Source organism: Pseudomonas sp. L-22-4S-12 (genome assembly GCF_009799935.1).
In the GTDB taxonomy this organism is placed as follows: Bacteria; Pseudomonadota; Gammaproteobacteria; order Pseudomonadales; family Pseudomonadaceae; genus Aquipseudomonas.
This window is the reverse complement of the sequence record NZ_WELL01000001.1, coordinates 973,048-1,030,417: the sequence shown is the minus strand read 5'-3', so window position 1 is coordinate 1,030,417 and position 57,370 is coordinate 973,048. Positions and strand designations below refer to the sequence as shown.

Here is a 57,370-nt window from a genome sequence, read left to right as displayed (position 1 = left end):
AGCATGAGCTGGCCGTGCGCTACATGGGCGGCAAGCCGGCCTCGATCCTCTCCTTCGGCATAGTCGGCGGCTTTGATGCCGGCGCGCGCTTCATCGACGCGCTCAAGCTGGTGGTGCGCCTGGTCAATATCGGCGACGCCAAGTCGCTGGCCTGCCACCCGGCCTCGACCACCCACCGCCAGCTGAATGACGAGGAACTGCAGCGCGCCGGCGTGCCGCGTGACATGGTGCGCCTGTCGATCGGCATCGAGCACAGCGACGATATCCTCGCCGACCTGGCCCAGGCGCTGGAGGCGGCCCGCCAGTAACCCGACGTGCCCTGTAGGAGCGGCTTCAGCCGCGATGCGTTCGAGGCATCGCGGCTGAAGCCGCTGCCACGGCAGCCGTGTACCCCAGGCTTGTATTCCCTCCCAGGCGCCTCAATCTAACAGGCAATAAGGAGAGCCCCATGAGCCACCCCCTGCTGATCCCCTGCCCGCACTGCAACGGCCTCAACCGCATTCCCGGCGAACGCCTGGGCGATGCGCCGCGCTGCGGCCGGTGCAAGGCCGAAGTGCTGCCGAACAAGCCCTTCGCGCTGACCCAGGCCAACTTCGCCGCGCAGAACAAGGGCGACCTGCCGCTGCTGATCGATATCTGGGCCAGCTGGTGCGGTCCATGCCGCAGCTTCGCGCCGATCTTCGAGCAGGCCGCCGGCCAGCTGCAGGGGCGCTGCCGCCTGGCCAAGCTGGACAGCGAAGCCAACCCGCAGCTGTCCGCCGAAATGGGCATCCGCTCGATCCCGACCCTGATCCTGCTCAAGGGCGGCGTCGAAGTGGCCCGCCAGAGCGGTGCCCTGCCCCTGCCGCAACTGCTCGGCTGGTTACACCAGCACGGCATCTGAGCGAGCCGGTTCCCAGGGTGCGCCGTGCGCAGCGGATGCCGCGCGCCTGAGCGGATCGGTCAGCCCCGACGAGCGCGCCTGTCATTGCCGCTCGCCCGGCAACCGCTAGGCTGGACGGCATCGCCCACGAGGAATGCCGCCCATGCCACTGCCCGTCGAAATGGCCCGCCTGTTCACCGAAGAAAAGATCGCCTTCGTCAAACGTTGCGGCCTCAAGGCCGAAGTCCTCGAACCGGGCCGCGTGCGCCTGCGCATGCCGCTGGAGGGCAACCAGAACCATATCGGCAGCATGTACGCCGGCGCCCTGTTCACCCTGGCGGAAATCCCCGGCGGCGCGCTGTTCCTCACCAGCTTCGATGCCCAGCGCTTCTACCCCATCGTCAAGGAGCTGAACCTGAGCTTCCGCCGCCCGGCCGCCAGCGACATCCTGGTCGAGGCCTGCCTGGACGCCGCCGAGATCGCCCGCATCGAGGACGAGGCCGAGCGCGTGGGAAAGGCCGAGTATCGCCTCGATCTGCAACTGCGCGATGCCGGCGGCGAAGTGGTGGCGCAGAGCTGCGCGCTGTATCAATTACGCAAGCACTGACGCACGGAACTTGCCGCGGATCAAAAGCCGGTCTATCAATGGGGGTCACACTAAAAACCCACCAGAGGTTGCAGCGCGTCGCGGCAGTTCGCGGCGCAGAGGGGATTCCACATGATCAAGCACATCCTTATCGCCCATGACTTGCGCAGCACTGCCGACCTCGCCCTGCGCCGCGCCGCGCAGCTGGCGCGCCAGCACAATGCCCGCCTGACCTTGCTCCACGTGCTCGACAGCCGCCTCGGCCAGGCCGAGCAGGACCGCGTCCACCAGGCCCTGGACAACAGCCTGACCCAGTTCGCCCCGCCCGGCAGCGAGCTCAAGCTGTGCCAGGGCAAGCCCGCCGAGGCCGTGCTGGAGCAGGTGCAGCAGCTCGGCGCCGACCTGCTGGTGCTCGGCGCCCACCACCAGCGCCACGAATTCTTCTCCGGCACCACCCTCGACCGTATCGCCCGGCGCTGCCCGGTGCCGCTGCTGCTGGTGGCCCGCGACGAGGCCCAGCCCTACCGCGAGGCGGTCGCCGCCCTGGACTTCTCCCTGTGCGCCTGCACCGCCCTCAACCGCGCCTGCCGCCTGCTGCCGGCCGAAGCCAACATCCACGCCCTGCATGTGTTCGAGCCGCAGAAGAACCAGGCCGACAGCGCCACTCAACTGGCGACCCAGCACGCCCTGATCGACCAGCTGATCGCCGACGAATCCCAGCAGCTGCCGCCCGGCAGCCCGACCCTGTCCCACGAGATCAAGCAGGGCGGCATCCTGCGCGGCCTGCAGGAATGCATCGGCAGCCGCCAGCCGCAACTGCTGGTACTCGGCTGCCACGGCCGCGGCGCGCTGTCCCAGGCCCTGCTCGGCAGCCTGGCCCAGCACTTTTTGCACAAGGCGCCCTGCGACGTGTTTGTGGTGCGTTGAGCGCCGTGAGGTTTGCTGCGGGCAGATTGGCTCCTACCATTCGCGGCTGAAGCCGCTCCTACGGGAGCGGCTTGCACAAATAACCGCCACCAAGCGCCCCCGCCTGACGCGTTTTGCGTAGGAGCGGCTTCAGCCGCGAAGCTCCGCCGCCGTAACCCACAAAGAAAAAGGCGCCCTCGGGCGCCTTTCTTGTATCTGCAGGAGATCAGCTTTCCAGCAGCTTGTGCAGCTCGACGAACTGCTGGGTCAGCTTGTGGCTGCGGTCCAGGTGGATCAGCGGGATGCAGGCCTGGTGCGACTCGCGCATGCGCACTGAGCTCATCAGGTTGACCGGCAGCACCGGCAGGCCCTCGGCAATCAGCTCGTCGAGCAGCTGCTGCGGCAGGGTGGCGCGCGGCTGGAACTGGTTGACCACGATGCCTTCGACTTCCAGGCCTTCGTTATGGTCCTCGCGCAGTTCCTCGATCTCGCGCAGCAAGCCGTACAGGGCCTGGCGCGAGAAGCTGTCGCAGTCGAAGGGGATCAACACGCGGTCGGCGGCGATCAGCGCGGAGACGGTGTAGAAGTTCAGCGCCGGCGGGGTATCCAGGTAGATCCGCTCGTAGTCCTCGCCCAGCTCCTCCAGCAGTTTGCGCAGCTTGTTGATCTTGTGCTTCTGCTCCAGCTTGGGCTGCAGGTCGGCCAGCTCGGCGGTGGCGGTGACCACATGCAGGTTGTCGAACGGCGTTTCGTAGATATCCACCGAGCCCTTCTTGGCGAACGGCCCGGACGACAGGCTGCCCTTGAAGAACTCGGCGATGCCCATGGGAATGTCGTCGCCGGTCAGCCCGGTCAGGTAGTGGGTCGAGTTGGCCTGGGCGTCCAGGTCGATCAGCAGGGTGCGATAGCCCTCCGCCGCGCTCACCGCTGCCAGGTTGCAGGCGATGCTCGACTTGCCCACACCGCCCTTCTGGTTGAACACCACTCGCCGCATGACACACCTCCCTGAGCCCGAATGGGGTCGATTCTATGCAAAGCGCCGAACAAGGGCGAGGAATTCGGCAAAAAGCGCAAGAGGTGTGCCCCGGGCAACTGTGTCAAAATTTGCGCAGTCAGCGCGCTGACGGGATAATAGCGGCACCTCGCCATGACTTTTGCCGCAGTTCGCCTGCCGGCAGGGGTGTCGCTGTAGACAAGGAAGCCCAGAAGGGGCCGGGAAGAGAGCTCCGCGTGACACATTTCAATATCGCCAGCTGGCGCGCCTGGGCTCCCGGGCTGGACGCCGACGAAGACTGCCAGGCCTGGCTGCAAGCCCCCTGGCGCCTGGCCGACAACGGCGAGCAACCCGACGTCAGCTTTCTCCCGGCCATGCAGCGCCGCCGCCTGAGCCGCCTGGCGCGCATACTGTTCCACGTCGCCTGGCCCATCGCCGAAGCCCGTGGCCCGCTGCCACTGGTGTTCGTCAGCCGGCATGGGGAAACCCCGCGCACCCTGAACATCCTCGCCGATCTGGCGCGCAACGAGCCGCTATCGCCGACCCAGTTCAGCCTTTCGGTGCACAACGCGATCATCGGCCTGTGGTCGATCCTGCGCGCCGACAGCAGCGAAATGAGCGCCCTAGCCGGCGAAGCCGACGGCCTCGAACAGGGCCTGCTGGAAGCCGCCAGCCTGCTCGGCGACGGCGCGCCCGCCGTGCTGCTGGTGGTCGCCGAGGAAACCCCGCCGGCGCTGTACGCCCCCTTTATCGACGACGTGCCGCTTTCCTACGCCGTCGCCCTGCTGCTCACCCCCGGCAACGACTGGCAGCTGAGCCTGCTGCCCGGCAGCGGGCCGCGCGCCGAGTGGCCGCATGCCCTAGAGCTGGCGCGCGCCCTGCACAGCGGCCAGCGCACGCTGCAGCATCATTGCAAGAACCGTCACTGGAGCTGGTCATGCAACAAGGCCTGAGCCAGCGCAGCGCCCCCTACGCCTGGCGCCTGATCGCCACCGCCCTCAGCTTCAGCCTGTTCGGCATCGGTGGCGTGCTGCTGCGCGTACTGGTGTTCCCGGCGCTCGGCCTGCTGCCCGGCGACGCCCTGACCCGGCGCACCCGCGCCCGTGCCGTTGTCAGCTGGACCTTCTACAAGTTCGTCCGTTTCATGTACCACAGCGGCGTGCTGACCTACGAAGTCGAGGGCAGCGAACGCCTCGGCCGCCCCGGGCAGATGGTGATCGCCAACCATCCCTCGCTGATCGACGTGGTGGTGCTGATCGCCTTCATCCGCGACGCCAACTGCGTGGTCAAGCAGAGCCTGTGGGACAACCCGAGCATGCGCGGGCCGATCCGCGCCGCCGGCTTCATCAGCAACAGCGGCAGCCTGGACATGCTCGACGAGGCCGCCGGCGCGCTGCAGCAGGGCCAGACCCTGATCGTCTTCCCCGAAGGCACGCGTACCACGCCGGGGCACAATCCCGAATTCCACCGCGGCGCCGCCGCCATTGCCGTGCGCGGCGCGCGCCTGGTGACCCCAGTGGTGATCAGCGTCAGCCCGACCACCCTGACCAAGGCCGAGCCCTGGTACAGCATTCCGTCGCGCCGTTTTCACTTTCGCCTGCGCGTGGGCGAGGATATCGACCCGCGGCAGTTCACCGCGCAGGCCCCGCTGCCCATCGCCTCGCGCAAACTCAACGACCATCTGCACCAACACTTTATGAAGGAGCTCGCAACAGATGAGCGATCTGCAAACTGAGATCAAGAACCTGATCATCGAAGCCCTCGGCCTCGAAGACATGGTGGCCGAAGACATCGCCGCCGACCTGGCCCTGTTCGGCGACGGCCTGGGTCTGGATTCGGTGGACGCCCTCGAACTGGGCCTGGCGATCCAGAAACGTTTCGGCATCAAGATCGACGCCGAAGCCAAGGACACCCGCCAACATTTCGCCAACGTGGCCAGCCTGGCTGCCTTCGTTGCCGCGAAACAGGCCGCCTGAGGACGCCGCGATGCAAAGCCGTGAAGAGATTTTCGTCACCCTGCAGGAGGCCCTGGTCGAGCTGTTCGAACTGGACGCCGAGCGCGTGACCCTGGACGCCAACCTGTACCAGGACCTGGAAATCGACAGCATCGACGCCGTCGACCTGATCGACCATATCAAGCGCCAGACCGGCAAGAAGATCGCCGCCGAAGAGTTCAAGGCCGTGCGCACCGTCGGCGACGTGGTCGAGGCCGTGTACCAGGTGGTCAACGCCGCGCCGGCGCAAGACTGAACATGAGCAAGTTGCTTGGCCTGCTGCTGGTGGTGGCGGGGCTGCTCTATCCGTTTGCCGTGTATTTCGGCATGGAGCACCTGTCGCCGCGCGTGTTTGCCCTGTTGCTCGGCGGCCTGTGGCTGGCGCGCGCCCTGGTGCAACGCGGCAAGCCGGGCAACCGCTGGATGGCCGGCGTGGCCCTGGGCTTCTGCCTGCTGCTCGGCCTGGCCGGCGAAGCGGAGCTGCTGCGCTGGTACCCGGTACTGCTCAACGGCCTGCTGCTGGCGCTGTTCGGCCTCAGCCTGAAGTTCGGCCCGCCGCTGATCGAGCGCCTGGCGCGCCTCAGCGAACCCGACCTGCCCGACGTGGCGGTGCGCTACACGCGCAGCGTGACCCAGGTCTGGGCGCTGTTCTTTCTGGCCAACGGCCTGGTGGTGGTCGCCCTCAACCTGTGGGCACCGCTGAGCTGGTGGACCCTGTATACCGGGCTGATCGCCTACGGCCTGATGGGCCTGCTGTTTGCCGGTGAGTGGCTGGTGCGCCAGCGTGTAAGGAGACAGGCATGAGCTGGTTGCCCCTTGGCAATCTATTGCTGGAGGCTCAGCCGAGCCGTCCGGTAACGCCGGATATGACGCATGCCGCCCTGCGCCAGCGCGCCCTGGCCCTGGCCGGCGCCCTGCAGGCACGTGGCGTACGCCGCCTGGCCCTGCATATCGAGGATGCCGGCGAGCTGGCCATCGCCCTGCTCGGCGCCTGGCGCGCCGGCGTGCAGGTGCTGCTTCCCGCCGATGCGCAGGCGCAGACCCGCGAGCGCCTGGGCGCCCAGGTCGAGCTGTGGCTGGACAGCCTGGACGACGCAGCGCTGAACGGCGAACCACTGCCCGCTGCCGCCCTCGATCTCGACCAGTGCCGCCTGACCCTGTGCACCTCCGGCTCCAGCGGCGAGCCCAAGCTGATCGACAAATCCCTGCGCCAGCTGGCCAACGAGGTGGACGCCCTGGAACAGCTGTGGGGCGCCGAGCTTGTCGGTGCCAGCATTCTCGGCAGCGTGGCCGCCCAGCACATCTATGGCCTGCTGTTCCGCGTGCTCTGGCCGCTGTGCGCCGGCCGCCCGTTCCTGCGCCGCGCCCAGCCGTTCCCCGAGGATCTGCAACGGGAAAGCCTGCAGCACCCGGCTTTTGTCTGGATCGCCAGCCCGGCTTTGCTCAAACGCATGGGTGACAACCTCGACTGGCCGGCCCTGGGCCGGGTGCGCCGGGTATTTTCCTCCGGCGGCGCCCTGCCGGCCGACACCGCCGCCGAGCTGCACGGCCTGCTCGGCCAGTGGCCGACGGAAATCTACGGCAGCTCGGAAACCGGCGGCATCGCCTGGCGCCAGGACGGCGAATACTGGACGCCGTTCGCCGGCGTCGAGCTGGGACAAAATGCCGACGGCGCGCTCAACCTGAGCTCGCCCTACCTGCCGGCCGGGCAGCGCGAACAGACCGCCGACGCGGTGGAGATCGGCGCCGATGGACGCTTCGTCCTGCGCGGGCGGCTGGACCGCATCGTCAAGCTGGAAGAAAAACGCATCTCCCTGCCCATGCTGGAACAGGCCCTGCTCAGCCACGAGTGGGTCGCCGACGCGCGCCTGGGCGTGATCCAGCAGGGCCGCGCCTACCTCGGCGCACTGGTCGCCCTCAGCCCGAGCGGCCTGCACGCCCTGCGCAACCAGGGGCGCAAGACCCTGATCGAAACCCTGCGCCAGCACCTGGCCGGGCATTGCGAAGCGCTGGCCCTGCCACGCCGCTGGCGCCTGCTCGCCGAGCTGCCCTACAGCAGCCAGGGCAAACTGGCCCAGGCCGATGTCGAACAGCTGCTGGCCAGCGAACGGCCGACCCGCGTGGCGCCGCGCTCGGCCGTCGAGCAGGACGGCGAGTGGCAGCTGGAACTGGACATACCGCCGGATCTGGCGCACTTCACCGGCCACTTTCCGCAGACCCCGGTGCTGCCCGGCGTGGTGCAGGTCGACTGGGCCCAGCAGCTGGCCCGCGAGCTGATTGCCGACCTGCCGCCGCGCTTCTGCGGCATGGAAGTGCTGAAGTTCCAGCAGCTGGTCCGCCCCGGCGACCGCCTGCAACTGAGCCTGCGCTTCGACGCCGAGCGCGGCAAACTGTACTTCGCCTATCGCAACGGCGAGGCGGCCTGCTCCTCGGGGCGCATCCTGCTGGCGGCCGCGCAATGAGCAGGGTGCATGCCGGCTTGCGTAGGTTGGTGCTGAGCCTGCGAAGCCCAACGACCAACGCAGCACATGTTGGGCTTCGTTCCTCAGCACCAACCTACACGCCATCTACGCCAGGCCTTGGCGCGGAGCCTGGCCATGCATAAGCCCTGCGCCCTCATCCCGGTGTACAACCACGAACACGCACTGCCCGTGGTGGTCGCCGCCCTGCGCGACGCCGGCCTGCCCTGCGTGCTGGTCGACGATGCCTCCAGCCCCGCCTGCGCTGCCGTAATCGACCGGCTGGCCGAACAGGCCGACACCTTCCTGGTGCGCCTGGTGGTCAACCAGGGCAAGGGCGGCGCGGTGATGGCCGGTCTGCGTGAAGCGCAGCGTCTGGGCTTCAGCCACGCGCTGCAGGTCGACGCCGATGGCCAGCACGACCTCAGCGATGTCTCCGATTTTCTCGCCGAATCCCGTGTCCACCCGCAGGCGCTGATCTGCGGCTACCCGGTGTACGACGACAGCGTGCCGAAGAGCCGCCTGTACGCACGCTACCTGACCCACGTCTGGGTGTGGATCAACAGCCTGTCGCTGGCGATCCGCGACTCCATGTGCGGCTTCCGCGTCTACCCGTTGCCCGCCACCCTGGCGCTGATCGACAGCTGCCGGCTGGGCAAGCGCATGGATTTCGACACCGAGATCCTGGTGCGCCTGGCCTGGCGCAATCAGCCGATGCGCTGGCTGCCGACCCAGGTGCACTACCCGCTGGACGGCCTCTCGCACTTCCGTCTGTGGCTGGACAACGCGCTGATCTCGAAGATGCACGCCAAGCTGTTCTTCGGCATGTTGCTGCGCGCCCCAATGATCCTCTGGCGACGGTGGCAGGCATGAGCCAGCAACCGGCAGCCCACTGGGCCGGCCAGCGCGAACGCGGCAGCTACGCGCTGATGAAGCTCACCGCGGTGCTGGCGCGCCTGCTCGGCCGGCGCCTGATCAGCCCGCTGATCTACGCCATCGTCCTGTATTTCTTCGTCTTCGGCGCCCAGGCGCGGCGCAGCATCTGGCAGTACCAGGCCAACCTCGCCGCCTGGAGCGGCCGCGACGAGCTACGCCCGAGCCGGCGCCGGGTGTTCCGCCAGTTCATGAGCTTCGCCGACACCCTGCTGGACAAGCTCGACGTGTGGAACGGCAAGCTCGGCCTGGAGCAGATCACCCTGGTCGACCCGCACGACCTGCGCGGCCAGCTGCATCGCCAGGAACGCGGGCAGATGCTGGTCGGCGCGCACCTGGGCAACCTCGAGGTCTGCCGCGCCCTGGCCGAACTCGGCGAGCACGTGCAGATGAACGTGCTGGTGCACACCAAGCACGCCGAACAGTTCAACCGCCTGCTCGGCGAGGCCGGCGCCAGTCACCTGCGGCTGATCCAGGTCAGCGAACTGGACCCGGCGATCATGCTGCAATTGTCCGAGCGCCTGGAGCGCGGCGAGTGGCTGGCGATCGCCGGCGACCGCGTGCCGCTGCACGGCGGGCGCAACGTCAGCGTGGACTTCCTCGGCCAGCCCGCCGCCTTCCCGCAAGGTCCGTGGCTGCTGGCCGGGCTGCTGCATTGTTCGGTCAACCTGCTCAACTGCCTGAAGATCGACGGCCGCTACCAGGTGATCATCGAGCCGTTCGCCGAGCGCATCGAGTGGAAGCGCAGCGAGCGCGAGGCGGTGATCCGCCAGTGGGTACAACGCTATGCCGAGCGCCTGGGCGAACGCTGCCTGAACGCTCCCCTGCAATGGTTCAACTTTTATCCGTTCTGGAATGCACATGACGACACATCAGCCTGACCCGGTGATCTTCGGCGAAGCCCACCTGTCCATCGAGCAGGTCGTGGCCCTGTCCCAGCGCCAGGCCCGCGCGCAGCTGCAGGACGACGCCGCCTACCGCGAGAAGATCGCCAAGGGCGCGCGCTTTCTCGACACCCTGCTGGACAAGGAAGGCGTGATCTACGGCGTCACCACCGGCTACGGCGACTCCTGCGTGGTGGCCGTGCCGCTGCACCAGGTCGAGGCCCTGCCCAAGCACCTGTTTACCTTCCACGGTTGCGGCCTGGGCAAGCTGCTCGATCCGGCCAGCACCCGCGCCGTGCTGGCCGCGCGCCTGCAGTCGCTGTGCTATGGCATCTCCGGCGTGCGCGTGGAGCTGCTGGAGCGCTTGCAGGCATTCCTCGATCACGATGTGCTGCCGCTGATCCCGGAAGAAGGCTCGGTCGGCGCCAGCGGCGACCTGACGCCACTGTCCTACGTCGCCGCCACCCTCAGCGGCGAACGGGAAGTGCTGTACCAGGGCGAACGCCGCAGCGCCGCCGAGGTGCACAACGAACTGGGCTGGACGCCGCTGACCCTGCGCCCCAAGGAAGCCCTGGCGCTGATGAACGGCACTGCGGTGATGACCGCCCTGGCCTGCCTGGCCTATTCGCGCGCCGACTACCTGCTCAAGCTGGCCACGCGCATCACCGCACTCAACGTGGTGGCGCTGGAAGGCAACCCGGAGCACTTCGACGAGCGCCTGTTCGCCGCCAAGCCGCACCCGGGGCAGATGCAGGTCGCCGCCTGGCTGCGCCAGGACCTCGCCATCGACGCGCCGACCGCGCCGCTGCACCGCCTGCAGGACCGCTACTCGCTGCGCTGCGCGCCCCATGTGCTCGGCGTGCTGGCCGACAGCCTGGGCCTGCTCCGGCAGTTCATCGAGACCGAACTGAACAGCGCCAACGACAACCCGCTGATCGATGCCGAAGCCGAGCGCGTGCTGCATGGCGGGCACTTCTACGGCGGGCATATCGCCTTCGCCATGGACAGCCTGAAGAACCTGGTGGGCAACGTCGCCGACCTGCTCGACCGCCAGCTCGCCCTGCTGGTCGACGTGCGCTACAACCACGGCCTGCCGAGCAACCTGTCCGGTGCACCGAGCGTCACCGCGATGATCAACCACGGCTTCAAGGCCGTGCAGATCGGCACCAGCGCCTGGACCGCCGAAGCGCTGAAAAACACCATGCCGGCCAGCGTATTCTCGCGTTCCACCGAGTGCCACAACCAGGACAAGGTGAGCATGGGCACCATCGCCGCCCGCGATGCCCTGCGCAGCCTGGAACTGAGCGAACAGGTCGCCGCCGCCACCCTGTTGGCCGCCAATCAGGGCGTCTGGCTGCGCCAGCGCGATGGCAAGATCGATATCCCCGCACCCGTTGCCGCCATGCGCGAGCAGCTGGCCGCCGACTTCCACCCGGTGATCGAGGATCGCGCTCTGGAAGGCGAACTGCGCCTGTGCCTGGAGCGCATCCGCGCCCAGCACTGGAGGCTGTATGCATAAGCCGCGAACCACCCCTGTAGGAGCCAGCTTGCTGGCGATGCCCTTGTGCCAGCCCGGATCGCCAGCAAGCTGGCTCCTACAACAGCGCAATGCGCCTGGAGTCACTGCCCATGCGTAAGGAAGGTGTGCTGCAGGCCCAGATCGAACTGGCCGTTCCCTTCTTCGACGTCGACATGCTGGAAGTGGTCTGGCATGGCCACTACGTCAAATACTTCGAAGAAGCGCGCTGCGCCTTGCTCGACAAGCTCGACCACAACTACCGGCAGATGCGCGACGCCGGCTACGCCTGGCCGGTGATCGACCTGCAGCTGCGCTATATCCGCGGCGCCCAGTTCGGCCAAAAGATCGTGGTGCGCGCCGATCTGGTCGAGTGGGAGAACCGCCTGAAGATCCACTACCTGATCACTGACGCCGCCACGGGTGAACGCATGACTCGCGGCAGCAGCGTGCAGGTGGCGGTGGAGATCGCCACACGGGAGATGCTGCTGGCTTCACCCCGCGTGTTTGTCGAGGCGGTGGAGAGGGCTATTGCGTGAGTGTTTCTAGCCCGGCTGGCTTTCTAAATTTGCTGAACGCTCTGTTTCCGCCCACTGAGCAGCGCTTAGCCGATTTCCTGCGCTCGCTGACGGTTTTGTTTCGCCCCGCCGGGCGAGTTACTTTCTCTTTGCGCGCGCAAAGAGAAAGTAACCAAAGAGAAAGCGCGCCCCACATCCGGGTCTCGCTACGCTCGACTTCCCTCGCTCCATCCGTGCTCCAAGGGCCCGCCGCGAAGGGCCATCCCTGGCCCATCGCGGCTCTCGCGGCATCCATGCCGCTCAACCCCTTACGCACGGATTCCACTCGGCCTCCTGAGGGGACCCCGTTTCCCGGCCCGACCCACGGGAATCACATCACAGGCAGTAGCTGGCTTGAGGTTTTCCCCCATCGTGTAGCCCGGATGAAATCCGGGAACGACACCCAGCCGGACTCCCTTCCCCGGATTTCATCCGGGCTACGACGTCTCAACCTGCACGGCCTACCCCCTCTCCCATTTATGGGAGAGGGTTGGGGAGAGGGGCAGAGCTCGCTCTTACAGACCGCGAAAGAGCCTCTCACACCCGATGAAACATCAAGCGCGCCAACTCCCCGTCAGGAGGCCGAGTGCAGGCGCTGCGCAGGGGGGCGCTCGGCAGGACGCCGAGCGAGTCACGATGGGACAGGGATGTCCCTTCGTGACGGCCCCCGGAGCAGTGCCGGAGCGAGGGCAGTCGAGCGCAGCGAGACCCGGATGTCGGGGGGCCCTTCTTTTTGGTTACTTTTTCTTGGGCAAGCAAGAAAAAGTGACGCGCCCGGGGGGGCGCAACCAAAAGCCAAGGCCAGCACAGCAATCAGCCAAACACTAAAAGCCCTGTGCCTGCTCCTTGCAGCGCAGACCGCCCACGCCTTCGACCTAACCGAACTGGGCGCCCAACTGGCCAAACCCGCCGTAGTCCGCGGCCCGTTCATCCAAGAAAAGCACCTGCGCGCCCTGCCCCAGCCGCTGACCAGCCATGGCGAGTTCGTCCTCAGCCGCGACGCCGGCCTGCTCTGGCAGCTGCGCAGCCCGCTGACCCAGGACTACCGCATCGACGCCAACGGCATCGCCCGCCGCACACCACAAGGCTGGCAACTGCAGCCCGGCCAGGACGTCGCCGCCCAGCAGAGCCGGCTGTTCCTCGCCGTGCTCAAGGGCGACCACTCGGGCCTGGAGCGCGACTTCGAGCTGCAACTGAGCGGCAGCAGCGCGGCCTGGCAACTGACCCTGATCCCCCACTCGCTGCTGCTCAAGCAGATATTCAGCAGCATCCGCATCGACGGCGGCGCCCTGGTCGAGCGCATCGAACTGCACGAGACCCAGGGTGACCGCACGCTCATGCACATGCCGCAGAGCAAGGCGGGCGATGCCCTCAGCGCGCAGGAGCGAGATGCCTTTGCCCGCTAAGTCCTTCACCGCCCAGCGCAGCCTGCCGCGCCTGTTCAGCGTCGCCCTGCTGGCACTGCTGGTCCTGGCCGCCTGGCAGTGGCGCAACGGCCCGCCGGTGGCGGCGAGCATGCTCGCCCTGCTGCCCAAGGGCGCCGGTGACGAGCTGGTGCAACAGGCCGAGCGGCGCATGCAGGAGCCGCTGAATCGCGACCTGCTGTTGCTGGTCGGCCATCCGCAGCGCCAGCAGGCGATTGCCCTGGTGCAGCGGCTCGGCCAGCAGTGGCAGGCCAGCCAGCGCTTCGAGCGGGTGCAATGGAGCCTGGACAGCGACCTGGCCGTGCTGCGCCAGCAACTGCGCGCCAGCCGCCTGGCCCTGTTGCCGGCGGCGGATCGCCAGTTGCTGATCGAGCAGCCGGAGGTCTTTATCCAGCAACGCAGCGCTCAATTATTCGACACCTTCGCCGGCTTCAACCTGTTGCCGCCCGAGCAGGACTGGCTGGGTATCGGCAGCCGCGCCCAGCAGGCGCTGAACCCGAACAGCCGCATTCAGGCCGACCTCGGCAGCGGCGCCCTGCTGCTGGAAGAACCGGGCATGACCTGGGCCCTGCTGCGCGTGCGCACCCTCGGCAGCGCCTTCGACATGCAAGCACCACCGGCGATTGCCGCCAGCGTGGCGGCGGCGCGGGCCGAGGTGACGGCCGCCGGCGGTCAACTGCTGGCCGCCGGCGGCGTGCTGTATGCCGCCGCCGGCCAGGCCACGGCCACCCGCGAAGTCAGCTGGATCGGCGGTGGCGCCACCCTCGGCACCCTGCTGCTGTTGCTGCTGGCGTTCCGCCGCCCGCGCGTGCTGGTCAGCCTGCTGCCGATCGGCGTCGCCCTGCTGGCCGGCTGCACCGCCTGCGTATTGGTGTTCGGCCAGATCAACGTGCTGACCCTGGTACTCGGCGCCAGCCTGATCGGCGTGGCCGCCGACTACCCGCAGCACTACCTGAGCAAGAGCTGGGGCAGCGCTGACTGGACCAGCTGGGGCGCCCTGCGCGCCACCCTGCCGGGGCTGACCCTGAGCCTGGGCACCAACCTAGTCGGTTACCTGGCGCTGGCCTTCACCCCGTTCCCGGCGCTGACCCAGATCGCCCTGTTCTCCGCCGCCGGGCTGATCGGCGCCTACCTGTGCTCGGTGTGCCTGCTGCCGGCCTGGCTCAATGGCCTGCGCCTGCGTCCGCCGCCCAGTCTGCTCGGTTTCAGCAGCGCCCTGCTGGCCCTGCGCGCGCGCCTGCTGGGCCGCGTCGGCAGCCTGCCGCTGCTGGCCCTGTTGCTGCTGTTCTGCGCCGGCGGCCTGTGGCAATTGCACACGCAGAACGATATCCGCCAGTGGCTGGGCCAGGAGCCGCAACTGCTCGCCGAGGCCAAACGCATCGCCGAGCTGACCGGGCAGCAACCCACCAGCCAGTTCTTCCTGGTGCGCGCGCCCGACGAAGCGCAGCTGCTCGAACGCCAGGCCGCTCTCGCCCAGCGCCTCGACCAGGCCGTGGCCGCCGGCCAGTTGCGCGGTTACCGCGCGCTCAGCCAACTGGTTGCCGCCGACAGCCAGCGCCAACCGCTGCGCGACGCCCTGCAACGTCTGCCGCAGCACTGGCAGCCGCTGCTGGCCATGGGCATTCCAGCCGCCGCGCTGCAGGCCGAGCTGAACGAACTGACCGACGGCGCGCAGCCCACCCTCGACCAGGCCCTGGCCGGCCCGCTGGGCGAAGCCTGGCGGGCGCTATGGCTGGGCAGCAACGGCGAGGGCGTGGCCGGCCTGGTCAGCCTGCAGGGCCAGGCCGACAGCGCCCTGCTGCACAGCCTCGGCGCGGACCTGCCCGGTGTGCAGCTGGTCGACCGCCTCGGCGAGCTGAACGGCCTGTTCAGTGCCACCCAACTCAGCGCCGCGCAGCTCAAGCTGGTCGCCAGCGCGGCGATCCTCTTGCTGCTGTGCATTCCCTTCGGCCTGGCCGGCGCCCTGCGCGTGGTCTGCCTGCCGCTGCTGGCGGCCCTCGCCGCCCTGGCCGGGCTCGGCTGGCTGGGCCAGCCGCTGACCCTGTTCAGCCTGTTCGGCCTGCTGCTGATCACCGCCATCGGCGTGGACTACGCCATCCTCATGCGCGAGAACATCGGCGGCGCCGCGGTCAGCCTGCTCGGCACCCTGCTCTCGGCGCTGACCAGCTGGCTGTCGTTCGGCCTGCTGCTGGTCAGCGACACCCCGGCCATCGCCAACTTCGGCCTGGCGATCAGCCTCGGCCTGCTGTTCTGCTTCATCCTCGCGCCGTGGGCCGGCACCCGTGAGCCCCAGGCCAAGGCGGTGCCGGCATGAGCATCGCGCTGTTCTGGCTCGGCCTGCTCGGCCTGTTCGCCGCCGCCACCTGGCTGGGCAGCCGCCTGCGCCTGATTCCGATTGTCAGCCAGTTGCTGCTGGCCACCCTCGGCCTGCCGCTGCTGATGCAGTGGAGCGCGCCCCTGGGTTTCGGCGCCAGCGAGCTGCTCGCCGCCGACTGGCTCAAGCCGCTGTACGGCGTGGCCTTCACCCTGCTGCTGGGGCATATCCTCAGCGATGTGATCGACCTCGACCTACAGGCCGACAGTGTGAAGATCGCCTTGCCGAGCTTCTTCCTGCCGTTCTTCTGCGGCCTGGCCTGTGCGCTGTGGCTGCTGCCGGCGCAGAGCCTGCTGGGCAGCATCGCCGTCGGCCTGCTGTTCGCCCTGACCGCCATCCCGGTGCTGTTCCTCTACCTGCAGCACCTGCGCTACCCCGCCCCACGCATCCGCCAGTTGCTGCAGGCGGCGATTCTCATGGACCTGCTGTGCTGGTTGATCTTCGGCCTGGCCCAGGGCAGCAGCGCGCCGGCCACCCTGCTCTGGCCGCTGCTGGCTGCCAGCCTGCCGCTGCTGTTCAAGCTGCTGCCGTGCCGTTCGGCGCGCTTCAACGGTCTGTGTTTCCTGGTGCTGCTGCTGGTCATGCAACAGCTCAAACTGAATGCCCTAGTGTTCGGCATCGCCTACCTGCTGTGCAGCGCCGCGCTGCGTGTACCGCTGCGCCTGCCGCTGCCGAGCAGCGTGTTCGCCGCCCTGCAGACCTGGCTGGCGGTGCCGCTGATCCTGGCTTACGGTCTGCTGCAGATCGACTGGCAGAATGCCTGGCTGGGCTATTCCTGGCTGCAGTTCGGCGCGCTGTTGCTGCTGCCGATCACCAGCAAGCTGCTGGGCAACTGGCTGGGCCTGAGCTGGGCGGCCGGGCGCCTGGCACCGAGCCCCGGGCAGTGGCGCGAGAGCGTGCTGCTGAACACCCGCGGCCTGACCGAAATCGTTTTCCTCAACCTGCTGCTGCATCAGCAGGTGATCAGCACCCAGCTGTACTTTGCCCTGATGCTGATGGGCCTGATCTCCACCTTGCTGCCGGCCTTCACCGGCGCCTACCCTCGTCCTGCCACCACGACCCATGAGGCAAGAAGCCACTATGAACACTCCTGAACTCGAACAACGCCAGGTCGTGGTAATCGGCGCCGGCCCCTCCGGTGCCATCGCCGCCGCCCTGCTCAAGCGCAACGGCCACGACGTACTGGTGCTGGAGCGCCAGCGTTTCCCGCGCTTCTCCATCGGCGAAAGCCTGCTGTCGCACTGCCTGGACTTCGTCGAGGAAGCCGGGATGCTCGAGGCGGTGCAGGCCGCCGGCTTCCAGACCAAGCACGGCGCGGCCTTCGCCTGGGGCGAGCGCTACACCGAGTTCGACTTCCGCGACAAATTCACTCCGGGCAAAGGCTCCACCTACCAGGTGCTGCGCGCCAGCTTCGACAAGGTGCTGGCCGATGACGCCGAGCGTCAGGGCGTGGAGATCCGCTACGAGGAAGAGATCACTGCCGTCGACTTCAGCGGCGCCTGCCCGCGCCTGACCGTGCGCCGCCTGGCCGATGGCGTCGAGTATCAGGTCGAGTGCGCCTTCGTCCTCGATGGCAGCGGCTACGGCCGCGTGCTGCCGCGCCTGCTCGACCTCGACACCCCGTCCAACATGCCGATGCGCCGCGCGCTGTTCACCCATGTCGAGGACCGCATCGCCGCCGACGCCGGCTTCGACCGCGAGAAGATCCTCATCACCACCCACCCGACCCTGCGCGACGTGTGGTTCTGGACCATCCCGTTCAGCAACGGCCGCTGCTCGCTGGGCGTGGTCGCCGAGGCCGGGCGCTACGAGGGCTACCCCGAGGACATGGAGGCCTGCCTACGCCAGTTCGTCGCGGAAACGCCGTCGCTTGGCAACGTCCTGCAAAACGCCGTGTGGGACACCCCGGTGCGCGAGCTGAAAGGCTACTCGGCCAACGTCAAGAGCCTGCACGGCCCAGGCTTCGCCCTGCTGGGCAACGCCGCCGAATTCCTCGACCCGGTGTTTTCCTCCGGGGTGACAATCGCCATGCGCTCGGCGAGCATGGCCGCCGGCCTGCTACACCGCCAGCTGAGCGGCGAGGCAGTGGACTGGGAGCAGGACTTCGCCATCCCGCTGAAGCGCGGCGTCGACACCTTCCGCGCCTATGTCGAAGGCTGGTACGACGGCAGCTTCCAGGACGTGATCTATTACGAGAAGGCCCAGCCGGAAATCCGCCGGATGATCTGCTCGATCCTCGCCGGCTACGCCTGGGACCTGAACAATCCCTATGTCGCCGAGCCCAAGCGCCGCCTCGGCGTGCTCGCCGAAATCTGTGCGATGAACTGAGCCGAACATGCCGTTGCTGCGCTGCTCCTTCGTCCTCCTGCTCGGCCTGCTGCTCGGCGCCTGCGCCAGCCGCACGCCGTTGCCGGAATTCGCGCCGAGCCTGAGCCTGCCGCTGTCGCTGCATATCCAGCGCGCGCAGGCCGGAACCAGTGCCGACTGGCTGCTGGTGGTGCAGGCAGAGGGCACCGCGCTGCGCTGGTCGCTGTTCGACCCGCTCGGCGTGCCGCTGGCGCGCCAGCTGCTGGACAATGGCCAATGGCGCAATGACGGCCTGCTGCCACCGAATGCCGAGGCCCGCGAGCTGTTCGCCGCCCTGCTGTTCGCTTTGACGCCCAGCGCCGAGCTGGCGCAGCGCTATCCGCAAGGCGACTGGCAACTGGCTGCTGCTGACCAGCGCCGACTCAAGCCGGACTGGCGGATCGACTACCGCACGCCGCTGCACTTCAGCCTGAACACCCCGCCCGACCTGCACTACCAGGTCGCGCCGCTGCAACCGGAAGAAAGCCCTTGATGCCCAGTTACCTCAACGCCCTCGGCCTGCTCTGCGCCCTCGGCCAGGGCAAGCAAGCCGTGGCCCGCGCACTGTTCGCCGGCGATGCCAGCGGCATGCGCGCCGAGCCCGGCTGGGTCGCCGAACGCGAGCTGACCGTCGGCGCCGTGCGTGGCGAACTGCCCGCACTGCCCGACCTGGCGCTGCCGCCGAGCCGCAACAACCAGCTGCTGCTGGCCGCCGCCCTGCAGATCGAAGCGCCGCTGCGTGAAGCCATCGCCCGCTATGGCGCCAGCCGCGTCGGCGTGGTGCTCGGCACCAGCACCTCGGGCATCGCCGAAGCCAGCCAGAGCATCGCCCAGTACTACAACCAGGGCGCGCTGCCGGCGCACTACCACTACGCCCAGCAGGAACTGGTCGCCCCGGCCAGCTTCCTCGCCGCCTGGCTGGGCCTGGACGGTCCGTGCTACAGCATCTCCACCGCCTGCACCTCCAGCGCCCGCGCCCTGCTCAGCGCCCATCGTCTGCTGCAACAGGGGCTGTGCGATGCGGTGATCGGCGGCGGCGTGGACAGCCTGTGTCGGCTGACCCTGAACGGCTTCTCGGCGCTCGAAGCGGTATCCGCCGAGCCGTGCAACCCGTTCTCGCGCAACCGCCACGGCATCAATATCGGCGAGGGTGCGGCGCTGTTCTTGATGACTAAAGAGCCTATGACTAAAGAGCCGGCCCCGATCGCCTTCTTCGGCGGCGGCGCCAGCTCCGACGCCCACCATATTTCCGCGCCGCACCCGCAGGGCCTCGGTGCCCAGGCGGCGATGCACCAGGCGCTGCAAAGTGCCGGTTTGGTTGCCAGCGAGATCGACTACCTCAACCTGCATGGCACCGCCACCACGCACAACGACGCCATGGAAAGCCTGGCCACAGCGGCGATCTTCCCCGCCGGGGTGCCCTGCTCCTCGAGCAAGCCGCTGACCGGCCATACCCTCGGCGCCGCCGGGGCGCTGGAAGCGGCGTTCTGCTGGCTGAGCCTGAGCGAGTACAACCCCGACGCGCTGTTGCCGCCGCACCTGTGGGACGGCCAGGGCGAACCGGAGCTGCCGGCCCTGCAGCTGGTCACGCCCGGCACGCGCTTGGGCAAAACCGGCGGGCGGCGGCTGATGAGCAACTCCTTCGCCTTCGGCGGCAGCAATGTCAGTCTGATCCTGGGGGACGCGCCATGAGCCGCTGGCCGATCGCCGAGCTGATCCCGCATGCCGGCAACATGATCCTCATCGACGAAGTGCTGCGCTTCGGCGACGACGACGTGGAAACCCGCCTCACCGTGCGCCCCGGCGGCCTGTTCAACCAGGCCGATGGCAGCCTGCCGGCCTGGGTCGGCATCGAGCTGATGGCGCAGAGCGTAGCCGCCTACGCCGGCTGCCAGGCCCGCCAGGCCGGCCTGCCGGTGGAGCTGGGCTTCCTGCTCGGCACGCGCAAGTACGAGTGCAACGTCGAGTGTTTCCCGCTCGGTGCCGAGCTGCATATCCAGGCCACCCGCACCCTGCAGGACGACAACGGCATGGGTGTGTTCGAATGCCGCCTGAGCGGCCCCGGCATCGAGGTATTCGCCCGCCTCAACGTATTCCGCCCACCGCAGGTGGCCAGTTATCTTCAGGAAGAACTCCAGGATCATCAGTCATGAGCGAAACCATTCTGGTCACCGGCTCCAGTCGCGGCATCGGCAAAGCCATCGCCCTGCGCCTGGCGCGTTCCGGCTACGACCTCGTGCTGCACTGCCGCTCGCGCCGCGATGAAGCCGAGGCGGTGCAAAGGCAGATCGCCGAGCTGGGTCAGCAGGCTCGCATCCTGCAGTTCGACGTATCCGATCGCGCCGCCTGCCGCGCGGCCCTCGAGGCCGATGTCGAGCAGCACGGCGCCTACTACGGCGTGGTGTGCAACGCCGGGCTGACCCGCGACGGCGCCTTCCCGGCGCTCTCCGAAGACGACTGGGACCAGGTGCTGCGCACCAACCTGGACGGTTTCTACAATGTCCTGCACCCGCTGTGCATGCCGATGATCCGCCGCCGCAAGGCCGGGCGCATCGTCTGCATCACCTCGGTCTCCGGGCTGATCGGCAACCGTGGCCAGGTCAACTACAGCGCCTCCAAGGCCGGCGTGATCGGCGCGGCCAAGGCCCTGGCCATCGAGCTGGGCAAGCGCAAGATTACGGTCAACTGCGTGGCGCCGGGGCTGATCGATACCGAGATCCTCGACGAGCAGGTGCCGGTGGAGGAAATCCTCAAGATGGTGCCGGCGGCGCGCATGGGTACCCCGGAAGAAGTCGCCGGTGCGGTGAATTTCCTGATGTCCGAGGAGGCGGCGTACATTACCCGCCAGGTCCTCGCGGTGAATGGTGGGTTGTGCTGATGAAACGAGTGGTAGTTACCGGCATGGCCGGCATCACCTCGCTGGGTAGCGACTGGGCGAGCATCGAAGCCAACTTCCGGGCCGGCAAGAGCGGCATTCGCTACATGGCGGAGTGGGACCGCTTCGGCGAGTTGAACACCCGCCTCGGCGGCCCGGTGGACGACTTCGTCCAGCCCAAGCGCTGGACGCGCAAGCAGACGCGCAGCATGGGCCGGGTGTCCAAACTGGCGGTGTACGCCGCCGAGCGCGCGCTGGAGCACGCCGGCCTGCTCGGTGACGAGCGCATCCAGGACGGCCGTATGGGCGTGGCCTGCGGCTCGTCCACCGGCAGCACCGACGAGATCAAGGCGTTCGGCAATATGCTGCTCAACTCCGTCGCAGACGGCCTCAACGCCAACTCCTATATCCGCATGATGCCGCACACCACGGCAGCCAATATCAGCATCTTCTTCGGCCTCAAGGGCCGTTTGATTCCCACCTCCAGCGCCTGCACCAGCGGCAGCCAGGGTATCGGCTACGCCTACGAGGCGATCAAGTTCGGTCGCCTGCCGATGATGCTGGCCGGCGGCGCCGAGGAGCTGTGCCCGACCGAGGCCATGGTGTTCGACGCGCTGTACGCCACCAGCCTAAAGAACGACACCCCGCACCTGTCGCCGCGCCCCTACGACAGCGGCCGCGACGGCCTGGTGATCGGCGAAGGCGCCGGCATCCTGGTGCTGGAAGAGCTGGAACACGCGCTGGCGCGTGGCGCCACCATCCATGCCGAGATCGTCGGCTTCGGCTGCAACTCCGACGGCATCCACGCGACCAAACCGGAACAGGCGACCATGCGTGGCGCGATGGAACTGGCCCTGGCCGATGCCGGCCTGCCGCCGAGTGCCATCGGCTACGTCAACGGCCACGGCACCGCCACCGAGCAAGGAGACATCGCCGAGAGCCAGGCCACCCACAGCCTGTTCGGCGCGCAGATGCCGATCAGCTCGCAGAAGAGCTTCTTCGGTCACACCCTGGGTGCCTGCGGGGCGCTGGAGTCCTGGTTCAGCATCGAGATGATGAATGCCGACCGCTACGCGCCAACCCTCAACCTCGACCAGATCGACCCGGCCTGCGCCGAACTGGACTACCTGCGCGGCGAATTCCGCCAGATGAGCAACCAGTACGTGATGAACAACAACTTCGCCTTTGGCGGGGTGAATACCTCGCTGATCTTCAAGCGCTGGAACTGAAGCCATCGACAGGGAGTCGTGCATGACCCGCCACCTCAGAGTTCTCCTCATCGCCCTGGCCCTGTTCGGCCTGGCCGCCTGCACCTCCAAGCCGCTGCTGCAGCCCGAGGCGAAGCTGCCGGCCGACCGCGAGCTCAGCCAGCTGCAGCAGGCCATAGTCAGCGCCCTGGAGGCCCGCCACTGGCAGGTGCAACGGGTCGAACCGACGCGAGTCCTGGCCTTGATCGATGTGCGCCAGCGCCACCGCGCCTGGGTCAGCATCGACTACAGTCCCTCCGGCTTCCGGATCCGCTACCGCGACAGCCTGGGCCTGGACTACGAGGACGGCGAAATTCATCGCAACTACAATCGCTGGGTCAACAACCTGCGCGCCGAGATCCTGTACCAGCTGAACCTGCCGAAAACCCTGTGAGTCACTTATCGTCAAGGAGACGACTATGCAAATGAAGAACTGGACCCTGGCCGCCCTGCTGTGTGCCGCCACCCTGCCGAGCGTCAGCCAGGCCCGCGACACCACCCTGTTCCCGGACTTCCAGGCCGCCGTGCAGGAAGCCACCGCCGCCGGGCGCCTGGATGGCAGCGTGAAGTTCTACCTGGCCGGCACCCAGCCTGCCGGCAAGGTCAGCGTCGTGCGCTCGGGCGTGACCACCAGCAAGAAGACCAACGCCTTCAACAAGAGCGACGAAGGCGCCTGCTCCTGGGCCCTGCAGTCGGCGCTGATCGCCTTCCAGAACGCCGCCAAGGCCGCCGGCGCCAACGCCGTGGTCAACCTGGCCAGCAACTACAAGAACATCGAGTACAAGAACGCGCAGAACTACGAATGCCACGCCGGCGCGATCATGGCCGGTGTTGCGCTCAAGGGTGACCTGGCGACCGTCAAGTAAGCCCCGCGGTGGCTCACTCGGCCACCCCGCCCCAGCCCGCATCACCCGGCACGGCCGAGCGTGACGCGGGCTTCGTTTTAGCCGGCAACGCCCAGGCGTTGCCACTGGCGCAGTGGCCGTTCGACGGCATGTCAGGCGATCATCCAAGGAAGCTGACCATGCCCGCCCCGCCCCTGTTCCGCCCCCGCCTTCTCCTGCTGCTGGGCCTGATCGGCCTGAGCAGTGCCTGCACGGTGATCCGCGTCGAACCGCTGAAAACCGCCCCCGTCGACGCGCTGTGCATTGAGGAAAATCCGCAGGTGCGGGTCGACGACTTCCTCGGCGTGCTGGAGCGCGGCTTCGCCCGCCACGGCATCAACACCCGGCGCACCCAGCCGGCCGGCGCCGACGACTGCCCGCTGCTACTGACCTACACCGCCAAGCGTTCCTGGTCGGTGGTGACCTATCTGTCGCTGGCCGAGCTGAATATCCGCGACCCACAGGGCCAGCTGCGCGCCAGTGCCTATTACCGCTTCCGCGGTCGCGGCCTGCTGGCGGTGAAGAAGTGGCAGAGCACGGAAACCAAGATGACTCCGGTGATCGACCAGTTGCTGGCCGAAGTCCCCAGCTCCGCGCAGTAACAAGAAAGGGCCGCAATAGCGGCCCTTTCTTATTGGCTGACGAGCAGCAGGCTCTCAGCCGTGGTACTGCGCGGACAGTTCGTGCACCGCCTCGAAGAAGGCGCCGGCATGGGCCGGGTCGACTTCCGGGGTGATGCCGTGGCCAAGGTTGAACACCTGGCCGCTGCCGTGGCCATAGCTGGCGAGGATGCGCGCCACCTCGGCACGGATCGCCGCCGGGTTGGCATACAGCACGCTCGGGTCCATGTTGCCCTGCAGGGCCACCTTGGCGCCGACGCGGGCGCGGGCGCTGCCGATATCGCAGGTCCAGTCCAGGCCCAGGGCCTCGGCGCCGGTCTCGGCCATGGACTCCAGCCACAGGCCGCCACCCTTGGTGAACAGGATCACCGGCACGCGGCGGCCGTCATGCTCGCGGATCAGGCCGTCGACGATCTTCTTCATATAGGCCAGGGAGAACTCCTGATAAGCCGCCGCCGACAGGCTGCCGCCCCAGGAGTCGAAGATCTGCACGGCCTGGGCGCCGGCCTTGATCTGGCCGTTGAGATAGGCGGTGACCGAAAGGGCCAGCTTGTCGAGCAGCGCGTGCATGGCCTGCGGGTTGTCGTAGAGCATGGCCTTGGACTTGCGGAAGTCCTTCGACGAGCCGCCCTCGACCATGTAGGTGGCCAGGGTCCAGGGGCTGCCGGAGAAGCCGATCAGCGGCACGCGGCCGTTCAGCTCGCGACGGATGGTGCGCACGGCGTCCATCACGTAGCCCAGGTCCTGTTCCGCATCGGGAATCGGCAGGGCCTCGATGTCGGCCATGGAACTGATCACCTTCTGGAAGCGCGGGCCTTCGCCGGTCTCGAAGTACAGGCCCTGGCCCATGGCGTCGGGGATGGTGAGGATGTCGGAGAACAGGATGGCCGCGTCCAGCTGCGGGTAGCGGTCCAGCGGCTGGATGGTGACCTCGCAAGCCAGCTCCGGGTTCTTCATCAGGTTCACGAAGTTGCCGGCCTTGGCGCGGGTGGCGCGGTACTCCGGCAGGTAACGACCGGCCTGGCGCATCATCCACACCGGGGTGACGTCGACGGGCTGCTTGAGCAGGGCACGGAGGAAACGGTCGTTCTTCAGAGCGGACATCGGCAGGATTCCTGGAAAAATCGGCAGGGAAACTTCACGGTGCAGAGTATGCGGATGCCGGACAGCGGCGTCCCCCTACTTCGGGCGGGCTCCCAGGTCACAGGGGCGCCGCGCACCGTGGCGCAGAAAAAGTGTGGGCATTTTCGCAGAGCGCAAAACAAAAGGCACGGCGAGTGCCGTGCCTTTTGTCTGTCGCGACGATTTGCCGCGTCGTAGGTTGGGTTGAGAAGCACCGCGACGAAGCCCAACGGACAGCGACTGTCGCAACACCTGTGCCGAGCTCGTCTGCGCCATTGGGCTTCGCGAGCTCAACCCCACCTACACGCCGAGGTAATCCAAAATCCCTTCGGCGGCATTGCGGCCTTCGAAGATCGCCGTCACCACCAGGTCGGAACCGCGGACCATGTCGCCACCGGCGAAGATCTTCGGGTTGCTGGTCTGGTGCTTGAACTGGCTCTGCTCCGGCGCCACCACGCGGCCCTGGCTGTCGGTTGCGATCTGGAAGTCGCTGAACCAGGCCGCCGGGCTCGGACGGAAACCGAAGGCGATCAGCACGGCGTCGGCCGGGATGATTTCCTCGGAACCGGGGATCGGCTCGGGGCTGCGGCGGCCACGGGCGTCCGGTTCGCCGAGACGGGTCTCGACCACCTTGACGCCTTCCACCTTGTCCTCGCCGACGATGGCGATGGGTTGGCGGTTGAAGAGGAACTTCACGCCCTCTTCCTTGGCATTCTTCACTTCCTTGCGCGAACCCGGCATGTTTTCTTCGTCACGACGGTAGGCACAGGTGACCGACTTGGCGCCCTGGCGGATGGAGGTGCGGTTGCAGTCCATCGCCGTGTCGCCACCGCCGAGCACCACCACGCGCTTGCCCTTCATGTCGATAAAGTCTTCCGCACTCTTTTCAAAGCCGAGGTTGCGGTTGACGTTGGCGATCAGGAAGTCGAGGGCATCGCTGACACCCGGCAGGTCTTCACCGGGGAAGCCACCCTTCATGTAGGTGTAGGTGCCCATGCCCATGAACACGGCATCGTATTCGGCCAGCAGCTGGTCGAGGGTGATGTCCTTGCCGATTTCGGTGTTCAGGCGGAACTCCACGCCCATGCCGGTGAAGACTTCACGGCGGCGGCTGAGCACGCTCTTCTCCAGCTTGAACTCGGGGATGCCGAAGGTCAGCAGGCCGCCGATTTCCGGGTTCTTGTCGAACACCACTGGGGTCACGCCGTTGCGTACCAGCACGTCGGCGCAGCCGAGGCCGGCCGGGCCGGCACCGATCACCGCGACGCGCTTGCCGGTCGGCTTGACCTTGGACATGTCCGGGCGCCAGCCCATGGCAAAGGCGGTGTCGGTGATGTACTTCTCCACCGAACCGATAGTCACCGCGCCGAAGCCGTCGTTGAGGGTGCAGGCGCCCTCGCACAGGCGGTCCTGCGGGCACACGCGGCCGCAGACTTCCGGCAGGGTGTTGGTCTGGTGGCTCAGCTCGGCGGCGGCCAGGATGTTGCCTTCGGAAACCAGCTTCAACCAGTTGGGAATGAAATTGTGCACCGGGCACTTCCACTCGCAATAGGGGTTGCCGCAACCCAGACAACGGTGTGCCTGGTCGGCGGCCTGGGCCGGCTTGAAGGCTTCGTAGATCTCCACGAATTCCTTCTTGCGCTGGCGCAGGAGCTTCTTCTTCGGATCCTTGCGCCCGACTTCGATGAACTGGAAGTCGTTGTTCAGACGTTCAGTCATTTCAAAACCTCATCAACTACTTCAGGCGCAATTACTGCGGGTTAGCACGGGTGCTGCTGAGCAGCGAGCCCAGGCTTGCCGCTTTCGGTTTGACCAGCCAGAACTTGCGCAGGTAGTCGTCCAGGTTTTCCAGCAGGTTGCTGCCCCACTCGCTGCCGGTCTCCGCCACATACTCGGCCAGCACGCCCTGCAGGTGACTGCGGTAGGCTTCCATGGCTTCGTTGTTGATGCGTTGGATTTCCACCAGCTCATGGTTGACGCGGTCGACGAAGGTATTGTCCTGGTCGAGCACGTAGGCGAAGCCGCCGGTCATGCCGGAACCGAAGTTCACCCCGGTCTTGCCCAGCACGCAGACGAAGCCGCCGGTCATGTATTCGCAGCAATGGTCGCCGGTGCCTTCCACCACGGCGTGGGCGCCGGAGTTGCGCACGGCGAAACGCTCGCCCGCGGTGCCGACGGCGAACAGCTTGCCGCCGGTCGCGCCGTACAGGCAGGTGTTGCCGATGATGGCAGACTCCTGGGTCTTGAACGGGCTGCCCTTGGGCGGAACGATGACCAGCTTGCCACCGGTCATGCCCTTGCCGACGTAGTCGTTGGCGTCGCCTTCCAGGTACATGTTCAGGCCGCCGGCGTTCCACACGCCGAAGCTCTGCCCGGCGGTGCCCTTGAAGCGGAAGGTGATCGGCGCGTCCTTCATGCCCTGGTTGCCGTGGGCCTTGGCAATCTCGCCGGAAATCCGCGCGCCGATCGAGCGGTCGCAGTTGCAGATATCCAGTTCGAACTCGCCGCCGCTCTTGCCGGCAATCGCACCCTTGGCCACCTCGACCATCTTCTCGGCCAGCAGGCCCTGGTCGAACGGCGGGTTGCGGTCGACTTCGCAGAACTGCGGCTTGTCAGCCGGCACGTGATCGCTGCCCAGCAGCGGCGACAGGTCCAGGTGCTGTTGCTTGGCGGTTTCCCCCGGCAGCATCGCGAGCAGGTCGGTACGCCCGATCAGCTCGCCCAGGCTCGGTACGCCCAGCTTGGCCAGCCACTCGCGGGTGTCCTCGGCGACGAAGGTGAAGTAGTTCACCACCATCTCGACGGTGCCGATGAAGTGGTCCTTGCGCAGCTTGTCGTTCTGGGTGGCGACGCCGGTGGCGCAGTTGTTCAGGTGGCAGATGCGCAGGTACTTGCAGCCCAGCGCGACCATCGGCCCGGTGCCGAAGCCGAAGCTCTCGGCGCCGAGGATGGCGGCCTTGATCACGTCGAGGCCGGTCTTCAGGCCGCCGTCGGTCTGCACCCGCACCTTGCCGCGCAGGTCGTTGCCGCGCAGGGTCTGGTGAGTTTCGGCCAGGCCGAGTTCCCACGGACTGCCGGCGTACTTGATCGAGCTCAGCGGCGAAGCGCCGGTGCCGCCGTCGTAGCCGGAGATGGTGATCAGGTCGGCATAGGCCTTGGCCACACCGGCGGCGATAGTGCCGACACCGGCTTCCGCCACCAGCTTGACCGAGACCAGCGCCTGCGGGTTGACCTGCTTGAGGTCGAAAATCAGCTGCGACAGGTCTTCGATCGAGTAGATGTCGTGGTGCGGCGGCGGCGAGATCAGGGTCACGCCGGGTACCGCATAGCGCAGGCGGGCGATCAGGCCATTGACCTTGCCGCCGGGCAACTGGCCGCCCTCACCGGGCTTGGCGCCCTGGGCCACCTTGATCTGCAGCACTTCGGCGTTGACCAGGTATTCCGGGGTCACGCCGAAACGGCCGGTGGCCACCTGCTTGATCTTCGAGCTGCGCACGGTGCCGTAGCGGGCCGGGTCTTCGCCGCCCTCGCCGGAGTTGGAACGACCACCGATGCGGTTCATCGCCTCGGCGATGGCTTCGTGGGCTTCCGGCGACAGCGCGCCGAGGGAGATCCCGGCGGCATCGAAGCGTTTGAAGATCGCCTGCAGCGGCTCGACCTGATCGAGCGCCAGCGGCTGCTCGGCCAGTTTGACCTGCAGCAGGTCGCGCAGCATCGACACCGGACGGGTGTCGACCAGCGCCGCGTATTCCTTGTACTTCTCGTAGTTGCCCTGCTGCACGGCGGCCTGCAGGGTGTTGACCACGTCCGGGTTGTAGGCGTGGTACTCGCCGCCGTAGACGAACTTGAGCAGGCCGCCCTGCTGGATGGCCTTGCGGTTGTTCCAGGCCTCATTGGCCAGCAGCTTCTGCTCGGCCTCGATATCGACGAAGCGCGCGCCCTTCAGGCGGCTGGCCACACCACGGAAGCTCAGCTCGACCACTTCCTCGGCCAGACCGACGGCTTCGAACAGCTGCGCGCCGCGATAGGAGGCGACGGTGGAGATACCCATCTTCGACAGGATCTTCAGCAGACCCTTGGAGATGCCCTTGCGGTAGTGCTTGAACACTTCGTCCAGGTCGCCGAGCACTTCGCCGGTGCGGATCAGATCGGCCAGCACTTCGTAGGCCAGGTACGGGTACACCGCCGAGGCGCCGAAACCGAGCAGCACGGCGAAGTGGTGCGGGTCGCGGGCGGTGGCGGTTTCGACCAGGATGTTGCTGTCGCAACGCAGGCCGGTCTCGGTCAGGCGATGGTGCACGGCGCCGACGGCCAGCGAGGCGTGGGCCGGCAGCTTGCCCGGGGCGATGTGCCGGTCGCTCAGCACCAGTTGGGTCTTGCCGGCACGCACAGCTTCCTCGGCCTGGTCGGCGATGTTGCGTACCGCGGCCTCGAGTCCAATGCTCTCGTCATAGTTGAGATCGATGACGTGGCGTTCGAAGCCCGGCTCGTTGAGGGCCATCAGCGAGCGCCACTTGGCCGGCGAGATCACCGGCGAGCTGAGGATCACGCGGATCGCATGCTCAGGCGACTCCTGGAAGATGTTGCGCTCGGCGCCGAGGCAGATCTCCAGGGACATGACTATGGCTTCGCGCAGCGGGTCGATCGGCGGGTTGGTGACCTGGGCGAACTGCTGGCGGAAATAGTCGTAGGTCGAGCGCACGCGCTGCGACAGCACGGCCATCGGCGTGTCATCGCCCATCGAACCGACCGCTTCCTGGCCCTGTTCGGCGAGCGGCCGCAGCACCTGGTCACGCTCCTCGAAGGTGACCTGGAACATCTTCATGTATTGCTTGAGCTGGTCGGCATCGTAGCTGGCCACGCCCTGGTCGTCGGCCAGGGTCGCCTGGATGCGCACGGCATTCTGGCGCAGCCACTGCTTATAGGGGTGGCGCGACTTCAGGCGGTTGTCGATGTCGTCGGTGCTCAGCACCTGGCCGGTCTCGGTATCCACCGCGAGGATCTGCCCCGGGCCGACGCGGCCCTTGGCCAGCACGTCTTCCGGCTGGTAGTTCCACACGCCGATTTCCGAGGCGAGGGTGATGTAGCCGTTCTTGGTGGTAACCCAGCGCGCCGGGCGCAGGCCGTTGCGGTCGAGCAGGCAGACCGCATAGCGCCCGTCGGTCAGCACCACGCCGGCCGGGCCGTCCCACGGCTCCATGTGCATGGAGTTGTACTCATAGAACGCGCGCAGGTCGGCGTCCATGGTTTCCATGTTCTGCCAGGCCGGCGGGATGATCATGCGCACGCCGCGGAACAGGTCGATGCCGCCGGTGACCATCAGCTCGAGCATGTTGTCCATGCTCGAGGAGTCGGAGCCGACGCGGTTGACCAGCGGGCCGAGCTCTTCCAGATCCGGGATCAGCTCGTTGGCAAACTTGGTGCGCCGGGCCTGGGCCCAGTTGCGGTTGCCGGTGATGGTGTTGATCTCGCCGTTGTGGGCGAGGAAGCGGAACGGCTGCGCCAGCGGCCATTTCGGCAGGGTGTTGGTGGAGAAGCGCTGGTGGAATACGCAAATGGCGGTCTGCAGGCGCTCGTCACCCAGATCCGGGTAGAACTGCTGCAGGTCGGCCGGCATCATCAGGCCTTTGTAGATGATGGTCTTGGGCGAAAAGCTGCAGATGTAGTGGTCGGTGTCGGCGGCGTTGGCCACCGAGGAGCGGCGACGAGCACTGAACAGCTTGATGGCGAAGTCCTGGTCGGACAGGCCTTCGCCGCCGACGAACACCTGCTCGATCTGCGGCAGGCGCTCCAGGGCCAGGCGCCCGAGCACGCTGGTGTCGACCGGCACCTTGCGCCAGCCAACCAGGGTCAGACCGGCAGCGAGGATCTCGCGGTTCATGTTCGCGCGCGCGGCTTCGGCCTTGGCCGGGTCCTGGTTGAAGAACACCATGCCCACGGCGTACTGCTGCGGCAGCTCGACGCCGAAATGCTGCACGGACATGGCGCGCAGGAACAGATCCGGCTTCTGGATCAGCAGACCACAACCGTCACCGGTCTTGCCGTCGGCGTTGATACCGCCGCGGTGGGTCATACAGGTCAGGGCTTCAATGGCAGTCTGCAGCAAGTTGTGACTCGCCTCGCCCTGCATATGGGCGATCAAGCCGAAGCCGCAGTTATCCTTGAACTCATCAGGATGGTACAGACCTGCTTTCATAGGGACTCTCACCAGGCTGCCTTTATAGGCAAATTGCTTTCTAATTCATCGACCTACCTGCCACGCGCGCAGGGGAAAACCCCAGCATGGCGCAGGCAAAGGGCAGACATTGTACATACGCACCCCCGGCGTCACAAATCCTCGTGACGGGGGGATGAATTCTTATGTCGCGCAAACGAAAGGCGGCGACCGGTCGTTCGTGTTAGTACCGGCCAGTCACCGAACCAAGCGCAAACCACGGACCACTAACGGGCCTGCACGGCCTCTTGCTGGATACTGGCAAAACTACGCGGCCAGGGCTTGCCCGCCTGCACGCTGGCCGGCAGCGACTTGATCGCCGCCTGCGCCGCAGCCCGGCTGGAAAACTTGCCGTAGGTCACCACATACAGCGGCTGGCCCTGGTGCATTTTCTTGAAGTAGCGGTACTCGGCGCCGTTCTTGCTGACAAAGGCCTGCGCCCCCCCCTCCGAGCGGGTACCGAGAATCTGCAGGGCAAACTGGCTGCCCGGCTGCGCACCATACCAACCCGCACTCGCGGAGCCCGTCTTGGCCACGGCGACGGCAGCCGGCTTGGGCTGGGGCGCGACCGGCTTGGCCACCGGCACCGGCTTCGGCGCGGCAGCAGGGGCAGGGGCCGACGCAACAACAGGCGCCACCGGCGCTGCAGGCGCAGCGACTGGCTGCACAGGTACCGCGGCCGGCGCAACGGCAGCCGGGGAAGCACTCGGCACGGCAACCGGCGCTACCGGTTGCGCGGGCGGCAATGCCGCCAGACTTTCCGCCTCGCCACCCTCTTCGCCTTCCGCCATTCCGGAAGCCTGCGCCAGCGGCTCGCGAATGACCGGCTGCGCCTCGCCCACCAGTGGCAGCGGCAGGGGCTGACTGGTGCCGGCGAACTCGATGGATGCACCGCCCTCGGGCTTGGCTGCCGACTCCGCCGCCGCACCATCCGCTAGCGCCGCTACCGGCGCTCCGGCCTCGGGCAGCACCTGCGCCGGCGACTCCTGCGCCAGGCGCTCCTGCCGCCCCTGCATGAACCACGCGGCACCGAGCCCGATCGCCACCACCACCAGGGCCAGCAGGTGCTTGCGCGGCAAGCCCAGCAGGCCCGCCGAACTGCTCGCGGCATTGCGCTGGGCCAGCATCGCCTCGATCAGCACATCGCGCGCCACCTGGTTGATCCGCCCCGGCCAACCGCCGGAAGTGAGGTAGATATCGGTCACCTGATCATCCGAGAGCAGCTCGATACCCTGCCCCGCACCATCCAGGCGCTGAGCCAGGTATTCCCGCGTCTCGTCCTCGCTATAGGGCTGCAGCTCGATGGCGTGAAAACGCTCTTCGCCGTCGGCCAGGGCCTCGAGCCGCGAGATCAGCGCGGTTTCGGCAAACAGGAACACATGCGGACGCGCCTCGCCAGAACCCGCCGCCAGGGCGAACAAGCCCTCCAGCGTGGCATCTGCCAGCTGCTCGGCATCATCCACCAGCAGGTAGACCTCCTGACCGGTCAGCGCCAGCTGCGCCACCTGCGCGAGAATGCTGCGCACATCGAACTGCTGCATCCCCAGGCCTTGGGCGATCTGGCGGAACAACCCAGCCGCATCGCCGGCGCCGCGAGCCGACACCACCACGCTCTGCACCGCCTGCTTGTTGGTGCTGGCGACCAGCGCCTGGCGCAGCAGCGTCTTGCCGCTGCCGATCGGCCCACTGACCACCAGCAGCAATTGGCTGTAGCGCGCCAGGTGATGCAACTGCCCCAGCACCGGCTTGCGCTGCGCCGGGAAAAAGCGGAAGCCCGGCACGCGCGCGGCGAAGGGATCATGGCTGAACTGGTAATGGCCGAGGTAGGCCTCATCGGCATGCAAACTGGTCATGGAACTCTCGTTATGATTCAAGTCGAGCCGCCAGGGCGCGGTAATCCGCAGCCAGAGTGGCATCCAGCACTTCGCGCGGGAATTCATCGGTCACCACCGCATCGCCCATCCGGCGCAACAGCACCAGACGCAAGCGACCGTCGAGGACTTTCTTATCCACCGCCATATGTTCGAGGAAATCATCCGCCGTCATCTCGACGGGCGGCACGACTGGCAGGCCAGCCTTGATCAGCAGGCGCAGACCGCGGTCGCGCTCGGACGCGGAAATCCAACCCAGGCGAGTAGACATCTCGAGCGCCATGGCCGTTCCCGCGGCGACGGCCTCACCATGCAACCAGACGCCATAGCCCATGTGCGTCTCGATGGCATGCCCGAAGGTATGCCCGAGGTTGAGCGTGGCCCGCACCCCCGACTCGCGCTCATCGGCACCGACCACACGCGCCTTGGCCGCACAGGAACGCTCGATTGCCTCGATCAAGGCCCGGCCATCCAGAGCCCGCAAGGCCTCGACATGCGCCTCGAGCCAACCCAGAAAAGCCTCGTCGCAAATCAAACCGTACTTGATGACCTCGGCCAGCCCGGCGGACAGCTCGCGGGCCGGCAGGGTAGCCAGCACCGAGGTGTCGATCACCACGGCCTTCGGCTGATAAAAGGCACCGACCATGTTTTTGCCCAGCGGATGGTTGATGCCGGTCTTGCCGCCAACCGAAGAGTCGACCTGGGACAGCAGCGTGGTCGGCACCTGGATGAAGTCGACACCGCGCTGATAGCACGCCGCCGCAAAGCCGGCCATATCCCCGACCACGCCACCGCCCAAGGCGATAATCGTGGTGCGCCGGTCATGACGCGCCTGCAGCAGGCCATCGAAGATCAGCTGCAAGGTCTGCCAATTCTTGTGGGACTCGCCATCCGGCAAGATAACCGAGGTCAGCTCACAACCAGCCAGACTGGCTTCGAGTGCCTTCAGATAGAGCGGCGCCACGGTTTCATTGGTGACAATGGCAACCTGCCGGCCAGCAAGGTGCTGCTTGAACAGCTCCGCACGAGCCAACAGCCCCTCACCTATGTAGATGGGATAACTGCGCTCACCTAGATCGACTGTAAGAGTCCGCATGACGCCCCCTGATGAAAGGGCAATAGGATAGCGCAGTTAGGCCCTGGCTTTAACGGGGAGGAAGCGCATCGAGACGATCAATGATTTCCTGCACCACCATGCGTGGCGGGCGCTCATCGGTCTCGATGATCACATCAGCGATCTCTCGGTACAGGGGGTCGCGAATCTGCATAAGATTTGCGAGCACCTTGGCCGGATCGGAATTGCGCAGCAGCGGGCGATTACGGTCACGCGAGGTGCGATCCAGCTGCTGCTCTACCGAGGCATGCAGGTAGATCACCCGGCCACCGGCACGAAGCGCCTGGCGATTCTCCGGCCGCAGCACTACACCGCCGCCGGTTGCAATCACTACACCACCGAGCTCACAGAGTTCCGCGATCATCGACTGCTCGCGCTCACGAAAGCCTTGCTCGCCCTCGACATCGAAGATCCAAGGAATGTCAGCACCGGTGCGCTGCTCGATCTCCTTGTCGGAGTCCTTGAACTGCAACTTCAACTCTTTTGCCAACAGCCGCCCGATGGTGCTCTTCCCAGCCCCCATCGGGCCTACCAGGATCAAATTCCTCACAACATCAACGGCCCACAGCGATGGCTTGGTTGTTCATGATGCGCGGAGTGATGAATACCAGCAGTTCATTCTTGCTTTCCTGGACAATATCGCGACGGAAAAGGCGACCAAGGAACGGCATGTCACCGAGAAGAGGCACCTTCTCTACTGCCTTACTTTGGGTGTTAGAGAATACGCCACCGATGACGATAGTCTCACCGTCACTCACCAGAACCTTAGCGTTCACCTCATTCTTTCTAATCGGCGGAACACCCAGCACCGCGTTCTCGTAGTCAGGCTCGTCTTTATTAACCTTGACTTCCATGATGATACGGTTGTCAGGTGTGATTTGCGGGGTAACCTCCAAGGCAAGAGCTGCCTCCTTGAACGAGACGGTTGTCGCGCCACTGGAACTTGACTCCTGATAGGGAACTTCGGAGCCCTTGAGGATTTTGGCCGTTTCCTTATCGGAAGTTACAACCTTGGGCTGTGAAATCACCTCGCCATTACCGGTCTTCTCCATGGCAGACAGCTGCAGATCAAGGATCACATTATCCGTCAAGAAACCGATGCCGATACCCGAAGTGCTGTTTGCAACCCCCATATCGACGAAAGGCACATTCATGGTCGCATCTTGCGAAGTGTAAGTCCCGGCAGTTTTGGTGCCTGGCAACAGGAGCTTGCCATCATCATCAAACCCCCTCGCACCATCCTTGCCGTAGAAACTCCAGTTGTTGTCACCCAGGAATGCACCGCCCCAGCGTACACCTAGACTCTTGTCAAAACCGACACTGGCCTCAACAATTCGCGCCTCAATCATCACTTGACGAACCGGTATATCCAGCTGCGCAACGATGCGGCGCAATTCATCCAGGTTTTCCTGGGTTTGAAAAGCGATGATACTGTTGGTGCGATCATCAACAGTGACAGAACCCCGCTCAGCCTTATCTCCGGACTCCAGCCCCGCAACAGATTGAAACAGCGCAGCGATATCTGAAGCCTTGGCATAGTTAACCTGAATCAACTCCCTGCGCAGAGGCGCAAGCTCGGCTATTTGATTCTTGGCTTCCAGCTCCTGACGCTCGCGAGCAGCAATCTCATCTGCCGGAGCGACCAATAGCACATTGCCCACCTTGCGCTTATCAAGCCCACGGGTCTTGAGCACCAGATCCAGCGCCTGATCCCAAGGCACATTTTGCAGGCGCAGGGTTATATTGCCCTGAACGGTATCACTGGCCACCAGATTGAGGTCAGTGAAATCAGCAATCAGCTGAAGAACCGAGCGGACATCAATATCCTGAAAATTCAGAGACAGCTTCTCACCCGAGTAAGCAAAGCGCTCAGCCTTACGCTTCTCCACATCATCCTGGGTTAGCGGCTTGACACTGACAGTCAGCTTATTGTCTGCCTGGAAAACCAAATAGTCATACAAGCCAGACGGCTCGATGGAAATATTGGCCTTGTCGCCCTCCGAGACAGCACTGACGAACTGAACGGGCGTTGCAAAATCCTTGACATCCAGACGCACCTTCAACGCATCAGGAATCTGGGTCTTAGCAAACGTCAAGCGAATCTTACCGCCTTGCTCTTGAATATCAGGACTAACTGCGGCATCAGACAGCTCAATAACGACATTACCCTCGCCGAGCTCGCCGCGCTGAAAATCAACACCCTTAATTTCCCGACCAACTGACGGTAAGGAGCGAACAGGCTGAGCAACAATAGAAGAAGAAGGTGCGGCAGCACTTGCAGATGCCTCGCCCACTACCACGTATATGTTATTACCGTCAGCACGAGTACTGTAAGGCATTAACGTGGATAAATTCACAATCAAACGAGTGCGGTCCTTCGCCTCCACCACAGTCACACTGCGAGCATTACCAACCCCCAGTTCGCGATTCTTGGTACCCAGCTTATTGGCCACTCCCGGCAGATCGAGGGCAATTCGGGCAGGCTGCTCAATCGTATAGCCGCGCGGAGCAACTACAGGCTCATCAAATGTCAGCTTTAATTCAACTTTATCACCTGGCAGCGAGGCCACATCCAAGCCTTGCAAATTTGCAGCAAGCAGACTGGGCGCAAAAATAGCGACAGCAAGCGAGACACCAAGACGAGAGAAATAGCCGTTCATCAGCTTGCCCCATTGTGCAGATATATAGTTATTTTCCATGCTCGAAATCGCCATTTAAGAGCGCTCCTTGAGAGACAGAGATCGAGGTCGCTCAAGCCACCCCCCCTCACCGTCGGGAACAATTTCAATCACATCCACTTTAGCCTCATCAATCACAGTGACTCGGCCATGGTTGCGCCCGAGGTAGTCCCCCGCCTTGACGCGATGTACACCGCCCGCCCCACGAATCAGCGCATACACTGAGCCTTGGTTCGCAAGCGTTCCGACCATTTCAAAAGTTTCTATGTTGAAACCTTCAAGAAATTGGCGAACACGCGTCTCGTCGGGCTTTACATCTTTCGAGCCTTTTTGCTGGCTTGCCAGGTCAATCTTGACAGGCGGCTGGAACGGGTTTCGAAGAGCAGCAGCGCCATAGGTAAAAGCCTCATATGGCTGGAACTTTGGCAAGGGTTCGATAGAGCCTTTCGGGCGGGCGCGCTCTTGATCCATAAAAGCTTGCAGATCAGAAAAATCATCGCCACCGACGCATCCAGTAAGAGCCAGTGCACACATTAGAAATAGCAGGCGAGCCACTGTCATTTCTTCAGCTCCTGGTCGTTATACCGGTAAGTCTTAGCAAGAACTCGCATCCGCAACTTGGAAATGCTGCCCTCCTCACTCGGTTTGATCTCGAAGTCATGCAGCGTGACAATTCGCGGCAGACTGGCAACGCCACTGACGAATGACGCCAAATCGTGATAGCCGCCGACTACAGACATCTGAATCGGCAACTCGATATAGAACTGCTGAACAACCTCCGGCTGCAGCTTGATCTCTTCGAACTCCAAACCACTGCCCAGACCGGTTCGAGTAATGTCCTCCAGCAACCCCGGCACCTCAGTATCGCTAGGCAACTGACGCAGCAAAGCACCGAAGGACTCTTCCATCTCCTTCATTTGAGCCTTGTACGCATCCAGATTGGCAGCCTGAAAAGCCTTACTTGAGAATTGCTGTTTAAGGGTTTCCTCTTCAGAACGCTTCCCATCCAACTGGGTTTGCAGATCTTTAAGATAAAAGTTGTAGCCAAGCGCCATCGCCGCGATCAGCAACAGCATGCAAGCAATAGCTTTTACCGCCGCAGGCCAAGAACCCAGATTGTTCAGATCAAGCTCTGACAGATCTACTTTGCGCAAGGACTCCAGAGACTCAGTAAGGCTCATTATTTTTTACCCCCTGCTTTTACTGGAGCTTTTTTCTTAGTGCCTTTCTCTACGACCGCCTCTTCCTCTGCCTCTTCTCCAGGGCGAGTCTGCTTGACCGTAAGCTTGAAAACGTTGGCTTGATCAACTGCCCCCGCAGTAACAGCCTTAACTTCAGTCAAATTGGGCTCTTTCAACCAGTCCGAGGAGTCGAGATTACGCATCAGGTTGGATACCCGATTATTCGACTCCGCCGCACCGGTGATGGCGATGGACTTGCCGGTCATCTTCAGCTCCGAGAAATACACCCCATCCGGCAGCGTACGAACGAACTGATCGAAGATACGCCCAATGATCGGCCGGTTACCCTGCAGATCCTGAATGATCTTCATCCGCTCGAGCAGTTGCGCTCGCCGGGTTTTCAGCTCGCTGATTTCCTTAATTCGTGCATCCAGCACGGCAATTTCCTTGCGCACGAACTCATTGCGTGCCGTCTGCTGCTCGATGGCGCCATTCAGGTACTGACCGCCGAGGAATACCAAGCCGGCAGAAATCACGAGCACACCGGCAAGGGCGACCAGAAAGCGCTGCTTGCGCTCTTCGCGCAGCTGTTCGCGCCAGGGAAGAAGGTTGATCCGTGCCATCAGTCAAAACTCCTCATCGCCAGACCACAGGCAATCATCAACGAAGGCGCATCGCTTGCCAGCGCACCAGCATTGACCTTGCCACCCAGCGCCATATCGGCGAACGGGTTGGCCACCAGGGTTGGAGTACCGATTTTTTGCTGGATCAGCCGATCAAGATCGGGGATGGACGCAGTCCCCCCGGCCAGAAGGATGTAATCGACATCGTTGAACTGCCCAGCCGCGAAGAAGAACTGCAGCGAGCGCGAGACCTGCTGCACCACCGCCTCCTTGAAAGGCTGCAGCACTTCGCTCTCGTAATCGTCGGGCAGACCACCCTGCTTCTTGGCCAGCCCGGCCTCCTCGACCGACAGGCCATAGCGGCGCTGGATCTCTTCGGTCAACTGGCGGCCACCGAACATCTGCTCGCGGGTGTAGATGGTGCGACCGTTATGCAGGACGCTGAGGGTCGTCATGGTCGCGCCGATGTCGACTATCGCGACGGTCAGTTCGTCGTGGCCGCTACCCAACTGGGCAGCGAGCAGACCATAGGCGCGTTCCAAGGCGTAAGCCTCGACATCCACCACCTTAGCCGTCAGCCCCGACAACGCCAGGGCCGCTTCGCGCACCTCGACGTTCTCTTTGCGGCAGGCCGCCAGCAGCACCTCAACCCGGTCGGCGTTGCGCGCCGAAACACCCTGCACTTCGAAGTCGATGGCAACCTCTTCGAGCGGGTAAGGGATGTACTGGTCCGCCTCGATCTTCAACTGGTTTTCCAGCTCGTCGTCGTTGAGGCCGGCCTCCATCTCGATCGTCTTGGTGATCACCGCGGAACCGGCGACTGCAACGGCAGCCGACCGCGTGCCGGTCTTGGCCTTGGCCAGTACGCGCGACAGCGCCTGACCAACGCCTTCCAGCTCGGCGATGTTCTTTTCGACAACAGCATTTGGCGGGAGCGGCTCGACAGCGTAGGCCTCTACTTTGTAGCGGCTTCCCGAGCGACTCAATTCGAGGAGCTTGACCGAGGTCGAACTGATGTCGATCCCCAGAAGCGTGTTCGCTTTCTTATTGAAGAGCCCTAGCACGACCGATTTCCTATCTGCATCCGAGACTTACGGACTATTTATGTTTTTCCACATTAAATAACAGTCTTGACAGAAGCGCAAATGGCTACCCGGCAAAAAAACCGCTTATAATGTGAACAGTTTTTCTCTTTTCACACTGCCCCACGCTTAACTCATTCTTTTATCTGGAAATCCAAGAGTCCTAATGCGTCTGCTGAAGTTTTTCTGGTGGTCTTGCGTCGCCGTTTTTTGTGGGCTAGCCCTCAGTTTCAGCGGGGCCTTCCTCTACCTTAGCCCTGGCCTGCCCTCGGTCGAGTCGCTGCGCAGCATCCAGCTGCAGATTCCCCTGCGCGTCTACAGCAGCGATAACAAGCTGATCGCCGAGTTTGGCGAGATGCGCCGCTCCCCCATTCGCTTCGATGACATCCCCCAGGATTTCATCCACGCCCTGCTGGCGGCAGAAGACGACAATTTCGCCAACCATTATGGCGTCGACTTTACCAGCCTGATGCGTGCTGCCACTCAGTTATTGTCAAGCGGGCACATCCAGACCGGCGGCAGCACCATCACCATGCAGGTAGCGAAGAACTTCTTCCTTACCAACGAGCGCAGCTTTTCACGCAAGATCAGCGAGATACTCCTCGCTTTGCAGATAGAACGCGAGCTCAGCAAGAACGAAATTCTCGAGCTCTACGTCAACAAGATCTACCTGGGCAACCGCGCCTACGGCATCGAGGCCGCCGCCCAGGTTTACTACGGCAAATCGATCCGCGACACCAGCCTGGCGCAGATGGCAATGATCGCCGGCCTACCCAAGGCCCCCTCGCGCTACAACCCACTGATCAACCCGCAGCGCAGCATGGAGCGCCGCGACTGGATCCTCGGCCGCATGCTGAAACTGGGCACCATCGACCAGGCCCGCTATGACGCCGCCATCGCCGAACCGGTGGACGCGCGCCACCATGTGCAACCGCCGGAACTGAATGCGCCCTACATCGCCGAAATGGCCCGCGCCGAAATGGTCGGCCGCTATGGCAGCGACGCCTACACCGAAGGCTTCCGCGTCACTACCACCGTGCCCGCCGCGCTGCAGGAGGCCGCCAACCAGTCCCTGCATGACGGCCTGATCAGCTATGACCAGCGCCATGGCTACCGCGGCCCGGAAACTCGCCTGCCCGGCCTAACCCGCGAAGCCTGGCTGCAGGAACTGAGCAAGCAGAAAAGCATTGGCGGCCTGGAGCCGGTGATCGTCAGCCAGGTCGAGAAGAGCGGCATTCTGGTGCTCAAGCGCAATGGCGAGGAAGAGCCGGTGGCCTGGGACAGCATGAAATGGGCCCGCCCCTTCCTCAACACCAATAGCCTCGGGCCACGCCCGCAGAAACCGGAAGACGTGGTGCAGATCGGCGACCTGGTTCGGGTCGAGCGCGAGACGAAGAACAACAGCCTGCTGTTCCGCCAGATTCCGGCCGCGCAGAGCGCCCTGGTCTCGCTGGATCCACAGAGCGGCGCCATCCGCGCCCTGGTCGGCGGCTTCTCCTTCGAGCAGAGCAATTACAACCGCGCCGCCCAGGCCAAGCGCCAGCCCGGCTCGAGCTTCAAGCCCTTCATCTATAGCGCCGCACTGGACAGCGGCTTCACCGCCGCCAGCCTGGTCAACGATGCGCCCATCGTGTTCCAGGAAGCGGGCATGGATGAAGCCTGGCGACCGAAGAACGACAACAACACCTTCCTCGGCCCGATCCGCCTGCGCGAGGCCCTGTACAAGTCGCGCAACCTGGTGTCGATCCGCCTGCTGCAGACCATCGGCATCGACTTCGCCCTCAACTACATCAGCAACTTCGGCTTCAACAAGCAGGACCTGCCGCGCAACCTGTCGCTGGCCCTCGGCACGGCCAACCTGACCCCGCTGGAGATCGCCACCGGCTGGACGGCCTTCGCCAACGGCGGCTACAAGATCCAGCCATACCTGATCGAACGCATCGACAGCCGCGAGGGCAAGCCGCTGTTCATCGCCAACCCGGCACGCACCGCCAGCAGCGCGGCGAACCTGGAAGAGCAGCACGCCATGCCGCTCTCGCCGGAGGCGAACACCGCCCCGGTCAAGCCGGTGATTGCCGAGCAGATCATCGACGAGCGCACCGCCTACATCCTCACCAACATGCTGCAGGACGTGATCAAGCGCGGCACCGGGCGCCGCGCCCTGGCCATGGGCCGCGGCGACCTGGCGGGCAAGACCGGCACCACCAACGAGTCCAAGGACAGTTGGTTCTCCGGCTACAACGCCGACTACGTGACCACCGTCTGGTCCGGCTTCGACCAGCCGGAAAGCCTGGGTCGCCACGAGTACGGCGGCACCGTGGCCCTGCCGATCTGGATGAGCTACATGAGCGCGGCGCTGAAGGACAAGCCGGAGCACCTGCCGCCCGAGCCGGCCGGCCTGCTCACCCTGCGCGTCGATCCGCTCAGCGGCCGCGCCGCCTCGCCAGGCGCCCCGGACGCCTACTTCGAGCTGTTCAAGAGCGAAGACTCGCCGCCCCCGACCAGCGAGCTGGATGGCCTGGCCATTCCCGGCAGCCCACTGCCGCAGGATGAAGCCGCCCCCATCGATCTGTTCTAAGCGCTTGCGCTCGGCCACGCCGAGCCCACACCTCAAATGCCGCCCACAAAAAAGCCCCGCAACTGCGGGGCTTTTTTGTGGGCCTGCGACTCAGCCGTTGAACACGTCATCCACCGACTTCAGCGGGTAGTTCTTCGGGTAAGGCAGGGTCGCCACGCCGCTCTCGATCGCCGCCTTGGCCACGGCATCGGAGATCACGGTAATCAGACGCGCATCCATCGGCTTCGGAATGATGTATTCGCGACCGAAGGACAGCGCGATGCCACCGTAGGCGTCGCAGACTTCCTGCGGCACCGGCAGCTTGGCCAGGTCACGCAGGGCCAGCGCGGCAGCGATCTTCATCTCTTCGTTGATGCGGGTTGCACGCACATCCAGCGCACCGCGGAAGATGAAGGGGAAGCCGAGCACGTTGTTGACTTGGTTCGGGTAGTCCGAACGACCGGTGGCCATGATCACGTCGTTGCGGGCGGCGTGGGCCACTTCCGGCGCGATTTCCGGGTCCGGGTTAGAGCAGGCGAACACGATCGGGTTCGGCGCCATGCGCTTGAGGTCTTCCGCGCTCAGCAGGTTGGCGCCGGACAGGCCAACGAACACGTCGGCGCCGTCGAGGGCGTCGGACAGCGTGCGCTTGTCGGTCTCGTGGGCGAACACCGCCTTGTACTGGTTGAGGTCGTCGCGACCGGCATGGATCACGCCCTTGCGGTCGTTCATGAAGATGTTCTCGACCTTGGCGCCCATGCTCACCAGCAGCTTCATGCAGGAGATCGCAGCGGCGCCGGCGCCGAGGCAGACGATCTTGGCCTCCGGCAGGCTCTTGCCGGCGATTTCAAGGGCGTTGAGCATGCCGGCTGCGGTGACGATGGCGGTGCCGTGCTGGTCATCGTGGAACACCGGGATGTCGCACTGCTCGATCAGCGTACGCTCGATCTCGAAGCACTCCGGTGCCTTGATGTCTTCCAGATTGATCCCGCCGAAGGTGATGGAGATACGGCGCACGGTGTCGATGAAGGCCTGCGGGCTCTCGGACTCGACTTCGATATCGAACACGTCGATACCGGCGAAGCGCTTGAACAGCACGCCCTTGCCTTCCATCACCGGCTTGGAGGCCAGCGGGCCGAGGTTGCCCAGGCCGAGAATAGCGGTACCGTCGGAAATCACTGCCACCAGGTTGCCCTTGCCGGTATAGCGATAGGCCAGTTCGGCATCGCGGGCAATCTCGCGCACCGGCTCAGCCACACCCGGGCTGTAGGCCAGGGACAGGTCGCGGGCAGTGGCAGTGGGCTTGGTCAGTTCCACGCTCAGTTTTCCCGGACGGGGCTGGGCGTGGTACTCGAGAGCGGCAGTTTTCAAATCGGACATGTTGGCTATTCCCGCTTTTGCTGTGAAACGCAGGCGAGCGAGCATACGCAAGATGGCTGACGCCGACAAGGCCGCTCTACGCGGGCTGCGGCGCCCTAGCGCACCATCTTCAGCCAGGCCTTGGGGCGTGGCTGTCCGCCCGGGTACAGGCCGTTGAGCAGGCGCAGGCGCGTCAGCGGATCGCCCTCGACACTCATCTGCCCGCTCAACGCCTCCAGCCCCTGGCCGGGTTTGAGCTGCACCAGGCGCAGGCGGCGCGGCTCGGTCAGTTCGCGCTCCTGCGCCTGCAGCGGACGGAAACTGCGGATCACCTCGAGAAACTGCGCATCCTGGCTTTCCAGTGAACCATGGCCCTTGACCGCGGCCACGAAGAGAAACGCCTGCTTCTCACGCATGATCACCGCCACCCGCTTGGCCGCCGAACCCGGCACCACGCCAGTGGCGACCTCCAGCCCGGCCTGGCGGAAACTGTCCTGCTGCACCAGCTGCTGGCGACCGGCACGGCGAGCAAGGTATTCCTGGGCCGTCGCCTGCTGCGCCAGCGGCTCGAGACTCATGACCACGAACGCCTGCTGATCGGGGGCATGCACGATCACCGCGTCGGCCCGGTTGATCAGCTCCCAGCCCGGCGGAAAGGCCAGGGTGAAGTCCAGCCCGCCATGGTAGAAGCGCTGACCGCGGCGCACGCCGGCAGCGGCCGAGTCGCCGAAAGGCATCCCCTCGATCTGGCGCAGATAGACATCCCGGCCGACCTCGCCCTGGCCGCTGGCCAGCGGGCTGGCGGCAGCCACCACCTGACGCAGGCGGGTATCGTTGTCCGGGTGGGTGTCGAACAGGCCGTGGTAGCCGGACGGCGGCACCTCCTGCCCCTTGGCCTGGGCCTGGTCGCGGGCGAAGTCCTCCTGGGCCTTGAGCACCTTGACCACCTCGATCATCGCCTGCGGGTCATAGCCGCTGCGCGCCAGGTATTGCGCGCCGAGGCCGTCGGCCTCCAGCTCCATGTCGCGCCCGTAACCGCTGACGAAGGCGCCGCCCAGGACATTGGTCAGATCGCCCGCCACGCCGACTCCGGTGCCCACCGCCACCGCCTGGCCGAGGATGTTCCAGGCCGTGGACTGGCTCTGCTGGCGCACGCTGTGGCGAGCGGTGACGTGACCGACCTCGTGCCCGAGCACCGCCGCCAGCTCGGCTTCCGAGCCGAGGTAGGCCATCAGCCCGCGGTGGATATAGATATGCCCGCCCGGCAGGGCGAAGGCATTGATGTCCGGGCTGTCGATGACCGTGAAGCGGTATTGCAGCTGGCTGCGATGGCCATACCGGGCGACCCGCTCGCCGACCTGCTGCACATAGGTCTGCAGCTTTTCATCGGGGTAGCGCGGGTACTGCTTGAGGATTTCCTGGCTGTAGCGCTGACCCAGCTCGATTTCCTGGCGCTCGCTCATCATCACGAAATCGGTGCGCCCGGTCGCCGGATTGACCGCGCAGCCGACCAGCTGCCACAGCACGACCAGCAACAACGCGCAACGCACAATCATGGCAACACCTCGAGCATGGCCGCATGGGTAAGGGGCAGCATCCAGCGCGCCTGCTGCGCATTTGCACCGCCGCGGCGCGCCCGGTCAACCACCCAGCCGCGCGCCTCCACCTCGCGCCCGACCAGCCCCTGCAGCGCGACGAGATCGAAATGCCCCAGAAGTTTAGGCTCTATCCGCAGCACCAGCGGCCCCTGCAGCTCCAGCCACAAGCCGCCGCGATTGCGCTGCACCCGCTCGACGCGCCCGCGCACCAGGGCGAAGCCACCGTGTTCGAGCGCCTGCGCCGCCACCACCGGACTGCTGCGCCACAGGCCCAGGCGGCCGCTGCGGGCCTGCCGCTCGGCCTGGCGCTGACAGGCGACCAGCCCGCCAGCCGGCTCGAACGCCACCTGATAGGCCAGCCCCTCGGCAAGCAACTGCGCCTCCAGGTTGCGCCCGGCAGCATCGTAGACGTGCGCTAGAGTGCGTCCATAGTGATCGCGCGCCGGCTCGCCCGGACGCAGGCCGACGCGCCCGCCACTGGCCTCGACCAGCAATTGCAGACGCCGGCGCGCCGCCTCGGCGAACGGTTGCGCGGCCTGGCCGTTGCGCGCCCGCTCGGGCGCATTGAGGCCGATCAGGCGCACGCTGCGGCCGTCGGCCAGGCGCAGGGTATCGCCATCCACCACCCGTTCGACCTTGAGCTGCGGCAAGGCCGGCGACAGCGGGCAGAAGGCCCAGGCCGGCACCAGCAGAAACGCGGAAACGAAAAAGGCGCCCACCAGGGACGCCTTTTTCAGCAGCGCGGCACAACCCATGAGGTCGCCCGTGGCAGCTCGGATACTTACTTGGAACCGAACACGCCGAAACGCTGGTTGAAGCGATCGATACGGCCGCCGGTGTCCAGCACTTTCTGCTTACCGGTGTAGAACGGGTGGCACTCGGAGCAAACGTCCAGGCTCAGCGGCTTGCACAGAGTCGAACGGGTCTTGATCACGTTGCCGCAGCTGCAGGTTGCGCTGACTTCTTCGTACTGGGGATGGATATCGGCTTTCATCGCACTTTCCTCGGTTGGTGTGCCGCCACCAGGCTTGCTGCCGGGTACCGCACGGAAATAGGCCGCGGATCATACCAGAGCCCGCCAGCCGCGCAAGCCACCCGTCGCTCAGGGCGACGCGCGGCCGTGTTAGCATCGCCGCGTCCATTGGGAGCCTGTTGTGCCCGACACCATTCTACGCCTCGCCCTGCCCTCGCCGCTGCGCCGCCTGTTCGACTACCGCGCCCCCGCCGGCGTGCCGCGCAGCGCCCTGCAGCCGGGCATGCGCCTGCGCGTGCCATTCGGCCGCCGCGAGATGATCGGCGTGCTGATCGAGGTGGTCGAGCACAGCGAAGTGCCCCTGGACAAGCTCAAGCCGGCCCTGCAGCTGCTCGACCGCCGCACGCCGCTGCCCGCGCCGCTGTTCAGGCTGTGCCTGTGGACGGCGCAGTACTACCAGCACAGCCTCGGCGACACCCTCAGCTGGGCCCTGCCGGTGCTGCTGCGCCAGGGCGAAGCGGCCGAGGCGCGCCAGGAGCGCTTCTGGCACGCCAGCGCGGGAGCCGACCTCGACGACCCGCGCCTGACCCGCGCGCCGCGCCAGCGCGAGGCGCTGCGCACCCTGGCCCAGCACCCCCACGGCGTGGCGCACAGCCTGCTGAGCAAGCTGCAACTGAACAAGGACAGCCTCGACCTGCTGCTGGAGAAGGGCCTGGTGCAGGTCGAGATCCGCCGCAACGCCGCGCCGGCCCGTCACGGCAGCTGGCTGGCGCAACCGGAGCTGCCACTGAACGCCGAACAGCGCGCCGCCTTCCACAGCGTGCAGGCGGGCATGCACGGCTTCCATGCCTTCCTTCTCTACGGCGTCACCGGCAGCGGCAAGACCGAGGTCTACCTGCAGCTGATCCGCCACTGCCTGGAGGCCGGCAAGCAGGCGCTGGTGCTGATCCCGGAGATCAACCTCGGCCCGCAGACCCTGGAGCGCTTCGCCCGCCGCTTCAACGCGCGCATCGCCCTGCTGCACTCCGGGGTCAACGACCGCGAGCGCCTGGACGCCTGGCTGGCGGCGCGCGACGGCGAGGCCGACATCGTCATCGGCACCCGCTCCGCGCTGTTCACCCCGCTGAAGAACCCCGGCCTGATCATCATCGACGAGGAGCACGACGCCTCCTATAAGCAACAGGAAGGCCTGCGCTACCACGCCCGCGACCTGGCCCTGGTGCGCGCCCGCCAGGAAAACCTGCCGATCGTCCTCGGCTCGGCCACGCCCTCCCTGGAAAGCCTGCACAACGCCCACGCCGGCCGCTACGCCCTGCTCAAGCTGACCCAGCGCGCCGGCGGCGCCCAGCCGCCGCGTTTCCTGCGCCTGGACGTGAAGAGCCTGCCGCTCGACTCCGGCATTTCCGGCCCGCTGCAGCAGGCCATCGGCCAGACCCTGGCGGCCGGCCAGCAGGTGCTGGTGTTCCTCAACCGCCGCGGCTTCGCCCCGACCCTGCTCTGTCACGACTGCGGCTGGATCAGCCAGTGCCCGCGCTGCGACGCGCGCATGACCCTGCACCAGCGCTCCGGCGAGCTGCGCTGCCACCACTGCGGGCATGTCGAACGGCCGCCACGGCAGTGCCCGGACTGCGCCAAGGTCGACCTGCGCCCGGTCGGCGCCGGCACCGAGCGCGCCGAGGAGCGCCTGGGCATCCTCTTCCCGGACTTCCCGGTACTGCGCGTCGACCGCGACAGCACCGCACGCAAGGGCGCCATGGACCGCCTGCTCCACACCGTGCAGCGCGGCGAGCCGTGCCTGCTGGTCGGCACGCAGATGCTCGCCAAGGGCCACCACTTCCCGCGCGTGACCCTGGTGGCCATCCTCGACGCCGACGGCGGCCTGTTCTCCGCGGATTTTCGCGCCAGCGAGCGCATGGCCCAGCTGATCGTCCAGGTCGCCGGGCGCGCCGGGCGCGCCGAGGAGCCGGGCAAGGTGATCATCCAGACCCACCTGGCCGACCACCCGCTGCTGGTCCAGCTCACCGAGCAGGGCTACCAGGCCTTCGCCGAGCAGGCCTTGAGCGAGCGCCGCGGTGCCGGCCTGCCGCCGTTCGCCCACCTCGCCCTGCTGCGCGCCGAGGCGCACAAGCCGGGCCAGGCCGAGGCCTTCCTCGACGAGGCCTGCAGCTACGCCGAACAGCTGCAGCAGGAACTGCAGCTGCCAGCCATCGAGCTGCTCGGCCCGGTCCCCGCGCCGATGGAGCGCCGCGCCGGCCGCCATCGCGCCCAGCTGCTGCTGCAGGCCGGCAGCCGCGTGCCGCTGCACAAACTACTGGGCGCCTGGCTGCCGATCCTCGAAGCCATGCCGGGCGGCCGCGCGGTGCGCTGGTCGCTGGATGTCGACCCCATCGACCTGTTCTGAACGTCCCATTGCAGAGGGCTGCACGCAGCTTTTGCCAACCGCCTGGAGCGTGCGACTTGAAGCCGCGCCCCCCGGCCACGGATAATGCCCAGTTTTCGACCCGCCACGGCCGACCGAGCAGACCATGAAAGACACTATCCGCCATCTGATCCAGCAAGCCCTGACCCGCCTCACCGCCGAGGGCGTGCTGCCCGAGGGCCTGAGCCCGGCGATCCAGGTGGAGAACACCAAGGACAAGAGCAACGGCGACTTCGCCAGCAACATCGCCATGATGCTGGCCAAGCCGGCCGGCATGAAGCCGCGCGAGCTGGCCGAGAAGCTGGTCGCCGCCCTGCCGGCCGACGCCCAGGTGAGCAAGGTCGACATCGCCGGCCCCGGTTTCCTCAATTTCTTCCAGAACAGCGACGCCCTGGCCCAGCGCCTGGAAGCGGCCCTGGCCGACGCCAGGCTCGGCGTGCGCAAGGCCGGCCCGGCGCAGCGCGTGGTGGTCGACCTGTCCGCACCCAACCTGGCCAAGGAGATGCACGTCGGCCACCTGCGCTCGACCATCATCGGCGACGGCGTGGCGCGCGTGCTGGAGTTCCTCGGCGACAGCGTGATCCGGCAGAACCACGTCGGCGACTGGGGCACCCAGTTCGGCATGCTGCTGGCCTATATGCAGGAAAACCCGGCAGCCGCCGAAAGCGAGCTGGCCGACCTGGAAAACTTCTACCGCGCGGCGAAGAAGCGCTTCGACGAGTCGTCCGAATTCGCCGAGCGCGCCCGCCAACTGGTAGTCCAGCTGCAGGCCGGCGACGCCGAGTGCCTGCGCCTGTGGCACCGCTTCAACGACATTTCCCTGAGCCACTGCCAGGCCCTGTACGACCGCCTCGGCGTCAAGCTGACGATGGCCGACGTCAAGGGCGAGAGCGCCTACAACGACGACCTGGCCAACGTCATCGCCGACCTCAAGGCCAAGGGCCTGCTCAGCGAAAGCGAAGGCGCCCAGTGCGTGTTCATGGACGAGTTCAAGAACGCCGAAGGCAACCCGCTGCCGCTGATCGTGCAGAAGGCCGGCGGCGGCTACCTGTACGCCACCACCGACCTGGCCGCCACCCGCTACCGCGCCAACGTACTGAAGGCCGATCGCGCCCTGTACTTCGTCGACCAGCGCCAGGCCCTGCACTTCCAGATGGTCTTCGCCTGCGCGCGCCTGGCCGGCTTCGTCCCCGCCAGCATGCAACTGGAGCACATGGGCTTCGGCACCATGAACGGCGCCGACGGCCGCCCGTTCAAGACCCGCGACGGCGGCACGGTGAAGCTGGTCGACCTGATCAACGAGGCCGAAGAGCGCGCCTACAGCCTGGTCAAGGCCAAGAACCCCGAGCTGGACGAGGCCGAGCTGCGTGGAATCGCCCGCGCCGTGGGTGTCGGCGCAGTGAAATACGCCGACCTGTCCAAGCACCGCACCAGCGACTACAGCTTCAACTTCGAGCTGATGCTGAGCTTCGAGGGCAACACCGCGCCCTACCTGCTGTACGCCTACACCCGCGTGGCCAGCGTGTTCCGCAAGCTGGGCAAGGACATCAGCGAGATCGGCGGGCAGATCGCGCTGGTCGCCGAACAGGAGCAGGCCCTGGGTGGCAAGCTGGCGCAGTTCGCCGATGTACTGGGCGGCATTGCCGACAAGGGCACCCCGCACCTGCTGTGCGCCTACCTGTACGACCTGGCCGGGCTGTTCTCCAGCTTCTACGAGAACTGCCCGATCCTCAGTGCCGAGGACGAGGCCGTGCGCAACAGCCGCCTGCGCCTGGCCGCGCTGACCGGGCGCACCCTCAAGCAGGGCCTGGAACTGCTCGGCCTGGACACCCTGGAGCGCATGTAAGTGGCGGCAGCGAAGAAGAAGCCGGCGCCCAAGCGCGGCGCCAGCCGCTACCAGGCACCGGCGAAGAAGCCGGTGCCCGGCTGGGTGTGGCTGGCCTGCGGCCTGGTGATCGGCGGCTTCATGGTGTTCCTGTTCAGCCTCGAACCGGGCCGCGACGGCATCAAGCGCGACAAGCCCGAGCAGGCGCGCCCGCGCGCGGCGCAGGCCGACGAACCGGCCAAGGCGCCATCCGGCAAGCCGGAGGCCGCCAAGCCCAAGTACGACTTCTACACCCTGCTGCCGGAGTCGGAGGTGATAGTGCCGCCGGAGGCTCTGCCGACCGAAAAACAAGCCGCCGAAAGCAAGCCGGTCAGCCCGGAAGAGGCGGCGAAGATCGATGCGGCCCGCGCCGAGGCCCTGCTCAATGGCCAGACCCCGCCGCCACCGCCGGTGGTGGCCAAGGCTCCGGCCACTACCCTGTTCTTCCTCCAGGCCGGCTCGTTCCGCAAGCAGGACGATGCCGACAAGGTCCGCGCACAGATCATCCTGCTCGGCCAGAACGTGCAGGTGGAGTCCGGCACGGTGCGCGAGGAAACCTGGTACCGCGTGCTGGTCGGCCCCTACGCCAACCGCGAGCAACTGGCCAGCGCGCAGAAGCAGCTGGCTGGCAGCGGCTTCAGCAACCTGCTGTTACAGCAACGCCAGTCGCGCTGATCGCCAATTTGTGACCGCCCGGTTGAAAAGCCGGGCCAGCCACCCCATCTGATTCTCCATTCGGGCAACTTCGCCCCGCTGCGTGGAGACTCTCCCCTTGACCACCATCGTTTCAGTGCGCCGCAACGGCAAAGTCGTCATGGGCGGCGACGGCCAGGTATCGCTCGGCAATACCGTGATGAAAGGCAACGCCAAGAAGGTCCGCCGCCTGTATCACGGCCAGGTGCTGGCCGGCTTCGCCGGCGCCACCGCCGACGCCTTCACCCTGTTCGAGCGTTTCGAGGGGCAGCTTGAAAAACATCAGGGCCACCTGGTCCGCGCCGCCGTCGAGCTGGCCAAGGACTGGCGCACCGACCGTTCGCTGAGCCGCCTGGAAGCCATGCTGGCGGTGGCCAACAAGGACGCCTCGCTGATCATCACCGGCAACGGTGACGTGGTCGAACCCGAGCACGGCCTGATCGCCATGGGCTCCGGCGGCGGCTTCGCCCAGGCCGCGGCCATGGCCCTGCTGCAGAAAACCGATCTATCCGCCCGTGAGATCACCGAAACCGCGTTGAACATTGCCGGCTCCATCTGTGTCTTCACCAATCAAAACCTGACTATCGAGGAAGAAGACTGCGCCGAATAAGCGCGGCTTCCGGAGCCCACCCCATGCCCATGACGCCCCGCGAGATCGTTTCCGAACTCAACCGCCACATCATCGGCCAGGACGACGCCAAGCGCGCCGTGGCCATCGCCCTGCGCAACCGCTGGCGGCGCATGCAGCTGCCCGCCGAGCTGCGCCAGGAAGTGACGCCGAAGAACATCCTGATGATCGGCCCCACCGGTGTCGGCAAGACCGAGATCGCCCGCCGCCTGGCCAAGCTGGCCAACGCGCCGTTCCTCAAGGTCGAGGCAACCAAGTTCACCGAGGTCGGCTATGTCGGCCGCGACGTCGAGTCGATCATCCGCGACCTGGCCGATGCCGCGCTGAAGATGCTGCGCGAGCAGGAAGTGCAGAAGATGGGCATGCGCGCCGAAGACGCCGCCGAGGAGCGCATCCTCGACGCCCTGCTGCCGCCGGCGCGTACCGGCTTCAACGAGGACCCGACGCCGAGCCACGACTCCAACACCCGCCAGCTGTTCCGCAAGCGCCTGCGCGAAGGCCAGCTGGACGACAAGGAGATCGAGATCGAAGTGGCCGAGCAACCGGCCGGCGTCGAGATCATGACCCCGCCGGGCATGGAGGAGATGACCAACCAGCTGCAGAGCCTGTTCTCCGGCCTGTCCAAGGGCAAGAAGAAGAACCGCAAGCTCAAGGTCAAGGACGCCCTCAAGCTGGTGCGCGACGAGGAAGCCGCGCGCCTGGTCAACGAGGAGGAGCTCAAGGCCAAGGCCCTGGAAGCGGTGGAACAGCACGGCATCGTGTTCATCGACGAAATCGACAAGGTGGCCAAGCGCGGCAATGTCGGCGGCGCCGACGTGTCCCGCGAGGGCGTGCAGCGCGACCTGTTGCCGCTGATCGAGGGCTGCACGGTCAACACCAAGCTGGGCATGGTCAAGACCGACCACATCCTGTTCATCGCCTCCGGCGCCTTCCACCTGTCCAAGCCCAGCGACCTGGTGCCCGAGCTGCAGGGTCGCCTGCCGATCCGCGTCGAACTCAAGGCCCTGTCGCCGCAGGACTTCGAGCGCATCCTCACCGAGCCGCACGCGGCGCTGACCGAGCAGTACTGCGCACTGCTGCAGACCGAAGGGCTGCGGATCGAGTTTCTCCCGGACGGCATCCAGCGCATCGCCGAGATCGCCTGGCAGGTCAACGAGAAGACCGAGAACATCGGCGCGCGGCGCCTGCACACCCTGCTCGAACGCCTGCTCGAGGAAGTCTCTTTCAGCGCCGGCGACCTGGCCGCCCAGCATGACGAGCAGCCGATCCGCATCGACGCCGCCTACGTCAACAGCCACCTCGGCGAGCTGGCCCAGGACGAAGACCTGTCGCGCTATATCCTCTGATGGCAGCAGGTGGATAATGCCAAGCGTTATCCACCCGTTTCCCGGAAGCCCATCCATGCGCATGCCCAGCTCGATCAAACTGCACAAGGCCTCCAAGACCCTGGAGCTGCATTACGGCGAGCAGCGCTACAGCCTCAGCGCCGAATTCCTCCGCGTGCACTCGCCCTCGGCCGAGGTGCAGGGCCACGGCAACCCCATCCTGCAAACCGGCAAGCTCGGCGTCGGCCTCAGCCGCCTGGAACCGGCCGGCAATTACGCACTGAAACTGTGCTTCGACGACGGCCATGACAGCGGATTGTTCACCTGGGACTACCTCTATCAGCTGGCCACCCGCCACGACGAACTCTGGGCCGACTACCTCGCCGCGCTGGCCACAGCCGGAAAATCCCGCGACCCGAACGAATCTATCGTCAAGCTGATGCTCTAGGGGCGGTCCCCGTTTCGTTCGCGAACCGCGTTGCTGCGCAAAATCACGCCAGGCTAGGCGTGGGACGCAGGCAATGGTCATTCCCTTGGCAAGTCCCGCAACGACGCATGGCGCGATTTTGCGCGCAACCCGCAGGGACGGACCCGTTTTTGTGCGGAACGTCGTTACTCGACGGCTCATTTGGACAACCAAACCTCGCGTCTCGCGCCTAGCTCCGCGCAAAAACGGGTTCCGTCGCGGCCGTGAACGAAACGGGGACCGCCCCTGGATCGGCCCCGCGCAATATTGTCTTAACGGTTAGGGCGCACTTTCTAAAGTGCCTGGGCATACTGCCGCGCGCAATCCCATCAGGATCGGCGAACTTGCGCAAAAGTAGAAACTCGGGTAACCAAGGAACTGGCAGGTTCCGTGCATTTGGCATAGCCAGATGTTGAGCAAGCGCGGAAAACTTCCGCACCCGGTAACCCGAGCAGTACCAGCCCCTCGCCCTGTGTCAGCGTGCAGGTATTCGTCTCAGGACAATGGAGCGTCGTAGATGAGCAACAAGAACAACGAAGATTTGAAGCAGCAGGCATCGGAAAGCACCCTCGGCTTGAACCCGGTGATCGGCCTGCGTGGCAAGGACATCCTGACCTCCGCCCGCATGGTCCTCGGCCAGGCCCTCAAGCAACCGTTCCACAGCGCCAAACACGTCACTCACTTCGCCTTCGAGCTGAAAAATGTTCTGCTCGGCCAGTCGGAACTGACCCCCGAGGAAGGCGACCGTCGTTTCGCCGACCCGGCCTGGAGCCAGAACCCGCTGTACCGCCGCTACCTGCAGACCTACCTGGCCTGGCGCAAGGAACTGCACGAGTGGATCGAGGACAGCCACCTCAGCGAACAGGACACCAGCCGCGGCCACTTCGTCATCAACCTGATGACCGAAGCCATGGCACCGACCAACAGCATGGCCAACCCGGCCGCGGTCAAACGCTTCTTCGAAACCGGCGGCAAGAGCCTGCTCGACGGCCTCGCCCACCTGGCCAAGGACATCGTGCACAACGGTGGCATGCCCAGCCAGGTCAACATGGATGCCTTCGAGGTCGGCAAGAACCTCGCCACCACCGACGGCGCCGTGGTGTTCCGCAATGACCTGCTGGAACTGATCCAGTACAAGCCGATCACCGAGCAGGTGCAGGAACGCCCACTGCTGGTGGTGCCGCCGCAGATCAACAAGTACTACGTGTTCGACCTGTCGCAGGAAAAGAGCGTCGCCCGCTTCCTCCTGCGCAACGGCATCCAGACCTTCGTGGTCAGCTGGCGCAACCCGACCAAGGCCCAGCGCGAGTGGGGCCTGTCGACCTACATCGAGGCGCTCAAGGAAGCCATCGAGGTGATCCTGACGATCACCGGCAGCAAGGACGTCAACATGCTCGGCGCCTGCTCCGGCGGCCTGACCACCGCCTCCCTGCTCGGCCACTACGCCGCCCTCGGCGAGCACAAGGTGCACGCCCTGACCCTGCTGGTCAGCGTACTGGACACCAAGCTCGACACCCAGGTCGCCCTGTTCGCCGACGAGAAGAGCCTGGAAGTGGCCAAGCGCCGTTCCTACCAGAGCGGCGTGCTGGAAGGCAGCGACATGGCCAAGGTGTTCGCCTGGATGCGCCCCAACGACCTGATCTGGAACTACTGGGTCAACAACTACCTGCTCGGCAACGAGCCGCCGGTGTTCGACATCCTCTACTGGAACAACGACACCACCCGCCTGCCGGCCGCCCTGCATGGCGAGTTCATCGAGATGTTCAAGACCAACCCGCTGACCCGCGCCGGCGCGCTGGAAGTCTGCGGCACGCCGATCGACCTCAAGCAGGTCACCTGCGACTTCTTCTGCGTGGCCGGCACCACCGACCACATCACCCCGTGGGACTCCTGCTACAAGTCGGCCCACCTGTTCGGCGGCAAGTGCGAGTTCGTGCTGTCCAACAGCGGGCACATCCAGAGCATCCTCAACCCGCCGGGCAACCCCAAGGCACGCTACATGACCAACAGCGAGATGCCGCTGGACCCGCGCGCCTGGCAGGCGACGGCGACCAAGCACGCCGACTCCTGGTGGCTGCACTGGCAGAACTGGCTGGCCGAGCGTTCGGGCAAGCTGAAGAAGTCGCCGACCAGCCTCGGCAACAAGGCCCATCCGGCCGGCGAGGCGGCGCCCGGCACCTACGTGCACGAGCGCTAGACACACGACAACAACATCACCTGTATCACTGCACCTTGCGCAGTACTGCCGACGACACCTGGAAGTGCCGTCCGCTGCCCCGGCCGGTAAGGCCGGGGCAGTGCCTGCCCACCCAGCCGGTGGGTCACTGGAGAGCCGCGCTGGATATCGGCTCGCCACGGATCAAACCATAGGGCTTAGCGCATGCCGCAACCTTTCGCATTCCGTACCATCGAACTGGACGGCCAGACCATCCGCACCGCAGTCCGCCCCGGTAACAGCAAGCTCACGCCGCTGCTGATATTCAACGGCATCGGCGCCAACCTCGAGCTGGTGATGCCGTTCGTCCAGGCCCTCGACCCGGAGCTGGAAGTGATCGCCTTCGACGTCCCCGGCGTCGGTGGCTCCTCCACCCCCAGCGCCCCGTACCGCTTCCCCGGCCTGGCCAAGCTGGCCGCGCGCATGCTCGACTACCTGGACTACGGCCAGGTCAATGCCATCGGCGTGTCCTGGGGCGGCGCGCTGGCCCAGCAGTTCGCCCACGACTACCCCGAGCGCTGCAAGAAGCTGGTGCTGGCCGCCACCTCGGCCGGCGCGGTGATGGTGCCGGGCAAGCCCAAGGTGCTCTGGCGCATGGCCAGCCCGCGCCGTTACATCCAGCCGTCCTACGGCGTGCATATCGCCCCGGACATCTATGGCGGCGCCTTCCGCCGCGACCCCAAGCTGGCCCTGGCGCACGCCAGCAAGGTCCGCTCCGGCGGCAAGATGGGTTACTACTGGCAGCTGTTCGCCGGCCTCGGCTGGACCAGCATCCACTGGCTGCATCGGATCAAGCAGCCTACGCTGGTACTGGCCGGCGACGATGACCCGCTCATCCCGCTGGTCAACATGCGCCTGCTGGCCTGGCGCATCCCCAACTCGGAGTTCCACGTCATCGACGATGGCCACCTGTTCCTGGTGACCCGCGCCGAGGCCGTGGCGCCGATCATCATGAAGTTTCTCGAGGAAGAGCGGCATCGCGCGGTGATGCATCCGCAACCCGTGCCCATTCGCGGTCACTGACCGCACAACTGTAGTGCTGCGCCGGCAGACTTGCCCTTACCCAGGGCCCTGCCGGAGTAAAAGGAATTCTTGCGCGGCAGTCTGGAATGCGTTCCGGCGCGCCTTGGTACAAGCCTTGCTGTCATCTATCCATGACGGTTTGACGATGGAGCCTGCCCCATGCCTGAAAAGACTGCCCCGGAATCCTTGCCGGTACCCGCCGACTACATGAACGCGCAAAGCGCGATGATCGGCCTGCGCGGCCGCGACCTGTTCTCCACCCTGCGCACCCTGGCGTTCCAGGGCCTGCGCCAGCCGGTGCACAGTTCACGCCACCTGTTCGCCTTCGGCAAACAGCTGGGCCGGGTGATGCTGGGCGACACCCCGCACCAGCCCAACCCGCAGGACGCCCGCTTCAGCGACCCGACCTGGCGCCTCAACCCCTTCTACAAACGCAGCCTGCAGGCCTACCTGGCCTGGCAGAAGCAGCTCAAGGCATGGATCGACGAGAGCGACCTGTCGCCAGACGACCGCACCCGCGCGCACTTCCTGTTCTCCCTGCTCAACGACGCCATTGCTCCCTCCAACAGCCTGCTCAACCCGCAGGCGCTCAAGGAGCTGTTCAATACCGGCGGCAGCAGCGTATTGCGCGGCGCCCGCCACCTGTTCGACGACCTGCTGCACAACAGCGGGTTGCCCAGCCAGGTCAACAAGCAGGCCTTCGAGGTCGGCCGCAACCTGGCCACCGCCGCCGGCGCCGTGGTGTTCCGCAGCGAGATGCTGGAACTGATCCACTACAAGCCGATGAGCGAAAAGCAGTACGCCACCCCGCTGCTGATCGCCCCGCCGCAGATCAACAAGTTCTACATCTTCGACCTCAGCCCGGAGAAGAGCTTCATCCAGTACTGCCTGAAGAACGACCTGC

General features: G+C 65.7%; 52 protein-coding genes (2 of these 52 running past the window's edge). 36 read left to right on the top strand and 16 right to left on the bottom strand.

Annotation, left to right across the window (positions count from 1 at the left end; all coding sequences use genetic code 11):
- The 4 genes from F3I16_RS04710 to F3I16_RS04695 form a co-directional block, all read left to right on the top strand.
- Window positions 1-308, top strand: the final stretch of a protein-coding gene (locus tag F3I16_RS04710) for a bifunctional O-acetylhomoserine aminocarboxypropyltransferase/cysteine synthase (RefSeq protein WP_160492555.1). The gene continues 970 nt to the left of window position 1, outside the view; 308 of the gene's 1,278 nt are visible here — the last part of the coding sequence; the start codon falls outside the window, past its left edge; its stop codon occupies window positions 306-308.
- 140 nt (window positions 309-448) lie between these two features.
- Entirely contained in the window at window positions 449-883 is a 435-nt protein-coding gene (gene trxC / locus F3I16_RS04705; protein WP_160492554.1) for a thioredoxin TrxC, read from the top strand.
- A gap of 142 nt (window positions 884-1,025) precedes the next feature.
- A complete protein-coding gene (locus F3I16_RS04700; RefSeq protein WP_160492553.1) occupies window positions 1,026-1,469 on the top strand; it encodes a PaaI family thioesterase in 444 nt (147 codons plus the stop codon).
- 111 nt (window positions 1,470-1,580) lie between these two features.
- Window positions 1,581-2,375, top strand: coding sequence for a universal stress protein (locus F3I16_RS04695; RefSeq protein ID WP_160492552.1), 795 nt, complete (start codon window positions 1,581-1,583; stop codon window positions 2,373-2,375).
- 205 nt (window positions 2,376-2,580) lie between these two features.
- Here the strand turns inward: F3I16_RS04695 and F3I16_RS04690 are convergent, their stop codons facing one another.
- Entirely contained in the window at window positions 2,581-3,348 is a 768-nt protein-coding gene (locus F3I16_RS04690; protein WP_160489394.1) for a ParA family protein, read from the bottom strand.
- Between the two features lie 236 nt (window positions 3,349-3,584).
- Here F3I16_RS04690 and F3I16_RS04685 point away from each other — a divergent pair, with 236 nt between their 5' ends.
- The 22 genes from F3I16_RS04685 to F3I16_RS04580 all read left to right on the top strand — a co-directional run bounded on the left by F3I16_RS04685 (window position 3,585) and on the right by F3I16_RS04580 (window position 23,443).
- Window positions 3,585-4,301: a beta-ketoacyl synthase chain length factor gene (locus F3I16_RS04685; RefSeq protein ID WP_372239594.1), complete on the top strand. Its 717-nt coding sequence runs from the start codon at window positions 3,585-3,587 to the stop codon at window positions 4,299-4,301.
- Window positions 4,286-5,083 carry a 1-acyl-sn-glycerol-3-phosphate acyltransferase gene (locus tag F3I16_RS04680; protein WP_160492550.1) on the top strand — a complete coding sequence of 266 codons (798 nt, stop codon included), beginning with the start codon at window positions 4,286-4,288 and terminating at the stop codon, window positions 5,081-5,083. Before F3I16_RS04685 ends, F3I16_RS04680 begins: the two co-directional genes overlap by 16 nt.
- Window positions 5,064-5,324, top strand: coding sequence for a phosphopantetheine-binding protein (locus F3I16_RS04675; protein ID WP_160489397.1), 261 nt, complete (start codon window positions 5,064-5,066; stop codon window positions 5,322-5,324). Before F3I16_RS04680 ends, F3I16_RS04675 begins: the two co-directional genes overlap by 20 nt.
- A gap of 10 nt (window positions 5,325-5,334) precedes the next feature.
- A complete protein-coding gene (locus tag F3I16_RS04670; protein ID WP_160082829.1) occupies window positions 5,335-5,598 on the top strand; it encodes an acyl carrier protein in 264 nt (87 codons plus the stop codon).
- 2 nt (window positions 5,599-5,600) lie between these two features.
- Complete coding sequence (locus tag F3I16_RS04665; protein ID WP_160492549.1) at window positions 5,601-6,146, top strand: hypothetical protein; 546 nt, start codon at window positions 5,601-5,603, stop codon at window positions 6,144-6,146.
- Complete coding sequence (locus F3I16_RS04660; RefSeq protein ID WP_160492548.1) at window positions 6,143-7,804, top strand: acyl-CoA synthetase family protein; 1,662 nt, start codon at window positions 6,143-6,145, stop codon at window positions 7,802-7,804. The genes F3I16_RS04665 and F3I16_RS04660 overlap by 4 nt, the downstream gene beginning before the upstream one ends.
- A 135-nt stretch (window positions 7,805-7,939) precedes the next feature.
- Window positions 7,940-8,674: a glycosyltransferase family 2 protein gene (locus F3I16_RS04655; protein WP_160492547.1), complete on the top strand. Its 735-nt coding sequence runs from the start codon at window positions 7,940-7,942 to the stop codon at window positions 8,672-8,674.
- Window positions 8,671-9,615, top strand: a complete 945-nt coding sequence (locus tag F3I16_RS04650; protein WP_160492546.1) for a glycosyl transferase — start codon at window positions 8,671-8,673, stop codon at window positions 9,613-9,615. Before F3I16_RS04655 ends, F3I16_RS04650 begins: the two co-directional genes overlap by 4 nt.
- Window positions 9,596-11,137, top strand: a complete 1,542-nt coding sequence (hutH, locus tag F3I16_RS04645; protein WP_160492545.1) for a histidine ammonia-lyase — start codon at window positions 9,596-9,598, stop codon at window positions 11,135-11,137. The genes F3I16_RS04650 and hutH overlap by 20 nt, the downstream gene beginning before the upstream one ends.
- A gap of 110 nt (window positions 11,138-11,247) precedes the next feature.
- Window positions 11,248-11,673 carry a thioesterase family protein gene (locus F3I16_RS04640; protein WP_160492544.1) on the top strand — a complete coding sequence of 142 codons (426 nt, stop codon included), beginning with the start codon at window positions 11,248-11,250 and terminating at the stop codon, window positions 11,671-11,673.
- Window positions 11,674-12,404: 731 nt separating this feature from the next.
- The gene (locus F3I16_RS04635) at window positions 12,405-13,097 is read left to right on the top strand and encodes an outer membrane lipoprotein carrier protein LolA (RefSeq protein WP_160492914.1); all 693 of its coding nucleotides are present in this window, start codon (window positions 12,405-12,407) and stop codon (window positions 13,095-13,097) included.
- Complete coding sequence (locus F3I16_RS04630) at window positions 13,081-15,429, top strand: MMPL family transporter (RefSeq protein WP_160492543.1); 2,349 nt, start codon at window positions 13,081-13,083, stop codon at window positions 15,427-15,429. The genes F3I16_RS04635 and F3I16_RS04630 overlap by 17 nt, the downstream gene beginning before the upstream one ends.
- Window positions 15,426-16,583: a sodium:proton antiporter gene (locus F3I16_RS04625; RefSeq protein ID WP_160492542.1), complete on the top strand. Its 1,158-nt coding sequence runs from the start codon at window positions 15,426-15,428 to the stop codon at window positions 16,581-16,583. The genes F3I16_RS04630 and F3I16_RS04625 overlap by 4 nt, the downstream gene beginning before the upstream one ends.
- On the top strand, window positions 16,570-17,817 hold the full coding sequence (locus F3I16_RS04620; protein ID WP_160492541.1) for an NAD(P)/FAD-dependent oxidoreductase: 1,248 nt from the start codon (window positions 16,570-16,572) through the stop codon (window positions 17,815-17,817). The genes F3I16_RS04625 and F3I16_RS04620 overlap by 14 nt, the downstream gene beginning before the upstream one ends.
- Before the next feature lie 7 nt (window positions 17,818-17,824).
- Entirely contained in the window at window positions 17,825-18,328 is a 504-nt protein-coding gene (locus tag F3I16_RS04615) for a DUF3261 domain-containing protein (protein WP_160492540.1), read from the top strand.
- Entirely contained in the window at window positions 18,328-19,527 is a 1,200-nt protein-coding gene (locus tag F3I16_RS04610) for a beta-ketoacyl-[acyl-carrier-protein] synthase family protein (protein ID WP_160492539.1), read from the top strand. Before F3I16_RS04615 ends, F3I16_RS04610 begins: the two co-directional genes overlap by 1 nt.
- On the top strand, window positions 19,524-19,988 hold the full coding sequence (locus F3I16_RS04605; protein ID WP_160492538.1) for a hotdog family protein: 465 nt from the start codon (window positions 19,524-19,526) through the stop codon (window positions 19,986-19,988). The genes F3I16_RS04610 and F3I16_RS04605 overlap by 4 nt, the downstream gene beginning before the upstream one ends.
- Complete coding sequence (fabG, locus tag F3I16_RS04600) at window positions 19,985-20,713, top strand: 3-oxoacyl-ACP reductase FabG (protein WP_160492537.1); 729 nt, start codon at window positions 19,985-19,987, stop codon at window positions 20,711-20,713. Before F3I16_RS04605 ends, fabG begins: the two co-directional genes overlap by 4 nt.
- Entirely contained in the window at window positions 20,713-21,939 is a 1,227-nt protein-coding gene (locus F3I16_RS04595; protein WP_160492536.1) for a beta-ketoacyl-ACP synthase, read from the top strand. The genes fabG and F3I16_RS04595 overlap by 1 nt, the downstream gene beginning before the upstream one ends.
- Before the next feature lie 22 nt (window positions 21,940-21,961).
- Window positions 21,962-22,351 (top strand): hypothetical protein, encoded by a 390-nt coding sequence (locus F3I16_RS04590; RefSeq protein ID WP_160492535.1) that lies wholly within the window; start codon window positions 21,962-21,964, stop codon window positions 22,349-22,351.
- 25 nt (window positions 22,352-22,376) lie between these two features.
- Window positions 22,377-22,823: an excinuclease gene (locus tag F3I16_RS04585; RefSeq protein WP_160492534.1), complete on the top strand. Its 447-nt coding sequence runs from the start codon at window positions 22,377-22,379 to the stop codon at window positions 22,821-22,823.
- 158 nt (window positions 22,824-22,981) lie between these two features.
- On the top strand, window positions 22,982-23,443 hold the full coding sequence (locus F3I16_RS04580; RefSeq protein WP_160492533.1) for a hypothetical protein: 462 nt from the start codon (window positions 22,982-22,984) through the stop codon (window positions 23,441-23,443).
- 54 nt (window positions 23,444-23,497) lie between these two features.
- Here F3I16_RS04580 and hemE read toward each other — a convergent pair whose 3' ends face one another.
- The 11 genes from hemE to F3I16_RS04525 all read right to left on the bottom strand — a co-directional run bounded on the left by hemE (window position 23,498) and on the right by F3I16_RS04525 (window position 39,328).
- Window positions 23,498-24,565 carry a uroporphyrinogen decarboxylase gene (hemE, locus tag F3I16_RS04575; protein ID WP_160492532.1) on the bottom strand — a complete coding sequence of 356 codons (1,068 nt, stop codon included), beginning with the start codon at window positions 24,563-24,565 and terminating at the stop codon, window positions 23,498-23,500.
- Between the two features lie 318 nt (window positions 24,566-24,883).
- Entirely contained in the window at window positions 24,884-26,302 is a 1,419-nt protein-coding gene (locus tag F3I16_RS04570) for an FAD-dependent oxidoreductase (RefSeq protein WP_160492531.1), read from the bottom strand.
- A 31-nt stretch (window positions 26,303-26,333) separates the two neighbouring features.
- Window positions 26,334-30,779 (bottom strand): glutamate synthase large subunit, encoded by a 4,446-nt coding sequence (gene gltB / locus F3I16_RS04565; RefSeq protein ID WP_160492530.1) that lies wholly within the window; start codon window positions 30,777-30,779, stop codon window positions 26,334-26,336.
- A 245-nt stretch (window positions 30,780-31,024) separates the two neighbouring features.
- Window positions 31,025-32,650 carry an AAA family ATPase gene (locus F3I16_RS04560; protein ID WP_160492529.1) on the bottom strand — a complete coding sequence of 542 codons (1,626 nt, stop codon included), beginning with the start codon at window positions 32,648-32,650 and terminating at the stop codon, window positions 31,025-31,027.
- Window positions 32,651-32,660: 10 nt separating this feature from the next.
- A complete protein-coding gene (gene aroB, locus F3I16_RS04555; protein ID WP_160492528.1) occupies window positions 32,661-33,764 on the bottom strand; it encodes a 3-dehydroquinate synthase in 1,104 nt (367 codons plus the stop codon).
- Window positions 33,765-33,813: 49 nt separating this feature from the next.
- Window positions 33,814-34,332 carry a shikimate kinase AroK gene (gene aroK / locus F3I16_RS04550; RefSeq protein ID WP_160492527.1) on the bottom strand — a complete coding sequence of 173 codons (519 nt, stop codon included), beginning with the start codon at window positions 34,330-34,332 and terminating at the stop codon, window positions 33,814-33,816.
- Window positions 34,333-34,336: 4 nt separating this feature from the next.
- Window positions 34,337-36,442 (bottom strand): type IV pilus secretin PilQ, encoded by a 2,106-nt coding sequence (gene pilQ / locus F3I16_RS04545; RefSeq protein ID WP_160492913.1) that lies wholly within the window; start codon window positions 36,440-36,442, stop codon window positions 34,337-34,339.
- A gap of 54 nt (window positions 36,443-36,496) precedes the next feature.
- Window positions 36,497-37,021 carry a type 4a pilus biogenesis lipoprotein PilP gene (gene pilP, locus F3I16_RS04540; protein ID WP_160492526.1) on the bottom strand — a complete coding sequence of 175 codons (525 nt, stop codon included), beginning with the start codon at window positions 37,019-37,021 and terminating at the stop codon, window positions 36,497-36,499.
- Entirely contained in the window at window positions 37,018-37,641 is a 624-nt protein-coding gene (gene pilO, locus F3I16_RS04535; protein ID WP_160492525.1) for a type 4a pilus biogenesis protein PilO, read from the bottom strand. The genes pilP and pilO overlap by 4 nt, the downstream gene beginning before the upstream one ends.
- Complete coding sequence (locus tag F3I16_RS04530; RefSeq protein ID WP_160492524.1) at window positions 37,641-38,264, bottom strand: PilN domain-containing protein; 624 nt, start codon at window positions 38,262-38,264, stop codon at window positions 37,641-37,643. The genes pilO and F3I16_RS04530 overlap by 1 nt, the downstream gene beginning before the upstream one ends.
- A complete protein-coding gene (locus F3I16_RS04525) occupies window positions 38,264-39,328 on the bottom strand; it encodes a pilus assembly protein PilM (protein ID WP_160489422.1) in 1,065 nt (354 codons plus the stop codon). The genes F3I16_RS04530 and F3I16_RS04525 overlap by 1 nt, the downstream gene beginning before the upstream one ends.
- A 184-nt stretch (window positions 39,329-39,512) precedes the next feature.
- Between F3I16_RS04525 and F3I16_RS04520 the strand changes: the two genes are divergently transcribed.
- On the top strand, window positions 39,513-41,924 hold the full coding sequence (locus tag F3I16_RS04520) for a penicillin-binding protein 1A (RefSeq protein WP_160492523.1): 2,412 nt from the start codon (window positions 39,513-39,515) through the stop codon (window positions 41,922-41,924).
- Window positions 41,925-42,014: 90 nt separating this feature from the next.
- Here the strand turns inward: F3I16_RS04520 and F3I16_RS04515 are convergent, their stop codons facing one another.
- The 4 genes from F3I16_RS04515 to rpmE form a co-directional block, all read right to left on the bottom strand.
- The gene (locus F3I16_RS04515) at window positions 42,015-43,283 is read right to left on the bottom strand and encodes a malic enzyme-like NAD(P)-binding protein (protein WP_160492522.1); all 1,269 of its coding nucleotides are present in this window, start codon (window positions 43,281-43,283) and stop codon (window positions 42,015-42,017) included.
- A 95-nt stretch (window positions 43,284-43,378) separates the two neighbouring features.
- Window positions 43,379-44,818 (bottom strand): M48 family metalloprotease, encoded by a 1,440-nt coding sequence (locus F3I16_RS04510; RefSeq protein ID WP_160492521.1) that lies wholly within the window; start codon window positions 44,816-44,818, stop codon window positions 43,379-43,381.
- Complete coding sequence (locus F3I16_RS04505; protein ID WP_160492520.1) at window positions 44,815-45,615, bottom strand: thermonuclease family protein; 801 nt, start codon at window positions 45,613-45,615, stop codon at window positions 44,815-44,817. The genes F3I16_RS04510 and F3I16_RS04505 overlap by 4 nt, the downstream gene beginning before the upstream one ends.
- 26 nt (window positions 45,616-45,641) lie before the next feature.
- The gene (rpmE, locus tag F3I16_RS04500; protein ID WP_160078237.1) at window positions 45,642-45,854 is read right to left on the bottom strand and encodes a 50S ribosomal protein L31; all 213 of its coding nucleotides are present in this window, start codon (window positions 45,852-45,854) and stop codon (window positions 45,642-45,644) included.
- 160 nt (window positions 45,855-46,014) lie between these two features.
- On the opposite strand from rpmE, the gene F3I16_RS04495 reads away from it, so the two are divergent.
- The 9 genes from F3I16_RS04495 to phaC (F3I16_RS04455) all read left to right on the top strand — a co-directional run.
- A complete protein-coding gene (locus F3I16_RS04495) occupies window positions 46,015-48,234 on the top strand; it encodes a primosomal protein N' (protein WP_160492519.1) in 2,220 nt (739 codons plus the stop codon).
- Between the two features lie 124 nt (window positions 48,235-48,358).
- Window positions 48,359-50,098 (top strand): arginine--tRNA ligase, encoded by a 1,740-nt coding sequence (gene argS / locus F3I16_RS04490; RefSeq protein WP_160492518.1) that lies wholly within the window; start codon window positions 48,359-48,361, stop codon window positions 50,096-50,098.
- Window positions 50,099-50,791, top strand: coding sequence for an SPOR domain-containing protein (locus F3I16_RS04485; RefSeq protein WP_160492517.1), 693 nt, complete (start codon window positions 50,099-50,101; stop codon window positions 50,789-50,791).
- 97 nt (window positions 50,792-50,888) lie between these two features.
- Complete coding sequence (gene hslV / locus F3I16_RS04480; RefSeq protein ID WP_160492516.1) at window positions 50,889-51,419, top strand: ATP-dependent protease subunit HslV; 531 nt, start codon at window positions 50,889-50,891, stop codon at window positions 51,417-51,419.
- A 23-nt stretch (window positions 51,420-51,442) separates the two neighbouring features.
- On the top strand, window positions 51,443-52,783 hold the full coding sequence (hslU, locus tag F3I16_RS04475; protein ID WP_160492515.1) for an ATP-dependent protease ATPase subunit HslU: 1,341 nt from the start codon (window positions 51,443-51,445) through the stop codon (window positions 52,781-52,783).
- Between the two features lie 55 nt (window positions 52,784-52,838).
- Window positions 52,839-53,210, top strand: coding sequence for a gamma-butyrobetaine hydroxylase-like domain-containing protein (locus tag F3I16_RS04470; protein WP_160492514.1), 372 nt, complete (start codon window positions 52,839-52,841; stop codon window positions 53,208-53,210).
- A gap of 535 nt (window positions 53,211-53,745) precedes the next feature.
- Window positions 53,746-55,425 (top strand): class II poly(R)-hydroxyalkanoic acid synthase, encoded by a 1,680-nt coding sequence (gene phaC, locus F3I16_RS04465; protein WP_160492513.1) that lies wholly within the window; start codon window positions 53,746-53,748, stop codon window positions 55,423-55,425.
- Window positions 55,426-55,608: 183 nt separating this feature from the next.
- The gene (gene phaZ / locus F3I16_RS04460) at window positions 55,609-56,466 is read left to right on the top strand and encodes a poly(3-hydroxyalkanoate) depolymerase (protein ID WP_160078223.1); all 858 of its coding nucleotides are present in this window, start codon (window positions 55,609-55,611) and stop codon (window positions 56,464-56,466) included.
- 159 nt (window positions 56,467-56,625) lie between these two features.
- Window positions 56,626-57,370, top strand: partial view of a class II poly(R)-hydroxyalkanoic acid synthase gene (gene phaC / locus F3I16_RS04455; RefSeq protein ID WP_160492512.1) — the 5' end (the start) only. The gene runs 938 nt beyond the window's last position; 745 of the gene's 1,683 nt are visible here — the first part of the coding sequence; its start codon is at window positions 56,626-56,628; the stop codon falls past the right edge of the window.

Coding starts and splice junctions, on each gene's coding strand:
- trxC (WP_160492554.1), top strand. CDS start 449: ATGAGCCACCCCCTGCTGATCCCCTGCCCGCACTGCAACGGCCTCAAC.
- F3I16_RS04700 (WP_160492553.1), top strand. CDS start 1,026: ATGCCACTGCCCGTCGAAATGGCCCGCCTGTTCACCGAAGAAAAGATC.
- F3I16_RS04695 (WP_160492552.1), top strand. CDS start 1,581: ATGATCAAGCACATCCTTATCGCCCATGACTTGCGCAGCACTGCCGAC.
- F3I16_RS04690 (WP_160489394.1), bottom strand. CDS start 3,348: ATGCGGCGAGTGGTGTTCAACCAGAAGGGCGGTGTGGGCAAGTCGAGC.
- F3I16_RS04680 (WP_160492550.1), top strand. CDS start 4,286: ATGCAACAAGGCCTGAGCCAGCGCAGCGCCCCCTACGCCTGGCGCCTG.
- F3I16_RS04675 (WP_160489397.1), top strand. CDS start 5,064: ATGAGCGATCTGCAAACTGAGATCAAGAACCTGATCATCGAAGCCCTC.
- F3I16_RS04670 (WP_160082829.1), top strand. CDS start 5,335: ATGCAAAGCCGTGAAGAGATTTTCGTCACCCTGCAGGAGGCCCTGGTC.
- F3I16_RS04665 (WP_160492549.1), top strand. CDS start 5,601: ATGAGCAAGTTGCTTGGCCTGCTGCTGGTGGTGGCGGGGCTGCTCTAT.
- F3I16_RS04660 (WP_160492548.1), top strand. CDS start 6,143: ATGAGCTGGTTGCCCCTTGGCAATCTATTGCTGGAGGCTCAGCCGAGC.
- F3I16_RS04655 (WP_160492547.1), top strand. CDS start 7,940: ATGCATAAGCCCTGCGCCCTCATCCCGGTGTACAACCACGAACACGCA.
- F3I16_RS04650 (WP_160492546.1), top strand. CDS start 8,671: ATGAGCCAGCAACCGGCAGCCCACTGGGCCGGCCAGCGCGAACGCGGC.
- hutH (WP_160492545.1), top strand. CDS start 9,596: ATGACGACACATCAGCCTGACCCGGTGATCTTCGGCGAAGCCCACCTG.
- F3I16_RS04640 (WP_160492544.1), top strand. CDS start 11,248: ATGCGTAAGGAAGGTGTGCTGCAGGCCCAGATCGAACTGGCCGTTCCC.
- F3I16_RS04635 (WP_160492914.1), top strand. CDS start 12,405: ATGTCGGGGGGCCCTTCTTTTTGGTTACTTTTTCTTGGGCAAGCAAGA.
- F3I16_RS04630 (WP_160492543.1), top strand. CDS start 13,081: ATGCCTTTGCCCGCTAAGTCCTTCACCGCCCAGCGCAGCCTGCCGCGC.
- F3I16_RS04625 (WP_160492542.1), top strand. CDS start 15,426: ATGAGCATCGCGCTGTTCTGGCTCGGCCTGCTCGGCCTGTTCGCCGCC.
- F3I16_RS04620 (WP_160492541.1), top strand. CDS start 16,570: ATGAACACTCCTGAACTCGAACAACGCCAGGTCGTGGTAATCGGCGCC.
- F3I16_RS04615 (WP_160492540.1), top strand. CDS start 17,825: ATGCCGTTGCTGCGCTGCTCCTTCGTCCTCCTGCTCGGCCTGCTGCTC.
- F3I16_RS04610 (WP_160492539.1), top strand. CDS start 18,328: ATGCCCAGTTACCTCAACGCCCTCGGCCTGCTCTGCGCCCTCGGCCAG.
- F3I16_RS04605 (WP_160492538.1), top strand. CDS start 19,524: ATGAGCCGCTGGCCGATCGCCGAGCTGATCCCGCATGCCGGCAACATG.
- fabG (WP_160492537.1), top strand. CDS start 19,985: ATGAGCGAAACCATTCTGGTCACCGGCTCCAGTCGCGGCATCGGCAAA.
- F3I16_RS04595 (WP_160492536.1), top strand. CDS start 20,713: ATGAAACGAGTGGTAGTTACCGGCATGGCCGGCATCACCTCGCTGGGT.
- F3I16_RS04590 (WP_160492535.1), top strand. CDS start 21,962: ATGACCCGCCACCTCAGAGTTCTCCTCATCGCCCTGGCCCTGTTCGGC.
- F3I16_RS04585 (WP_160492534.1), top strand. CDS start 22,377: ATGCAAATGAAGAACTGGACCCTGGCCGCCCTGCTGTGTGCCGCCACC.
- F3I16_RS04580 (WP_160492533.1), top strand. CDS start 22,982: ATGCCCGCCCCGCCCCTGTTCCGCCCCCGCCTTCTCCTGCTGCTGGGC.
- hemE (WP_160492532.1), bottom strand. CDS start 24,565: ATGTCCGCTCTGAAGAACGACCGTTTCCTCCGTGCCCTGCTCAAGCAG.
- F3I16_RS04570 (WP_160492531.1), bottom strand. CDS start 26,302: ATGACTGAACGTCTGAACAACGACTTCCAGTTCATCGAAGTCGGGCGC.
- gltB (WP_160492530.1), bottom strand. CDS start 30,779: ATGAAAGCAGGTCTGTACCATCCTGATGAGTTCAAGGATAACTGCGGC.
- F3I16_RS04560 (WP_160492529.1), bottom strand. CDS start 32,650: ATGACCAGTTTGCATGCCGATGAGGCCTACCTCGGCCATTACCAGTTC.
- aroB (WP_160492528.1), bottom strand. CDS start 33,764: ATGCGGACTCTTACAGTCGATCTAGGTGAGCGCAGTTATCCCATCTAC.
- pilQ (WP_160492913.1), bottom strand. CDS start 36,442: ATGAACGGCTATTTCTCTCGTCTTGGTGTCTCGCTTGCTGTCGCTATT.
- pilP (WP_160492526.1), bottom strand. CDS start 37,021: ATGACAGTGGCTCGCCTGCTATTTCTAATGTGTGCACTGGCTCTTACT.
- pilO (WP_160492525.1), bottom strand. CDS start 37,641: ATGAGCCTTACTGAGTCTCTGGAGTCCTTGCGCAAAGTAGATCTGTCA.
- F3I16_RS04530 (WP_160492524.1), bottom strand. CDS start 38,264: ATGGCACGGATCAACCTTCTTCCCTGGCGCGAACAGCTGCGCGAAGAG.
- F3I16_RS04520 (WP_160492523.1), top strand. CDS start 39,513: ATGCGTCTGCTGAAGTTTTTCTGGTGGTCTTGCGTCGCCGTTTTTTGT.
- F3I16_RS04515 (WP_160492522.1), bottom strand. CDS start 43,283: ATGTCCGATTTGAAAACTGCCGCTCTCGAGTACCACGCCCAGCCCCGT.
- F3I16_RS04510 (WP_160492521.1), bottom strand. CDS start 44,818: ATGATTGTGCGTTGCGCGTTGTTGCTGGTCGTGCTGTGGCAGCTGGTC.
- F3I16_RS04505 (WP_160492520.1), bottom strand. CDS start 45,615: ATGGGTTGTGCCGCGCTGCTGAAAAAGGCGTCCCTGGTGGGCGCCTTT.
- rpmE (WP_160078237.1), bottom strand. CDS start 45,854: ATGAAAGCCGATATCCATCCCCAGTACGAAGAAGTCAGCGCAACCTGC.
- argS (WP_160492518.1), top strand. CDS start 48,359: ATGAAAGACACTATCCGCCATCTGATCCAGCAAGCCCTGACCCGCCTC.
- hslU (WP_160492515.1), top strand. CDS start 51,443: ATGCCCATGACGCCCCGCGAGATCGTTTCCGAACTCAACCGCCACATC.
- F3I16_RS04470 (WP_160492514.1), top strand. CDS start 52,839: ATGCGCATGCCCAGCTCGATCAAACTGCACAAGGCCTCCAAGACCCTG.
- phaC (WP_160492513.1), top strand. CDS start 53,746: ATGAGCAACAAGAACAACGAAGATTTGAAGCAGCAGGCATCGGAAAGC.
- phaZ (WP_160078223.1), top strand. CDS start 55,609: ATGCCGCAACCTTTCGCATTCCGTACCATCGAACTGGACGGCCAGACC.